This window comes from Actinomadura latina NBRC 106108, assembly GCF_001552195.1.
GTDB lineage: Bacteria > Actinomycetota > Actinomycetes > Streptosporangiales > Streptosporangiaceae > Spirillospora > Spirillospora latina.
Map to the genome: position 1 here is coordinate 677877 of NZ_BCQS01000005.1, position 54447 is coordinate 732323.

General features: G+C 73.0%; 59 protein-coding genes and 1 pseudogene (2 of these 60 running past the window's edge). 32 read left to right on the forward strand and 28 right to left on the reverse strand.

Annotated features, from left to right (window positions below; all coding sequences use genetic code 11):
- The 5 genes from AL2_RS09440 to rimP form a co-directional block, all read right to left on the reverse strand.
- Positions 1 to 132: the beginning of a DUF503 domain-containing protein gene (locus AL2_RS09440; RefSeq protein WP_245666477.1), read on the reverse strand. It extends 177 nt beyond the left edge of the window; 132 of the gene's 309 nt are visible here — the first part of the coding sequence; its start codon is at positions 130 to 132; its stop codon lies off the left edge, out of view.
- 213 nt (positions 133 to 345) lie between these two features.
- Positions 346 to 3393, reverse strand: a complete 3048-nt coding sequence (gene infB / locus AL2_RS09445; RefSeq protein WP_067631953.1) for a translation initiation factor IF-2 — start codon at positions 3391 to 3393, stop codon at positions 346 to 348.
- A gap of 108 nt (positions 3394 to 3501) precedes the next feature.
- A complete protein-coding gene (locus tag AL2_RS36180; RefSeq protein ID WP_312032886.1) occupies positions 3502 to 3843 on the reverse strand; it encodes a YlxR family protein in 342 nt (113 codons plus the stop codon).
- The gene (gene nusA, locus AL2_RS09450; protein WP_083946354.1) at positions 3809 to 4858 is read right to left on the reverse strand and encodes a transcription termination factor NusA; all 1050 of its coding nucleotides are present in this window, start codon (positions 4856 to 4858) and stop codon (positions 3809 to 3811) included. Before nusA ends, AL2_RS36180 begins: the two co-directional genes overlap by 35 nt.
- 25 nt (positions 4859 to 4883) lie before the next feature.
- On the reverse strand, positions 4884 to 5597 hold the full coding sequence (gene rimP / locus AL2_RS09455; protein WP_083946248.1) for a ribosome maturation factor RimP: 714 nt from the start codon (positions 5595 to 5597) through the stop codon (positions 4884 to 4886).
- Between the two features lie 240 nt (positions 5598 to 5837).
- Between rimP and AL2_RS39105 the strand changes: the two genes are divergently transcribed.
- From AL2_RS39105 to AL2_RS09470, 3 genes are all read left to right on the forward strand, one after another.
- The gene (locus AL2_RS39105) at positions 5838 to 6794 is read left to right on the forward strand and encodes a DUF4439 domain-containing protein (protein WP_245666479.1); all 957 of its coding nucleotides are present in this window, start codon (positions 5838 to 5840) and stop codon (positions 6792 to 6794) included.
- Positions 6795 to 6886: 92 nt separating this feature from the next.
- Positions 6887 to 7288, forward strand: a complete 402-nt coding sequence (locus AL2_RS09465; RefSeq protein WP_067631958.1) for a hypothetical protein — start codon at positions 6887 to 6889, stop codon at positions 7286 to 7288.
- A 93-nt stretch (positions 7289 to 7381) separates the two neighbouring features.
- Positions 7382 to 8467 (forward strand): TRM11 family SAM-dependent methyltransferase, encoded by a 1086-nt coding sequence (locus tag AL2_RS09470; protein ID WP_067631960.1) that lies wholly within the window; start codon positions 7382 to 7384, stop codon positions 8465 to 8467.
- 15 nt (positions 8468 to 8482) lie between these two features.
- Here the strand turns inward: AL2_RS09470 and AL2_RS09475 are convergent, their stop codons facing one another.
- Positions 8483 to 9181 carry an HAD family hydrolase gene (locus AL2_RS09475; protein ID WP_067631962.1) on the reverse strand — a complete coding sequence of 233 codons (699 nt, stop codon included), beginning with the start codon at positions 9179 to 9181 and terminating at the stop codon, positions 8483 to 8485.
- Positions 9182 to 9261: 80 nt separating this feature from the next.
- Here AL2_RS09475 and AL2_RS09480 point away from each other — a divergent pair, with 80 nt between their 5' ends.
- From AL2_RS09480 to AL2_RS09490, 3 genes are all read left to right on the forward strand, one after another.
- Entirely contained in the window at positions 9262 to 10833 is a 1572-nt protein-coding gene (locus AL2_RS09480; protein WP_067631964.1) for a PQQ-binding-like beta-propeller repeat protein, read from the forward strand.
- Positions 10834 to 10939: 106 nt separating this feature from the next.
- Positions 10940 to 11209 (forward strand): hypothetical protein, encoded by a 270-nt coding sequence (locus AL2_RS09485; protein WP_067631966.1) that lies wholly within the window; start codon positions 10940 to 10942, stop codon positions 11207 to 11209.
- 208 nt (positions 11210 to 11417) lie between these two features.
- Positions 11418 to 12620, forward strand: a complete 1203-nt coding sequence (locus tag AL2_RS09490; RefSeq protein WP_067631968.1) for a lysylphosphatidylglycerol synthase transmembrane domain-containing protein — start codon at positions 11418 to 11420, stop codon at positions 12618 to 12620.
- A 7-nt stretch (positions 12621 to 12627) separates the two neighbouring features.
- Here AL2_RS09490 and AL2_RS09495 read toward each other — a convergent pair whose 3' ends face one another.
- The 6 genes from AL2_RS09495 to AL2_RS09520 all read right to left on the reverse strand — a co-directional run bounded on the left by AL2_RS09495 (position 12628) and on the right by AL2_RS09520 (position 18753).
- A complete protein-coding gene (locus AL2_RS09495; protein WP_067632579.1) occupies positions 12628 to 13854 on the reverse strand; it encodes an ROK family transcriptional regulator in 1227 nt (408 codons plus the stop codon).
- Positions 13854 to 14612, reverse strand: coding sequence for an ATP-binding cassette domain-containing protein (locus tag AL2_RS09500; RefSeq protein WP_067632581.1), 759 nt, complete (start codon positions 14610 to 14612; stop codon positions 13854 to 13856). The genes AL2_RS09495 and AL2_RS09500 overlap by 1 nt, the downstream gene beginning before the upstream one ends.
- Before the next feature lie 189 nt (positions 14613 to 14801).
- Entirely contained in the window at positions 14802 to 16049 is a 1248-nt protein-coding gene (locus AL2_RS09505; protein WP_067632583.1) for a sugar ABC transporter permease, read from the reverse strand.
- 47 nt (positions 16050 to 16096) lie between these two features.
- Positions 16097 to 16882: an ATP-binding cassette domain-containing protein gene (locus AL2_RS09510; protein ID WP_067631970.1), complete on the reverse strand. Its 786-nt coding sequence runs from the start codon at positions 16880 to 16882 to the stop codon at positions 16097 to 16099.
- A 115-nt stretch (positions 16883 to 16997) separates the two neighbouring features.
- Complete coding sequence (locus AL2_RS09515; RefSeq protein ID WP_067631972.1) at positions 16998 to 18077, reverse strand: sugar ABC transporter substrate-binding protein; 1080 nt, start codon at positions 18075 to 18077, stop codon at positions 16998 to 17000.
- 379 nt (positions 18078 to 18456) lie between these two features.
- Positions 18457 to 18753: a hypothetical protein gene (locus AL2_RS09520; RefSeq protein WP_067631974.1), complete on the reverse strand. Its 297-nt coding sequence runs from the start codon at positions 18751 to 18753 to the stop codon at positions 18457 to 18459.
- Positions 18754 to 18927: 174 nt separating this feature from the next.
- Between AL2_RS09520 and AL2_RS09525 the strand changes: the two genes are divergently transcribed.
- Together AL2_RS09525 and AL2_RS09530 are read left to right on the forward strand one after the other, a co-directional pair.
- On the forward strand, positions 18928 to 19632 hold the full coding sequence (locus tag AL2_RS09525; RefSeq protein ID WP_157438070.1) for a hypothetical protein: 705 nt from the start codon (positions 18928 to 18930) through the stop codon (positions 19630 to 19632).
- A 54-nt stretch (positions 19633 to 19686) separates the two neighbouring features.
- The gene (locus AL2_RS09530; protein WP_067631977.1) at positions 19687 to 22203 is read left to right on the forward strand and encodes a M14 family zinc carboxypeptidase; all 2517 of its coding nucleotides are present in this window, start codon (positions 19687 to 19689) and stop codon (positions 22201 to 22203) included.
- Between the two features lie 52 nt (positions 22204 to 22255).
- Here AL2_RS09530 and AL2_RS09535 read toward each other — a convergent pair whose 3' ends face one another.
- A complete protein-coding gene (locus tag AL2_RS09535; protein WP_067631979.1) occupies positions 22256 to 22924 on the reverse strand; it encodes an aminoacyl-tRNA hydrolase in 669 nt (222 codons plus the stop codon).
- 102 nt (positions 22925 to 23026) lie between these two features.
- On the opposite strand from AL2_RS09535, the gene AL2_RS09540 reads away from it, so the two are divergent.
- Positions 23027 to 24097 carry an Rv1352/Rv1906c domain-containing protein gene (locus tag AL2_RS09540; protein WP_067631980.1) on the forward strand — a complete coding sequence of 357 codons (1071 nt, stop codon included), beginning with the start codon at positions 23027 to 23029 and terminating at the stop codon, positions 24095 to 24097.
- Positions 24098 to 24114: 17 nt separating this feature from the next.
- Here AL2_RS09540 and AL2_RS09545 read toward each other — a convergent pair whose 3' ends face one another.
- On the reverse strand, positions 24115 to 24426 hold the full coding sequence (locus AL2_RS09545) for an HAD-IA family hydrolase (protein ID WP_067631982.1): 312 nt from the start codon (positions 24424 to 24426) through the stop codon (positions 24115 to 24117).
- Positions 24427 to 24553: 127 nt separating this feature from the next.
- On the opposite strand from AL2_RS09545, the gene AL2_RS09550 reads away from it, so the two are divergent.
- Together AL2_RS09550 and AL2_RS09555 are read left to right on the forward strand one after the other, a co-directional pair.
- Positions 24554 to 25222, forward strand: a complete 669-nt coding sequence (locus AL2_RS09550; RefSeq protein WP_067631983.1) for a TetR/AcrR family transcriptional regulator — start codon at positions 24554 to 24556, stop codon at positions 25220 to 25222.
- Between the two features lie 183 nt (positions 25223 to 25405).
- Complete coding sequence (locus AL2_RS09555) at positions 25406 to 25633, forward strand: hypothetical protein (protein ID WP_067631985.1); 228 nt, start codon at positions 25406 to 25408, stop codon at positions 25631 to 25633.
- A gap of 130 nt (positions 25634 to 25763) precedes the next feature.
- Here AL2_RS09555 and AL2_RS09560 read toward each other — a convergent pair whose 3' ends face one another.
- Both AL2_RS09560 and AL2_RS09565 read right to left on the reverse strand, forming a co-directional pair.
- Positions 25764 to 26063, reverse strand: coding sequence for a Dabb family protein (locus AL2_RS09560; protein ID WP_067631987.1), 300 nt, complete (start codon positions 26061 to 26063; stop codon positions 25764 to 25766).
- Positions 26064 to 26087: 24 nt separating this feature from the next.
- The gene (locus AL2_RS09565; RefSeq protein ID WP_067631989.1) at positions 26088 to 26543 is read right to left on the reverse strand and encodes a flavodoxin family protein; all 456 of its coding nucleotides are present in this window, start codon (positions 26541 to 26543) and stop codon (positions 26088 to 26090) included.
- Positions 26544 to 26718: 175 nt separating this feature from the next.
- On the opposite strand from AL2_RS09565, the gene AL2_RS09570 reads away from it, so the two are divergent.
- The 5 genes from AL2_RS09570 (at position 26719) to AL2_RS09590 (ending at position 31831) form a co-directional block, all read left to right on the forward strand.
- Entirely contained in the window at positions 26719 to 28347 is a 1629-nt protein-coding gene (locus AL2_RS09570; RefSeq protein WP_067631991.1) for a bifunctional lysylphosphatidylglycerol flippase/synthetase MprF, read from the forward strand.
- 68 nt (positions 28348 to 28415) lie between these two features.
- Positions 28416 to 29576: a serine hydrolase domain-containing protein gene (locus AL2_RS09575; protein WP_067631992.1), complete on the forward strand. Its 1161-nt coding sequence runs from the start codon at positions 28416 to 28418 to the stop codon at positions 29574 to 29576.
- Between the two features lie 63 nt (positions 29577 to 29639).
- A complete protein-coding gene (locus AL2_RS09580; protein ID WP_067631994.1) occupies positions 29640 to 30338 on the forward strand; it encodes an endonuclease V in 699 nt (232 codons plus the stop codon).
- A 42-nt stretch (positions 30339 to 30380) separates the two neighbouring features.
- Complete coding sequence (locus AL2_RS09585; protein WP_245666481.1) at positions 30381 to 31019, forward strand: TetR/AcrR family transcriptional regulator; 639 nt, start codon at positions 30381 to 30383, stop codon at positions 31017 to 31019.
- 50 nt (positions 31020 to 31069) lie between these two features.
- A complete protein-coding gene (locus tag AL2_RS09590) occupies positions 31070 to 31831 on the forward strand; it encodes a glucose 1-dehydrogenase (RefSeq protein ID WP_067631997.1) in 762 nt (253 codons plus the stop codon).
- Between the two features lie 39 nt (positions 31832 to 31870).
- Here the strand turns inward: AL2_RS09590 and AL2_RS09595 are convergent, their stop codons facing one another.
- The gene (locus AL2_RS09595; protein WP_067632000.1) at positions 31871 to 33247 is read right to left on the reverse strand and encodes an amidase; all 1377 of its coding nucleotides are present in this window, start codon (positions 33245 to 33247) and stop codon (positions 31871 to 31873) included.
- 71 nt (positions 33248 to 33318) lie between these two features.
- On the opposite strand from AL2_RS09595, the gene AL2_RS09600 reads away from it, so the two are divergent.
- Together AL2_RS09600 and AL2_RS39110 are read left to right on the forward strand one after the other, a co-directional pair.
- The gene (locus AL2_RS09600; protein WP_067632002.1) at positions 33319 to 33876 is read left to right on the forward strand and encodes a TetR/AcrR family transcriptional regulator; all 558 of its coding nucleotides are present in this window, start codon (positions 33319 to 33321) and stop codon (positions 33874 to 33876) included.
- 360 nt (positions 33877 to 34236) lie between these two features.
- Positions 34237 to 35184, forward strand: coding sequence for a TAXI family TRAP transporter solute-binding subunit (locus AL2_RS39110; RefSeq protein ID WP_157438071.1), 948 nt, complete (start codon positions 34237 to 34239; stop codon positions 35182 to 35184).
- Between the two features lie 13 nt (positions 35185 to 35197).
- Here AL2_RS39110 and AL2_RS39115 read toward each other — a convergent pair.
- A pseudogene (locus AL2_RS39115) lies at positions 35198 to 36547 on the reverse strand (sensor histidine kinase); the annotation flags it as partial.
- A gap of 28 nt (positions 36548 to 36575) precedes the next feature.
- Positions 36576 to 37292, reverse strand: coding sequence for a response regulator transcription factor (locus AL2_RS09610; protein ID WP_067632003.1), 717 nt, complete (start codon positions 37290 to 37292; stop codon positions 36576 to 36578).
- A gap of 204 nt (positions 37293 to 37496) precedes the next feature.
- Between AL2_RS09610 and AL2_RS09615 the strand changes: the two genes are divergently transcribed.
- The 7 genes from AL2_RS09615 to AL2_RS09645 all read left to right on the forward strand — a co-directional run bounded on the left by AL2_RS09615 (position 37497) and on the right by AL2_RS09645 (position 43405).
- The gene (locus AL2_RS09615) at positions 37497 to 38723 is read left to right on the forward strand and encodes an amino acid ABC transporter substrate-binding protein (RefSeq protein ID WP_083946258.1); all 1227 of its coding nucleotides are present in this window, start codon (positions 37497 to 37499) and stop codon (positions 38721 to 38723) included.
- On the forward strand, positions 38723 to 39610 hold the full coding sequence (locus tag AL2_RS09620; protein ID WP_067632589.1) for a branched-chain amino acid ABC transporter permease: 888 nt from the start codon (positions 38723 to 38725) through the stop codon (positions 39608 to 39610). The genes AL2_RS09615 and AL2_RS09620 overlap by 1 nt, the downstream gene beginning before the upstream one ends.
- Positions 39611 to 39612: 2 nt before the next feature.
- The gene (locus AL2_RS09625; protein ID WP_067632005.1) at positions 39613 to 40686 is read left to right on the forward strand and encodes a branched-chain amino acid ABC transporter permease; all 1074 of its coding nucleotides are present in this window, start codon (positions 39613 to 39615) and stop codon (positions 40684 to 40686) included.
- The gene (locus AL2_RS09630) at positions 40683 to 41477 is read left to right on the forward strand and encodes an ABC transporter ATP-binding protein (protein ID WP_067632007.1); all 795 of its coding nucleotides are present in this window, start codon (positions 40683 to 40685) and stop codon (positions 41475 to 41477) included. The genes AL2_RS09625 and AL2_RS09630 overlap by 4 nt, the downstream gene beginning before the upstream one ends.
- Positions 41474 to 42220 (forward strand): ABC transporter ATP-binding protein, encoded by a 747-nt coding sequence (locus tag AL2_RS09635; RefSeq protein WP_067632009.1) that lies wholly within the window; start codon positions 41474 to 41476, stop codon positions 42218 to 42220. The genes AL2_RS09630 and AL2_RS09635 overlap by 4 nt, the downstream gene beginning before the upstream one ends.
- 103 nt (positions 42221 to 42323) lie before the next feature.
- Entirely contained in the window at positions 42324 to 42785 is a 462-nt protein-coding gene (locus AL2_RS09640) for an SH3 domain-containing protein (RefSeq protein ID WP_067632012.1), read from the forward strand.
- Positions 42786 to 42907: 122 nt separating this feature from the next.
- The gene (locus AL2_RS09645) at positions 42908 to 43405 is read left to right on the forward strand and encodes a DinB family protein (protein WP_067632014.1); all 498 of its coding nucleotides are present in this window, start codon (positions 42908 to 42910) and stop codon (positions 43403 to 43405) included.
- Here AL2_RS09645 and AL2_RS09650 read toward each other — a convergent pair.
- The 3 genes from AL2_RS09650 to AL2_RS09660 form a co-directional block, all read right to left on the reverse strand.
- Positions 43402 to 43653 (reverse strand): hypothetical protein, encoded by a 252-nt coding sequence (locus tag AL2_RS09650; protein ID WP_067632015.1) that lies wholly within the window; start codon positions 43651 to 43653, stop codon positions 43402 to 43404. The genes AL2_RS09645 and AL2_RS09650 overlap by 4 nt on opposite strands.
- A gap of 76 nt (positions 43654 to 43729) precedes the next feature.
- Positions 43730 to 45076 (reverse strand): sensor histidine kinase, encoded by a 1347-nt coding sequence (locus tag AL2_RS09655; protein WP_067632017.1) that lies wholly within the window; start codon positions 45074 to 45076, stop codon positions 43730 to 43732.
- Complete coding sequence (locus AL2_RS09660; protein WP_067632018.1) at positions 45073 to 45759, reverse strand: response regulator transcription factor; 687 nt, start codon at positions 45757 to 45759, stop codon at positions 45073 to 45075. The genes AL2_RS09655 and AL2_RS09660 overlap by 4 nt, the downstream gene beginning before the upstream one ends.
- Positions 45760 to 45825: 66 nt before the next feature.
- On the opposite strand from AL2_RS09660, the gene AL2_RS09665 reads away from it, so the two are divergent.
- From AL2_RS09665 to AL2_RS09680, 4 genes are read left to right on the forward strand one after another with little or no spacing between them, the layout of a single operon-like run.
- On the forward strand, positions 45826 to 46302 hold the full coding sequence (locus tag AL2_RS09665) for a hypothetical protein (RefSeq protein WP_083946260.1): 477 nt from the start codon (positions 45826 to 45828) through the stop codon (positions 46300 to 46302).
- A gap of 24 nt (positions 46303 to 46326) precedes the next feature.
- Positions 46327 to 46926, forward strand: coding sequence for a sulfite oxidase-like oxidoreductase (locus AL2_RS09670; protein WP_067632022.1), 600 nt, complete (start codon positions 46327 to 46329; stop codon positions 46924 to 46926).
- Positions 46896 to 47651 carry a ferredoxin reductase gene (locus AL2_RS09675; RefSeq protein ID WP_067632024.1) on the forward strand — a complete coding sequence of 252 codons (756 nt, stop codon included), beginning with the start codon at positions 46896 to 46898 and terminating at the stop codon, positions 47649 to 47651. The genes AL2_RS09670 and AL2_RS09675 overlap by 31 nt, the downstream gene beginning before the upstream one ends.
- 1 nt (position 47652) lies before the next feature.
- On the forward strand, positions 47653 to 48003 hold the full coding sequence (locus tag AL2_RS09680) for a DUF6510 family protein (RefSeq protein WP_245666483.1): 351 nt from the start codon (positions 47653 to 47655) through the stop codon (positions 48001 to 48003).
- A gap of 4 nt (positions 48004 to 48007) precedes the next feature.
- Here AL2_RS09680 and AL2_RS09685 read toward each other — a convergent pair whose 3' ends face one another.
- Positions 48008 to 48637 carry a PaaI family thioesterase gene (locus tag AL2_RS09685; RefSeq protein ID WP_067632026.1) on the reverse strand — a complete coding sequence of 210 codons (630 nt, stop codon included), beginning with the start codon at positions 48635 to 48637 and terminating at the stop codon, positions 48008 to 48010.
- Positions 48638 to 48845: 208 nt separating this feature from the next.
- Here AL2_RS09685 and AL2_RS09690 point away from each other — a divergent pair, with 208 nt between their 5' ends.
- The gene (locus tag AL2_RS09690) at positions 48846 to 49352 is read left to right on the forward strand and encodes a DUF4870 domain-containing protein (protein WP_067632028.1); all 507 of its coding nucleotides are present in this window, start codon (positions 48846 to 48848) and stop codon (positions 49350 to 49352) included.
- Position 49353: 1 nt separating this feature from the next.
- On the opposite strand, the gene AL2_RS09695 is transcribed toward AL2_RS09690, so the two are convergent.
- Both AL2_RS09695 and AL2_RS09700 read right to left on the reverse strand, forming a co-directional pair.
- Complete coding sequence (locus AL2_RS09695) at positions 49354 to 50178, reverse strand: TIGR03619 family F420-dependent LLM class oxidoreductase (protein ID WP_067632030.1); 825 nt, start codon at positions 50176 to 50178, stop codon at positions 49354 to 49356.
- A 44-nt stretch (positions 50179 to 50222) separates the two neighbouring features.
- Complete coding sequence (locus tag AL2_RS09700) at positions 50223 to 50906, reverse strand: cyclase family protein (RefSeq protein ID WP_067632032.1); 684 nt, start codon at positions 50904 to 50906, stop codon at positions 50223 to 50225.
- A gap of 44 nt (positions 50907 to 50950) precedes the next feature.
- Between AL2_RS09700 and AL2_RS09705 the strand changes: the two genes are divergently transcribed.
- Both AL2_RS09705 and AL2_RS09710 read left to right on the forward strand, forming a co-directional pair.
- Positions 50951 to 51778 carry a HipA family kinase gene (locus tag AL2_RS09705; RefSeq protein ID WP_067632034.1) on the forward strand — a complete coding sequence of 276 codons (828 nt, stop codon included), beginning with the start codon at positions 50951 to 50953 and terminating at the stop codon, positions 51776 to 51778.
- A 50-nt stretch (positions 51779 to 51828) separates the two neighbouring features.
- Positions 51829 to 52230, forward strand: coding sequence for a DUF3037 domain-containing protein (locus AL2_RS09710; protein WP_281181576.1), 402 nt, complete (start codon positions 51829 to 51831; stop codon positions 52228 to 52230).
- Here AL2_RS09710 and AL2_RS09715 read toward each other — a convergent pair.
- From AL2_RS09715 to AL2_RS09725, 3 genes are all read right to left on the reverse strand, one after another.
- On the reverse strand, positions 52227 to 53135 hold the full coding sequence (locus tag AL2_RS09715) for a hypothetical protein (RefSeq protein WP_083946268.1): 909 nt from the start codon (positions 53133 to 53135) through the stop codon (positions 52227 to 52229). The two genes, AL2_RS09710 and AL2_RS09715, sit on opposite strands and share 4 nt — an antisense overlap.
- Positions 53136 to 53270: 135 nt before the next feature.
- The gene (locus tag AL2_RS09720; protein ID WP_157438072.1) at positions 53271 to 54191 is read right to left on the reverse strand and encodes a helix-turn-helix domain-containing protein; all 921 of its coding nucleotides are present in this window, start codon (positions 54189 to 54191) and stop codon (positions 53271 to 53273) included.
- A gap of 79 nt (positions 54192 to 54270) precedes the next feature.
- A protein-coding gene (locus tag AL2_RS09725; protein WP_067632596.1) for a GNAT family N-acetyltransferase crosses the window boundary here: on the reverse strand, positions 54271 to 54447 show its 3' portion. Its footprint extends 666 nt past the window's final position; 177 of the gene's 843 nt are visible here — the last part of the coding sequence; its start codon lies beyond the right edge, outside the window; its stop codon occupies positions 54271 to 54273.

Below are 54447 nucleotides of genomic sequence, written 5' to 3' on the forward strand. Positions count from 1 at the left end.
GGCCACCGCCGGGAAGTGCTTGTGCACCTCGGCGATGATGGGCCGGACGACGGACCGCTTCTGCTTCAGCGAGCGGACGTCTCCCAGCAGCAGGTCGAGTGTCAGCGCACCCACGTACACCTGGTCGATCACCTCGGGATCTTCTGAAGATGGAACGACGGGGATCACCCGCCGTGTTCCCGGCCGTACCCGCGCGCGGCGGGACGGGCCGGACATGACGGACGCCAGGCTAGAAGATCCGCCTGGCGTCGTGTCATCCGATTTTACGATCACGTCGGCGACGGGACCGGCCGCCCGCGCCGGACCGGGCCCGGAGGCCCGGCCCGCGCGGACGTGCCGCCTGCCTCAGATGCGGGGCTTCTCCCGCATCTCGTAGCACTCGATGACATCGCCGAGCTTGATGTCGTTGTACCCCACGCCGATACCGCACTCGAAGCCCTCGCGGACCTCGGTCGCGTCGTCCTTGAAGCGGCGCAGCGACGACACCGTGAGGTTGTCGGCGACCACGACGCCGTCGCGGACGAGGCGGGCCTTGGCGTTGCGCTGGATGATCCCCGAGGTGACCATCGAGCCGGCGACGTTGCCGATCCGCGGCACCTTGAAGATCTCCCGGACCTCGGCGGTGCCGAGCTGGGCCTCCTCGAACTCCGGCTTGAGCATGCCCTTGAGGGCCGCCTCGATCTCCTCGATCGCCTGGTAGATGATCGAGTAGTACCGGATGTCGACGCCCTCGCGGTCCGCCAGCTCCTGCGCGTTGCGCTCCGGCCGCACGTTGAAGCCGATGATGACCGCGCCGTCGGACGCCAGCGACAGGTTGACGTCGTCCTGCGTGATCGCGCCGACGCCGCGGCGGATGATCCGCAGGTTGACCTCGTCGCCCACGTCGATCTTGAGGAGGGAGTCCTCCAGCGCCTCGACGGAACCGGACACGTCGCCCTTGAGGATGAGCAGCAGCTCCTGCCGCTCGCCCCGCTCCAGGTCCTTGAACAGCTCTTCCAGGGAGCTGCTCTTGCGGCTCTTGAGCAGTTCGGCGTTGCGCTTGCGCGCGACCCGCTTGTCGGCGATCTGCCGGGCGACCCGGTCGTCGTCGACGACCAGGAAGTTGTCGCCGGCGCCGGGCACGGCCGCGAGGCCGAGCACCATCACCGGACGGGACGGGCCCGCCTCCTCGACGGTGTTGCCCTTCTCGTCGAGCATCGCCCGGACACGGCCGTTGGCCACGCCGCAGACGATCGAGTCGCCGACCCGCAGCGTGCCGCGCTGCACCAGCACGGTCGCCACGGCGCCCCGGCCCTTGTCCAGGTGGGCCTCGATGGCCGAGCCCTGGGCGGGCATGTCGGGGTTGGCCTTCAGGTCGAGTTCGGCGTCGGCGGTCAGGACGATCGCCTCCAGCAGCCCGTCGATGTTCGTGCCCTGCTTGGCGGACACGTCGACGAACTGCGTCTGGCCGCCGAACTCCTCGGCGATCAGGCCGTACTCGGTCAGCTGCGCGCGCACCTTGTTCGGGTCCGCGCCCTCGACGTCGATCTTGTTGACCGCGACGACGATCGGGACCCCGGCCGCGGTGGCGTGGTCGATCGCCTCGGTGGTCTGCGGCTTGACGCCGTCGTCCGCGGCGACCACCAGCACCACCAGGTCGGTGGTGTCGGCACCGCGGGCGCGCATGGCGGTGAACGCCTCGTGGCCCGGGGTGTCGATGAAGGTGATCTTGCGGTCCTCGCCGTCGACCACGGTCTCGACCTGGTAGGCGCCGATGTGCTGGGTGATGCCGCCGGCCTCGCCCGCCTGCACGTTGGCGTTCCGGACGGCGTCCAGCAGCTTGGTCTTGCCGTGGTCGACATGGCCCATGACGGTGACCACCGGCGGCCGGGACACGAGGTACTCCTCGCCGCCCTCGTCCTCGCCGTACTCGATGTCGAACGACTCGAGAAGCGCGCGGTCCTCTTCCTCGGGGCTGACGACATGGACCTCGAAGTCCAGCTCCAGGCCCAGGGCCAGCAGGTCGTCGGGGTCGACCGACTGGGTCGCGGTGACCATCTTGCCGAGGTGCATCATGATCGCGACGAGCGACGCCGGGTTGGCGCCGATCTTCTCGGCGAAGTCGGTCAGGGTCGCGCCCTGCGGCAGCCGGATGGCCTTGCCGTGACCGCGCGGAGCCGAGACGCCGCCGGCGGCGGGCGCCTGCATGTTCTCGAACTCCTGACGACGCGCCCGCTTCGACTTGCGTCCGCGCGCGGGACGGCCGCCGGGACGCCCGAAGGCCCCCTGCGTGCCGCCGCGGCCGCGGCCGCCGCCGCCCGGACGGGGGCCGAAGCCGCCGCCGGGACGACCGCCGCCGCCCGCGCGGGGGGCGCCGAAGCCGCCGCCGCCACCGGGACGGCCGCCGCCGCCGGGACGGCCGCCGCCACCACCGGGACGGCCGCCGCCGCCCGGACCGCGTCCGCCGCCACCGCCGCCGGGGCCGCCGCGCCCGGGGGCGCCGGCGGGCCGCGAGGACGGCATGTTCATCGGGCTCGGCCGCGGGCCGCCCGGCCGGGGCGGCATGCCGCCCGGGTTCGGGCGCGGGCCGCCGGCACCGGGCGCACCGCCGGGACGGCCGCCGGGACGCGGGCCGCCGGCCGCTCCGCCGGGACCGCCGGGACCGCCGGGGCGGTCACCGCCCGGCCGCGGGCCGGGCCGCGGGCCCGGCTTGGGCGCCTGGCCCATGCCGGTGTTGGTCGAGCTGAACGGGTTGTTGCCCGGACGCGGCCGGCCGCCGCCTCCGCCGCCCTGGCGCGGGCCGGGGCGCGGGCCGGGCTTGGGCGTGCGCGGACCCGGCTTCGGGCCGCCCGGTGCGCGGTTCCCGGCGCCGTTGGCCGCCGGACCGGCAGCCGGACCCGCCGCGGGCGGGGCGCTCGGGCCCTGCGCCGCGGGCGCGTTCACCGGCGTGCTCGGCGCGGGCGGGACCGGCGGGACGGGCTGGCGCGGACCCGGCTTGGGCATGCCGCCGCCCTGGCCGCCGGTGCCCTGGCCGCCGGTGCCCTGGCCGCCGGGGCCCTGGCCGCCGGGGCCGCCTGAGCCGCCGGTGCCCGGCTTGGGCGCGGGCGGGCGCGGTCCCGCGGGCCGGGGGGCCTGCGGGCGGGCGCCCTGCCCGTCGGACGCGCCGCCGCCGGGCGGACCCGGACGCGGCGCGGCGGGACGCGGACCCGAAGGTCGCTTCTGCGCGCCCCGCTTGTCCCCCTGCTTGGGGGACGAAGAACTGGAGAAGGCTTCTGTCAGCCTGCGAACGACCGGCGCCTCGATCGTGGAGGACGCCGACCGGACGAACTCGCCCATTTCCTGGAGCTTGGCCATGACGACCTTGCTCTCTACACCGAACTCCTTGGCGAGTTCATAAACCCGGACCTTGGCCACTGCACTCCCTACTCGGTCCGGGGGTGCGGCCTCCGGACCGTCGCTAACTTGCCGTACTCATCGCGGCGTGCTCATCGAGCGCTCATAGCAATCTCGACCTGCTTCCGACTAGACGTCGCTTACTGTTCGGCCATCCTGCTGCTGTGCGGCGCGTGCCGCAAGCCGCTCCCGCAGCGCACCGGCGTCGAGCGGCCCCGGCAGGCGGAACGCCCTGGGGAACGCCCGACGGCGCTCTGCGAGCTCGAGGCACGCCAGATCAGGGTGCAGATGCGCACCCCGTCCCGGCAGCCGCCCACGGGGGTCGGGGACGATGACGCCCTCGACCACCACCAGGCGCAGCAGGTCGGACTTGGCCGTGCGAACCCGACAGCCCGCACACGTGCGAACAGGGGCCGTCCGGCCACGTTCCATGAGTCTACCGCGCCGAGGCGTCGGCGGGGCCCGTCGCATGCTCTCCTGACGTAGAAGATCCGGTTTGACCGGACTCGTCGGGCTTCACGGGCGGCTGCTCGGGCTCGGTGTCGGACCGGATGTCGATCCGCCAGCCGGTGAGCCGGGCCGCGAGCCTTGCGTTCTGCCCCTCCTTGCCGATGGCGAGGGACAGCTGGTAGTCGGGCACCACCACCCGGGCGACCCGGGCGTCGGCGTCCACGACCTCGACATGGGAAACCCGCGCCGGCGACAGGGCATTCCCGACGAACTCCGCGGGATCGTCCGACCAGTCCACGATGTCGATCTTCTCGCCGTGCAGTTCGGCCATCACGTTGCGGACCCGGCCGCCGAGCGGGCCGATGCACGCGCCCTTGGCGTTGACGCCCTGCTTGCGCGAGCGCACCGCGATCTTGGTGCGGTGGCCGGCCTCGCGGGCGATCGCGGCGATCTCCACGGTGCCGTCGGCGATCTCCGGGACCTCCAGGGCGAACAGCTTGCGGACGAGATTCGGGTGCGTCCGGGACAGCTGCACCGACGGCCCGCGGTGCCCCTTGCGGACCTGGACGACGTAGGCGCGCAGCCGCTCGCCGTGCTCGTAGCGCTCGTCCGGCACCTGCTCCTGCGGCGGCAGCACGGCCTCGATCCGGCCGAGGTCGACCAGCACGTTCCGCGGGTCCTTGCCCTGCTGGATGATGCCGCTGACGATGTCGCCCTCGCGCCCGGCGTACTCGCCGAACGTCAGCTCGTCCTCGGCGTCGCGCAGCCGCTGCAGGATCACCTGCTTGGCGGTGGTCGCCGCGATGCGGCCGAACCCGGTCGGGGTGTCGTCGTACTCGCGGAGGTCCTCGCCCTCCTCGTCGGTCTCGGTCGCCCACACGGTCACGTGCCCGCTCTGCCGGTCCAGCTCGACGCGCGCCTTCGGCGCCGCGCCCTCCGTCCGGTGGTAGGCGATCAGCAGGGCGTCTTCGATGGCCTTGACGGCCACGTCGAGCGAGATGTCCTTCTCGCTCTCCAGGCCCCGCAGGGCGGTCATGTCGATGTCCACGAGGTTCCCCCCTCTAGTCCGGCTCAGCCGGAGAACGCTTTTCCTCGGCCGTCTGGTTCAGGGGTTTGAACTCCACCTGCACCCGGCCGCGCCCCAGCTCGCCGAGCCCGAACCGGCGCCGCACGGTCCCGGCCCCCTTCGGCCCGGTGCCCTTCGACCCGGTGCCCTTCGACCCGGCGGAGCCGCCGCCCCTGGCGCCGGCCCCCTTGCCGCTCCGGTGCTTCTGGACGACGTCGATCTCGACGGCCTCGTCGTCGGCCGCGACCACCCGGCCCTCGATCTGGCCCCCTTCGGCCAGCGGGGCGACGACCAGCCGGCCGACGGCGCGGCGCCAGTGCCGCGGCTCGGTGAGGGGACGGTCGACGCCGGGCGAGGTCACCTCCAGCACATAGGACGAGGTGCCCATGGCGTCGGACTCGTCGAGCAGCCGGGAGGCCGCCTCGCTCACCCGGGCCACGTCGTCGAGGCCCACCCCGTCGTCCCCGTCCACGACGATCTTGACGAGCCGGCGGCGGCCGGCCGGACGCACGTCGACCTCCTCCAGGTCGAGGCCCGCCGCGTCCACCGCGGGGGCGAGCAGCCGGGTCAGCTCGGCGATGACGGCATCGCGCGCCGGGCGCGCGGGGCGGGCGGCGTCGTCGCGCCGCTGCGGGGCGCGCCCCTCCGAGGCGCGCCTCCCGGAGCCGCGCCCGCCCTGAGCGCGGCCACCGCGGGACTCGACGCTCATGGGCCCTCCTCGCATTCCCTCTGTTGTGATTGCCTGCGATCGCGGATGTCACCGTTCCGTCCGTCGACATCTCAAGACTATCGACAGCCGGGGACCGCGGCGGTCTTTCGGACGCCTCACCGGCGCGGCGGATATGGAATGCTTGAGCTGGCCTGATGGGCGCGGGGGGAGACCGCGGCAGCAGCGGGCCGTCACCACCACCTCCACGCACGACCTCCACCACGGGGTGAGGAGTCTGCCTTGCCAGAGGCGATGCCGCGGCGCGCGCTGCTGCTCGGCGGCGGGGCCGCGCTGGTCCTGCCGTGGCTCTCGGGGTGCGCCGCGGAGGCGGCCCCGCGCAAGGACGTGGCCGTGCTCGTCGGCGCGATGGCGTCCGAGCGGGAGCTGATCGCGGCGTACGAGGCGGTGCGGTCCGCCGGTTCCGTGCCGGCCGCCCGGCTCGATCCCGCCCTCGCGCACCACCGGGAGCACCTGGCGGTCCTGAAGCGCCACTACGTGCCCGGCTCCGGCGACCGGGCGGACGAGGGCGGCGCCGTGCCGGGCCCGAGTGCCGCCCCCTCGATCCCGCCCGGCGCCTCCGCCGCCCGGCGGCTGCTGCGCGACGCGGAGGACCGGGCGGCGCGGGCGCGGACGGCCGACGCCGCCAAGGCCGGTCCCGCGCTGGCCCAGCTGCTCGCCAGCATCGGCGCCTGCGAGGCGGGCCACGCCGGGCTGGTCGACGGCGAGTCTCCCGCCGTCCGCTCCACGTCCGACGCCCGTGCGGTGCGGACGGCGCTGGCCGCCGAGCACGCGGCCGTCTACGGGTACGGGGTGCTCGGGGCCCGGCTGAGCGGGGGGCTGCGGGAGACCGCGAAGGAGATGTGGAACGGGCACCGGGCGCAGCGCGACGAGCTGGAGTCGATCCTGCCGGCCGAGCCGGCCGCGGCGGCGTCCGCCTACCGGCTGCCCGTCCGGGCGACCGACGCCCGCAGCGCCGCCCGGCTCGCCGCGGCGCTGGAGGACGACCTCGTCGCCGCCTATGTCGGCGTCGCCGGTGTCTCCTCCCCCGACCTGCGGGCGTTCGGCGCCGACAGCGCGCGGCGGGCCGCGGCGCGGGCGTCCCGGTGGCGGGCGAAGGCGGGGGCCGGGATGCCGCGGGACGCGTTCCCCGGGCTGCCGGCGGCGGCGCTGTCCCCGCGTCCGGAACCGGGTGAGTGATCTTCCGCACGGCGGGAACGATGCGCGGGATCGATCGCGTTGGTCCTCGTAGAGGACGACGTAGCGGGACGACTCGGGGGAGGAGCCCAGACGTGACCACGACTCCGCAGGAGCACAGGCCGAGCGCCCTCGACGAACTGCGCGACGCCTACCGTGAACAGCTGAACCGGCTCGCCGCCGAGCGCGACGCCGCGCGGCGCCAGGCCCGCAGGGCGCAGGCGCAGGCGGACGAGGCCCGCGCCGACCTCGCCAGCCTGCAGAGCCGCGTGCATGAACTGCTGACCGCCGCCGCGCGGCATCTCCCGGACCTGCCGCCTCCGGGCCTGCCGTCCGCGGAGGGCCCGGCCAGGGCGGAGCTCTCCGCCGGGGACTCACCGGAACATCCCGCCGCCGGGGACGCGCGGGCCCTGCCCGCCGCCGCGGACGCCCCTCGGAACGACGCGGAGCGTCCTGAACGTCCTGAACGTCCCGAACGTCCCGTGCGGGCGGCCTGACCGGGGAGGAACGGCCCGTCCAAGGGCCGTACGGGGGCCGCCGGGAACCCGTCCCGGCGGTCTCTGCCCCCGACGTCCCATAGGGTTCTGCGAATGACCGCGTACGGCCTGCTCGTCTCCCCTTCGCACAACCGCGTCTACGCACAGTCCGCCGCCGGCCTGGTGAAGGCCGAGCTGACCGTGTTCAGTGAGCGGGCCCTCGGCGGACGCGTCCGCGACGTCCGGGAGACGGAGCTCGGCGGCGTCCCGTACGTGACGTTCACCGCCGACGACCTGGCGGATCAGGACGTCCGCCTCCTGTCGAACCTGTCGTCGCTGTACGCGCTGTTCCGGATCGAGGGCGAACTGCTGCGCCCCGTCATGCTCCAGCCGCTCGACGTGTTCGGCAGTGACCTGCTGACCATCCAGAAGTACGCCGGGAAGACGAACGAGTACTTCACCAAGCTGCTGCTGAACGTCACGGCGATGGCGATGGATTCGCCCATGGACCTGGTGACCGGCCGCCCCCGCGTCCTCGACCCCATGTGCGGACGGGGCACGACCCTCAACCAGGCCATGATGTACGGGCTGGACGCGGCCGGGATCGACATCGACGGCAAGGACTTCGACGCCTACGCGGCCTTCGTGAAGACCTGGCTGAAGAACAACCGGATCAAGCACCAGGCGGAGATCGCGAACATCCGGCGGGAGAAGGCCGTGCTCGGGCGCCGCCTGCACGTGACGTTGGGGGCGTCCAAGGAGCGGTACAAGAGCGGCGAGACGATGGAGATCACCGTCGTGAACGGCGACTCCGTCGAGGCGGACAGGTTCTTCCGGCCCGCCTCGTTCGACCTGATCGTCACGGACGCGCCGTACGGCGTCCAGCACGGCAGCCGCCGCGGCCGCGCGAGCGGCGACGCCCCCGCCAGGGGCGGGCAGCCTGCCCGCAGGGGGAAGCCGGAGCTGTCGCGCAGTCCCGTCGAGCTGCTGGCCGCCGCCGTCCCCGGGTGGGCGCGGCTGCTGCGTCCGGGCGGCGCCGTCGGGATCTCCTGGAACACCTTCGTCGGCCGCCGCGAGCAGCTCGCCGGGATCCTCGCCGAGAGCGGCCTCGATGTGCAGAACTCCGAGGGCTACCGGGGCTTCCGCCACCGCGTGGACCAGGCCATCACCCGCGACCTCATCGTGGCCCGCCGGCCCTGACGTCTCTCCGGCCGGTCAGGCGTGCCACCGCTCCACGTGCGGGAGCAGTTCGTCCAGGCCGTGGATGAGGGCGTCCGGGGGCGCGAGGCCGGGGCGCTCGAAGGCATGGGTCGTCTGGTGCCGGATCTGGACGGCGCGCAGGCCGGCGGACTTGGCGCCGTGGATGTCGTCGTACGGGCGGTCGCCCACGAAGACGCAGGAGGCCGGGTCGGTGGCGCCGACGGCGTCCATGGCGGCGCGGAACGCCTCCGCGTGCGGCTTGGTCCAGGGGATCTCGCTGGAGTAGACGGCGCCGTCGAGCAGGTCCAGGACGTCGTCGCGGGCGAAGACGCGCTCGTGCCACTCGCGGGTCCAGATGGTGTTGGACAGGACGCCGATCTTGATGCCGCGCTCCCGCAGGGCGTGGAACAGGCCGGGGACGGCGGGGTCGGTGTGGGTGTGCGGGGTCCAGGTCTCGAAGTGCGTCAGCAGGAGTTCCTCGGTGGGCTGCACGCCCGCCATCGCGAACGCCTCGGCGAGCGTGGCGCTGCGGTGCTCCTCGGTGCCGCGGCGCCACAGCTCCAGCTCGGCGTCGGCGAGCGCGGCGGCGGCCTTCTCGACGGCGTCCGGCGGCAGGTGGGCGGAGCAGATCGCGCGCCACATGTCGGCCAGTTCGAGGTCGTGCCACGGCGTCAGGGTGCCGCCCCAGTCGAAGATCACAGCTTGTACGCCCATGCTCAGGATCGTACTGTTACGCGGTGGATCGTCCGGAGGGCGCGACCGGGCCACCCGCACGTCCCGTCGAGGAGCCCTCCATGCGCAGACCCCTGCCGGCCGCCCTGCTCACCGCCGCCCTCGCGGCCGCGCTCGCGGTCCTGCCGGCCGGCCCGGCCGCGCCGGCGGCGGCGGCGGACCCGATCCCCGACGGGCCCGGCAGGGGCTTCGTCCCGGCGTACTCCGGCGGACCCGCCACGCCGGCGCCGCTGGCCGGACGGCCTGTTCCGGCCAATCCGCACCAGGGGCCGGTGGGGACGTCGTCCATGCACGCCGACGGCTACGCGTCCGACACCTATCCGTTCCCGGGGCCGCTCGGCCGCGATCCCGAGGTGCTGAACGAGGCCAAGGGCGGCGGTCTGCCGGGCCTGTGCTCGACGGTGACGTTCGCCCGCCGGACGGGCCTGATCGTCGCGCAGTGCACGCGCGGGCAGAACTTCGTCCTGCGCCTGATCGACCCCAGGACGCTGAAGGACCTCGCGACGTACGACCTGCCGCCGAGGCCGTCGACCGTCCAGGCCGTGTTCTCGCTGAGCCTCGACAAGGTGCTCACCGACACCTCGGGCGGGGCGTACTACTACCTGGACCCGCAGGACCGTGCCGTGCTGGCGGACTCGGCGTTCCATCTGCGCCGCTTCGCGCACGACAAGGGACCGGACGGCAAGTGGCGCTTCACGGTCACCGACGACTGGGATCTGGGCGGGTACCTTCCCCACGACTGCGCCACGTGGACGAACCCGTGGCCCAAGGGCGAGTGCGATCCCATCACCGCGGTCGGCCCCGACTGGGACGGCCTGATCTGGTGGATCACGCGGAACGGACGCATCGGCACGGTGGACCCGGAGTCCGGCACCGTCCGGATGACGCGGCTCGATGGCGAGAGCATCCAGAACTCGTTCGCCGTGGCCGAGGACGGTGTCTCGATCGTCTCCGACCATGCGCTCTACCAGATGCGGGCCGACGCGAGCGGCATGCCGAAGGTCCTGTGGCGTCAGCCCTACGACAGGGGGACCGGCCGCAAGCCCGGCCAGATCGACCAGGGTTCGGGGACGACTCCCACGTTCTTCGGTGACGGCTACGTGGCCATCACCGACAACGCCGACGACCGCATGCACGTGATAGTCCGCCGCAGGGACGACGGTGGACTCGTCTGCCAGATCCCCGTGTTCCAGAGCGGGGCCAGCGCGACGGACAACTCGCTCATCGGCTACGGCAGCAGCCTCTTCGTCGAGAACAACTACGGGTACCGCAACTTCTTCGAGCTTCCGCCGGGAGGGTCGTCCGCGGGCGGGGTGAGCCGCGTGGACGTGGAGCCGGGAGGGAACGGCTGCGAGACCGTCTGGACGAGCAAGGAGCGCTCCCCCTCCACTGTGGCCAAGGTCTCCGTTCCGGCCGGGCTGCTGTACCTCTATACCAAGGAGCCGCGCCAAGACCTCATCGATGCCTGGTACCTGACCGCGGTGGACGTCCGCACGGGCCGGACCGTCTACAAGGTCCTCACCGGCATGGGCAAGTGGTTCGACAACAACTGGGCGCCCATCACCATCGGCCCGGACGGGACCGCGTACGTGGGCGTCATCGGCGGCCTGGTCGCGGTCCGCGACCGCGGATAGGGCGGTCCGCGACCGCGGATAGGGCGGTCCGCGACCGCGAGTAGGGACCCGGTCAGCGGGGATACCGGTTCGATCAGGTGATACCGAGGCGAACCGGGAGGAATCCATGAGGGCACGCAAGCCCGGTGAGACGCGCGACTTCCGCGAGGACGTCGACGACATGGGGGACAACGATCAGGACGAGGAGATCGCCCTGACCGAGGAGTACGTGACCGACCCGCCCGAGGACCTGGTGATCGAGGAGCCCGAGCAGGGCAGGGACGGCCTCTCCATCACCGAGTACGAGAGGCAGGCGGCCAGGGCGGGCGACGACGAGCGCCCCCGCCCGGACACGGCCGCCGAGTCCGACGCGGTGAATCCGACCCGCAGACCCTGACCCCGACCTCGCCCCCCGCGACGCCCGGGGCGCCCGCACCGGACCTGGACGCGGGCGCCGGGGGCGAGATCGCCGACCGGCCCGCGGCGCGGCCGCCGGTGACGCATGTGGCAGGGGTCTCTTTGCGATTCGTTTTCCGCACCGAGGGGAATGTCATAGGCGGGCCATAGGTTGCGCAATGCGGGCGAGCTTGCGAGGTGACCGGGACATGCACGAGACAGTCGCGGCACCGGCCCGTCCCCAGGCCGACGCCGAATCACCCTTCCCGCCCTCCGGCGGGCCCGACGACGAAGTGGCGCAGCGCCCGTGGTGGCGGCGCAAGGCGGGGCTGATCGCCCAGTGGGCGCTGGTCCTGGCGGCGCTGGCCGCCCTCCCGCTCTACGGCGGCGAACTGCCCGACCCCGGCGCCATCTGGTCGGCCGCGTCGCGCGCCGAACCCGGCTGGCTCACCGTGGTCGTGCTGGCCGTGGCGGGGTCGATGGGCGCGTTCGCCCGGCTGCAGCGCCGGCTGCTGCGCATCGGCGGCCTGCGGATGCCGCTGCGCCGCGCCTTCGCGATCACCTACGCGGGCAACGCGCTGTCCACGACGCTGCCGGCGGGGCCCGCGGTGAGCGTCGTCTACACGTTCCGGCAGTTCCGCCGCGGCGGCGCGTCGGCGCGGCTCGCGACGGCGGTGATCCTGGCCGGCGGCGTCATCACCACCACCGCCTACTCGCTGGTCGGCCTGCTGGCGCTGCTCGCCGACCCGCACTCCCGCCGCCCGGCGCTCATCGCGCTGGCCGTCCCGCTGATCCTCGCGGTGCTGCTCGTCCCCGTGCTGCGCCGGCCGCGGCCGCGCGCCCTGGTGACGGCGCCGCTGCGCCGCGCCCACCGGTTCGCGCTCGCCCATCCCGCGATCGCCCCGTACGCCGAGCGGCTGGCCGGCGTCCGCGACGTGCTGCGCCCCACCGGCCGCGACTGGGCGGCGCTCGCCTCGCTCGCCCTGCTGAACTGGGTGTTCGACATCCTGGCGCTGCTGGCGGCGGCGCAGGCGGTCGGCATCCACGTCTCCCCGAACGGCGTCGCCCTCGCCTACTTCGCCGCCCAGGCGGCCGGCAGCATGCTGCCGCTGCTGCCGGGCGGGCTCGGCGCGATCGAGGGCAGCATGGCCGCCTCCCTCGTCGCGTTCGGCGCGACCCTGTCCCCCGCCGCGGCGGCCGTGGGCCTCTACCGCCTGGTGTCCTACTGGGCCGTCGTCGCGGTCGGCTGGCTGGCCTGGGCCACTCTGCACGAGCACGCCCGCCTGGGCGCCCGGCTCAAGTCCCGTCTCGCCGCGGCCGGCCACCTCCTCATGGACGGCATGGCGGCCTTCGCGTTCGTCACCCCCTACACGGCCGTCCACCTGCAGGCCCCGGAGGCGCGGCAGCCGTAGCGGGGCGTCAGACCGGGCTGTCCTCGGGGGCGCGGAGCCTGGTCAGGACCTGCACGGGGTCGGCGAGGACCTCGGCGAAGGCGAACTCGGCGGCGCCGACGAGGGTCGTGTCGTCGCCGAGCGCGGCGGTGCGGAGCCTGACCTTCTCCCGGGGCGCGGCGAGGGCGCCGGTCGCGAGGACGCTGCGGATCTGCGCGGCCGCGCCGAGGTAGATGTCGCGGAGCGTCCCGCCGAAGACGACCATCCCCGGGTTGAACACGTTGACGAGGTTGGCGACGCCGAGGCCGAGCCAGGCGCCGACGCGGTGCAGCGCCTCCCGCGCCACGATGTCGCCCGCGTCGGCGGACGCGAGGACGTCGCGGACCGCGTCCCGCCCCGCCTGCCCCGGGGTCTCCTCGCGGCCGGCGTGGTGCAGCAGGGCCCGCTCCCCCACCTCGGCCTCCAGGCAGCCCTTCGCGCCGCACGCGCAGCGCCGGCCCCCCGGGTTGATGATCATGTGGCCGATCTCGCCGCCGAACCCCTCGTCGCCGCCGAGCAGCCGGCCGTGCGCGATGATGCCGCCGCCGACGCCGACGTCGCCGTGCAGGTAGATGAGGTTGTCGCAGCCCACCCCGGCGCCGCGCTCGTGCTCGGCGAGGGCGCCGAGGTTGGCGTCGTTGCACACCGAGACGGGGATGCCGAGGCCGAGCCTGCGGGACAGCGCGTCGCCGAGCCGCAGCTCGCCGACGTCGAGGTTCGGACCGAACATGATGGTGTCGTCGGAGCGGCGGACGGTGCCGGGGAACCCCAGCGCGGCGCCGACGCAGACGGCGTCGCGCTCGGCCTTGCGGACCAGGGACCGCGCCCCCGCGACGAGCACGCCGAGCAGCTCGGCGGGGTCGGAGCCGCGGGCCCGGACACCCTCGCGCCGGTCCAGCACGACGCCGCCGAGCCCGACGCGGGCGACCACGAGCCGGTCGACGCCGACCTCGAACGCCAGCACGTACACGCGGGTCGACTCGGGCCGGACGACGAGGGACGGCCGCCCGGCGCGCCGCCCGGGGCCGCGCGGCAGCTCCTCGCGGACCAGGCCGGCGGCGGTGAGGTCGGCCGTCAGCGCCATGATCGTGCTGCGGTTGAGGCCGAGGGACTCGGCGAGCGTCGCCCGGGACGCCGGGCCGCGCAGGTGCACGAAGCGCAGCAGTGTCCCGAGGTTGTGGCGCCGGATGTCCTCTTGTGATGGGCCCGCCTTCATCATCGGCGCAGCCCCAGCTCTCCCCCAGTGCCCGAGGTGATCAGTTCGACCACCTGCCGGTGGGTGACGTCGGCGGTCCTGACCTGGGCGACCATCCGGCCGAGGTACAGCGCCGCGATCCGGTCGGAGATCGCGAAGACGTCGTTCATGTTGTGCGAGATCAGCACGACGGCGAGGCCCTTGTCGGCGAGCCGCCGGACGAACTCCAGGACCTGCTGGCTCTGCGCGATGCCGAGCGCGGCGGACGGCTCGTCCAGCACGACGACCTTGGCCTCCAGCAGGACGGCGCGGGCGATCGCGACGACCTGCCGCTGCCCGCCCGACAGGGTGGCGACCCGCTGCCGGACCGAGCCCAGCGTGCGGACCGCGAGAGCGGACAGCGCGGTGCGCGCCGTCTCCTCCATGAGGTCCTCGTCCAGGGTGAGGCCGCTGCGCTCCTCCCGGCCGAGGAAGAGGTTCTCGACGACGTCGAGGTTCTCGCAGAGCGCGAGGTCCTGGTGGACGATCTCGATGCCGAGCCGGGTGGCGGCGCGCGGGCTGGAGACCTTCACCGGCTCGCCCTCGAACCGGTACTCGCCCTTGTCGATGGAGTGGATGCCGCCGATGCAGTTCACCAGCGTGGACTTGCCGGCGCCGTTGTCGCCGACCAGCGCGGTGATCTCACCGGGGTAGGCGGAGAACGAGACGTCCTGCAGGACCTTGACGGACCCGAAGCTCTTGTCGATGCCGCGCAAATCCAAGGCCGGCGTCACTGACATGCCGAGGGGCTCCCACCGTGCCGCACCGCCGCCGTGCGCCGGGCGGTCGTGATCCGTGAGCGTATCAGCCGCGCTCACGGCCCCGGAACCGCCGGAATCCCCGTCCGGCCACGCCTGGGAGCCGATGGCGCGTGCCACCGGCTCCCAGGCGCCCCCGGCCGCGTTCACGGGATCACCGCGCCCGCGGCCTCATCGTCCGGCGGACGTTCGCCGGCGTCTGGCCAGCGCGTCCATGGTGGCGGCGAGCAGGAGCACCACCCCGGTGATGAGGAAGCTCAGGTACGCCTTGGTACCGAGCAGGCCCAGTCCGTTCTCGATGATGGCGATGACGAGCCCGCCGAGGATGGCGTCGCGGGCCTTGCCGCGCCCGCCGAACAGGCTCGTCCCGCCGATGACGGCGGCGCCGACCGCGTACAGCAGCGTGTTGCCGCCGCCCGCGTCGGTGGCGACCGAGTTGAGCCGGGACGCGGCCACGATGCCGCTCACCGCCGCCAGCCCGGAGCCGATCATGAAGACGGAGATGCGGATGCGGGTCACGTTGATGCCGGCGCGGCGCGCGGCCTCGGCGTTGCCGCCGACGGCGTAGATGTGCCGCCCGTAGGCGGTGCGGCCCAGCACGAACGTGCAGGCGATCAGCAGGACGCCGACCAGCAGGACGCCCCACGGGATGCCGCCCAGCGTGATCAGCGGGCTGGGCGCGCGGTCCTGGCTGAGCACGTAGGTGCTGATCAGCAGCGCCGCGGCGACGACGGCGGACTGGGCGAGCACGAACTCCAGCGGCTTGGAGTGCAGGCCGCGGACCCGCTGCCGGTTCCAGCGCAGCAGCTGGGTGGCGGCGTAGCCCACGGAGCAGGCCACGGCGAGCGCCCAGCCGAGCCAGATCGGCATGTTCTTGGTGGCGAGCGCGACGATGACGTCGTCGCGGACCGGGACGGTGCCGCCCTCGCCGATCAGCCGCAGCGTGATGCCCTGCAGGCCGAGGAAGAAGGCGAGTGTGACGACGAACGATGGAATGCGGAGTACGGCGACGAGCCAGCCGATCACGGTGCCGATGACGATGCCGGTCGCCACGGCGCTGATGATCGTGACGTACCAGGGCTGGCTCATGTCCACGAGGAGCTTGGCCATGACGGCCGCGCTGAGCCCGCTCGCCACGCCGGCCGACAGGTCGATCTCGCCGACCAGCAGGACGAACACCACGCCCATTGCGAGGAGGGTGATGGGCAGCGCCTGGGTGGACAGGTTCGCGACGTTCGCCTTGCTGAGGAAGGTGTCGGGCTTCAGCGCGGTGAACAGGATCACCAGGGAGATCAGGCCGAGAATGGCGGGGAGCGCGCCCAGCTCACCGGCCTTGATCTTGTTCCAGTAGTCCAGCGCCGCCGACTTCACGTCGTGTTCGCGCCGGTCGGTCGCGAAGTCCGAGTCCGCCAGGTTCATGGCGGCCTCCTTCGGACTGGGGATCTCGGTGGACACGTGGTCCCCCCTCAGATGCTCTCGGCGGCGATCGTCGGCGCGAGGCCGAGATCGCCGGATCGGCCGGCGGTGATGAGTTCCACGACCTGTCCGTGGGTGACCTCGGAGCGGGCGATGTCGGCAGCGACACGGCCGAGGTAGAGCGCGGTGATGCGGTCGGCCACCTGGAAGACGTCGTTCATGTTGTGCGAGATCAGCACGACGGCGTGGCCGCTGTCGGCGAGGCGCCGGACGAGGTTGAGGACCTGCTCGGTCTGGGCGACGCCGAGCGCGGCGGTGGGCTCGTCCAGGATCACGACCTTGGACTCCCACAGCGCGGCCTTGGCGATGGCGACGGTCTGCCGCTGCCCGCCGGACAGGCTGGCCACCTGCTGGCGGACGGACTTGACGGTGCGGACCGACAGCCGGGCGAGGATCTCCCGGGCGGACTCCTCCATGGACGCCTCGTCCAGCACGAGGCCGGAGCGGCGCTCGCGGCCGAGGAACATGTTCTGCACGATGTCCAGGTTGTCGGCGAGCGCGAGGTCCTGGTAGACGACCTCGATGCCGAGGTCGGCCGCGGTGCGCGGCCCGTCGATCGTCACCGGGCGCCCGTCGAACTCGATCTGCCCCGAGTCCATCGGGTGGATGCCGGCGATGCACTTGATCAGGGTCGACTTGCCCGCTCCGTTGTCGCCGACGAGGGCCATGACCTCGCCGAGCCGCAGGGTGAAGTCCACGTCGTGGAGGACGTGGACGGCACCGAAGCTCTTGTTGAGCCCGGTCACGCGGAGGACGGGGTCTCCGTTTTCAGCCACGGGTTTCCTTCCGGTTCTGCCGCACGCCCGTGGCGGGCCCCTGGCGTCCCGGGCTTCCGGGTGCCCGGGACGCCCTCAGCGGTACGGGGCCCGCCACGAGGTTCGGCGGGGGTCGTTACTGGACCGTGATGCCGGCGGCCTTGCACTTGGCCGCGTACGCCCCCTTGCAGAGGTCGGCCGCCTTGACGGAGCCGTCGTCGACGACCTGCTTGACGTTCTCCTTGGTGATGCTGACGGGCTGCAGCAGCACCGACGGGACGTCACGCTTGCCGACCGGGTCGTTCTCGGTGGCCGTGGTCTCGCCCTTCTCGCCCTTGATCAGCGAGATGGCGAGCTTGGCCGCCGCGTCGGCCTCCTGCTTGGTCGGCTTGTAGACCGACATGCACTGGTTGCCGTCGAGGATGTTCTGCAGGCCCTGGACGGTGGCGTCCTGCCCGGTCACCGGGACCTCGCCCGCCCGCTTGTTCTTCTTCAGGATCGAGACGACCGCGTTGCCGAGGTTGTCGTTGGCCGCGACGACACCGTCGATCTTGCCGTGCTGCTCGGTCCACATCTGCTCGAAGATCGTCGCGGCCTTCTCCGCCTCCCAGTCCGGGACGGGCTGCTCGGCGACCTTCTTGTAGTTGGAGACCTTGTCGAGGACGTTGTGCGCGCCCTTGGCGAACAGGGTCGCGTTGTTGTCGGTCGGGGCGCCGTTCAGGTAGACGATGTTGGCGGCCTTGTCGCCCAGGCACTTCTGCAGGCCCGCGCCCATCGTCTCCCCGACCTTCACGTTGTCGAAGGAGACGTAGTAGTCGGCGACGCCGCCGAGGGTGAGCCGGTCGTAGTCGATGGTCTTGACGCCCTGCGCCTGCGCCTTGCGCTGCACGGCGGCGGCGGAGTTGGAGTCGAGCCCGGTGATCAGCATGACCGTGACGCCGCTGGTGAGCATCTGGTCGGCGATGGTCTGGAACCGCTGGGCCGAGCCTTCGGCGTTCTGGATGTCGCTCTCGATGCCGGCCGCCTTGAAGGCCTGCTCGAGGTAGGGGCGGTCGAAGTTCTCCCAGCGGGGGGACGAGGCGGTGTCGGGCAGAATCACGCCGACCTTGCCCTTGGCCGCGTCTCCACCGGAGTCGTTGCCGTCGTCCCCGCACGCGGTGAGGCTGAGCGCCGCGGCCGTCGTGAGGGCCATCAGGCTGAGGATCCCCTTGCGCATTGCCCGGGTCCTTTCTGAGGGGCGGCCGCCGTGCCGCGGCCGGGGGTCTTCGGTCCCGGTGAGCGAGGTCACATGTCCACCGGGGTGAATGTTGTGTCCCGCAACTTATGTCGCGCTTGTCCGTCGCGCCAGACCTGTCGCCATGTTGATTTGTTGTCGGCGGTAACAATCACGTAACACGAGATCAACTAGGGTGATCCGCGCGATGGCCCGGACATGGCGGCGGAGCGCCGCGGCGGCGCCCCGGCACGCTCGCGCCGGGCCGCACCGGCGGAAATGTTTCGCGGCTCAACATTCATCCCGAGCCGCCCGGCCGCCCGCCCTCCCGGGCCGGGCGGTGCGGGGCCGGGTCTCGTCCCCGGAGGCCGTCCCCCGGAGGTCAGCGCACGGCGAGGACGGCCGCGATGCGGTCGGCGGCGGCGGTGACTTGGTCGGCGGCGGCGATGCGCTCGGCCCACGACCACCAGTACCACCAGCCGTCGGCGCCCTGCTCCGCCAGGATGTTCTCGGTGAGGGCGGCGGCGTCCGGGTTGATCACGTACAGGCTCGGCGACTGGCCGCGGGGCAGGGTGAGGCGCACCCGGAGGCCGCGCTTGATCAGCTCACCGCCGAGCTCTTCCAGATATTCGATCCGCGTCTTCGACGGCGCGGCCGTTCCCGTATCGTCAGGCGTCATCCTTGCTTCCTCACGGATTCCGCGCGGCCCGACGTGTCCTCACCCTCCCGCTTCACCGGTCCGGGTGCAAGCACATCGGCTGGTCAGCGCGGCGCGCCCCCGGTTCGGGGAGCGCGGACGGCCCGCGTTTCGCAGGTCCACGGGACCCTATCCGGGATATCTTGCGCGTAGCACATGAACCGGAACAGGGGGACGAAGATGACGGTGGGCGCGGGCCCCGATCCAGGATCCGACCCGGACGCCACTCCGGCCGTCGGCGTCGCGCCGCCGGCCGCGCCCGGAGCCGCTCCCCCCGGGGCACCCGCTCCCCCCGCGGGGCCGGTGCGGGGCGGGCGGCCGGCCGCAGGCGCGCGGACGTGGCACCGGCTCCACTACGCGGTCGGCGTGTTCCTCGTCGCGTACGGCGTGACGGGCGTGGTCAGCGCGGTGCTGCTGTGGGGCGACCGGCTGGACGAGATCGAGGGCTACTTCGGGTCCGGCCCGGCGGCGGGGGTCCTCGTCTTCGCCAAGGCGGTCGAGGCGCTGCTCGTCCTCAGCGCGGTGGCGGGCGTGGTGCTGCGCCGCGACATGCTGTTCGTGCCGCCGCTGGCGGGCTGGATGGCCGGCTTCGCCATGTTCGCCGTCCTCGACGTGTTCAAGGGGCGGTGGGGCGGTCTGATCGAGCACCTGCTCTACCTGGCGGCGTTCGTCGTCCTGCTGTTCCTTTCCTACGGGCTCAGCGCGAAGGCGCAGCTCGCGGGCACGCCGAAGGAGGCCGAACCCGGCTCGCCGGTGGTCGGGCCGCGCGGGCTCACCCGCACCCAGGAGTTCGCGCTCCAGGCGATCGAACGGGCCGCCGCGCTGACCGGGCCGCGCCAGCGCCCCGAAAGGCGCGACTGATCTTGGCAGATGTTGCCGTTGGTGCGGTCCCTGACGGGTGTCACGTTGTGGCTCATGAGAGCCCGAGAACTGGCGCTGCCGGTGGTCCTGGCGGCGTCGCTCGCGGTGCCCGCGTCCCTCGCGGCACCCGCATCGGCGCAGCCCGCCGCGCCCGCGGCGGCCTGTGACCCGACCCAGACCGCACCGGTCTACCGGGGCAGGGTCCCCGCTCCGAAGCAGGTCCTCGGCTTCGATCTCGGCGAGCGGCCGGTCAGCGCCGCCGAGTCCGACGCCTATCTGGAGACGGTCGCCGCGAAGAGCGAGCGGGTCGTGTCCGGGACGCTGGCGACGACCGCGCAGGGACGCCCGCTCAAGTACGCGATCGCCGGGCGTCCCGCGCTGATGTCCAAGGCGGGGCTCGCCAAGGTGCGGCGGGAGGCCGGGCTGCTGCGCGATCCCCGCACCCCGGAGGCGCTGGCCAGGCGGATCACCGAGCGCGGCGTCCCGATCCTGTGGATCAGCGGCAACGTCCACGGCGACGAGCCGAGCGGGACGGACGCGGCGCTGAAGGTGCTCCGCGACCTCGGGGACCGCTCCGACTGCGCCGCCGCGGAGATCCTCGGCAACGCGCTCGTCGTCGTCCTGCCGAGCCAGAACCCGGACGGCCGCGAGCTGAACACGCGCCAGAACGCCTACGGGTTCGACATGAACCGCGACTGGTTCGCGCGCACCCAGCCGGAGACCGACGGCAAGCTGGCGATGCTGAACGCGTACCCGCCGGCGCTCTACATCGACGCGCACGAGATGGGCGGGACGTCGTACTTCTTCCCGCCGAACGCCGACCCGGTCTACCACGAGACGCCCGAGCAGGCCATCGGCTGGATCAACGACCTGTACGGCGCGGCGATGGCCGCCGAGTTCACGAGGCAGGGCATCGACTTCTTCAACCGGGACGTTTACGACCTCTTCTACCAGGGCTACGGGGACTCGGTCCCGACCAGCGCGTTCCACGCGGCCGGGATGACCTACGAGAAGGGCGACGGCAGCCCCTATCCGGAGCGGGTGAAGGAGCAGTACCTCACGCAGTGGGTGTCGCTGTCGGCGGCGGCCCGCAACCGGCACCGCGTCCTGACCGGGTGGCGGCAGATGACGGTGGACGCCTACGAGCAGGGCAAGGCCGGGAAGCTGGAGCCCAACCGGATCTACAACCCGCCGAACCAGATCGACCGGCAGGTCCCCAGCCGGAAGGTGCGCGGCTACTTCCTGCGGGACGACGATCCCGCCAAGCGCGCCGAGGTCCGGCTGACCGTGCGGCGGCTGCAGCGCATGGGGGTGCGCGTCGAGAGGCTCGTCCGGCCGCTGACCGTCCCGGACTTCAAGGCGTACGGGCGTCCCGAGGCCGGGACGACCCTTCCAGCGGGCACGTACTGGATCTCGATGGCGCAGGGGCAGAAGCACTGGATCCAGGCCATGCTCAACGAGGACTCCTACACGCCGTTCCCGTACTTCTACGACGTGACGGCGTGGAGCCTGCCGCTGCTGGGGAACGTGTCCGGCGGGTCGTCCGGGGCCGTCCTGCACCCGCGGGCGGTCCGGGTGCCGACGCTACCCGCACCGCGTCCGGGGCATGACGGCAAGGCGCCGAAACTCGGCGTCCTGCAGCTCTCGGCGACGTCGTCGTCGGCGCGCGAGTCGGCCGGCTGGCTGCGGCACCGCCTCGACCGCGAGTGGAAGCTGCCGTTCACACTGCTCACCCCGGCGGACGTGGCGGCGGGCAGGCTCGGCGGGATCGAGGTGCTGGTCGCACCGGACGGCCCGGCGTCGTCCGCCTACACCGCCCTCGGCGACACCGGGCGGGCCGCGCTCCAGGACTGGACGCGCAACGGCGGCCGCTACATCGGCTGGCAGGGCGGCACACGGCTCGCCGCGCGGCTCGGCCTGACGACCGCGACGCTGGCCGAGCCGACGTCCGACATCCCCGGCTCGCTGTTCCGGGTCAGGGTGGACGGGTCGAGCCCGCTGGCGAAGGGCGTCGGCGCGACGGCCTGGAACTTCACCGCCTACGACCTGGTGATGAACGCCTCCAGCGGTGTCGCCGTGTCCTACCCGCCGGTGGACTCGCCCGACTGGTTCGTCTCCGGGTTCGAGCGGGGCGCGTCCGAGCTGGCCGGAACCGCGGCGGTCGTGGACCAGCCCGTCGGCAACGGACGTTCCGTGCTGTTCGCGGCAGAACCGAACTTCCGGGCGTTCACCGACGGCACGGCCAAACTGCTCTACAACGCGATCCTCGGCCCCGGCCCGGCGCGGGCTCCGGCGCCGCAGGGCACCGCGAAGGCCGCGCAGGAGGCGGCGGAACTGCCGTCGTACGAGTCGCCGATCCGCGTGTCGGTGCGGGCGGCGGACGCCGCGAAGGCCGCGGCCGTGCTGCGGTCGGTCGGAGCGAAGTGGGCCGAGACCCGGTCCGGCGGGGTCGTCCACTACGTGATCGACAACCCGCGCGGCCTGCCGGTGGACCACCACCCGTTCGCCGGGCGCCTCCCGTCCCTGATCCGCGAGGCCGGCATCGCGCCGGTCGCCGTCACCCTTCCCTGACCGCCCGCGCGGCGTGCCGGCGGGTCCGGCACGCCGTGCCCTATTTCGTGCCCTATTTACGGACGATCCACGCGACCGCGGTCATCGTGCCGGGCGGTACCTCGGTGAATCCGCCGTCGCGCACGGAGACCGTCGCCTTCTTCACGCACGTTCTCCACGGGACGTCTCGGGCCAGATGTACGGGGGCGCCCGCCTCGACCCACGCCGCCACGTCCTTGCGGCGGCCCTGCCGGAGGAGCAGCTGGGCCGCGTGCCCGCACTGCGCGGCGGCCTTGCCGGTCGTGATCGTCACCTCCGGGTTGAGGGCGATCGCCGCGTACGGAGGCTCGGGCGGCGGCACGGGCTCCTCCGCCTCGGCCAGTTCGAGGCCCGCGACCTGGAGCCTGGCCAGCTGCGGCGGGACGTCCGAGACCGGGCCGGGCGGGAAGGCCCGCACCTGCGCGCCCCCGTGCTCGGCGGTGACGCCGGGCAGCGCCTGCGCCTCCGGCCACCGCACACCGCGCGCCCGCCGCGTCACCTTCCGTATGCGCCGCGACTCCCACTCGCGGACGGCGTCCCGCCATTCGCCCTCGACCGCGCGCGGATCGGCGAGCAGCCGGACGACCGCCGTCGCCGCCGCCTCGCAGACCGCGCCGTGACCGGGCGGATCGGCCTTCTCGGCGCGTACCACCAGCTGCATGGCCCAGGGCGGATCATCGAGGGGGTCGTAGTCAGGTCGCACCCGAGGAGTATTCCAAAACCCGATCCGGCTTTTCTCCGGCGGATGCGGGGTAATGCAACTCTTACCGTCCCCCGGACGTCGTTCAGGTACGGGAGGTCTCCGGTGACCAGTGGTACGTGGAGTGATTCCATACCGGGAATCGGAACATACTTCGTCGGTATCGACGTCGCTCCCGGCCGCTACCGATGCGACGACGGCAAGGGCGGCTGGTGGGTGCGCTTCACCGGTCCCGGCGGGGGCGACCCCGTGGGCTCGTGGCCGCTGCCCGCCGGCCCGACCGAGATCGAGATCGCGCGGACCGACTTCGCGTTCGAGACCCACGTCTCCACGTCCTGGCGGCGGATCGCGCCCCCGCGCGCACCCGAGGACGGCTCCCCCGCCGAACCGCGCCCGGTCGCCGACCCGACCCTGCGCGCCGAGCTCGACACGATCGTCGGCCGCCGCCGCCCGCTGCTGTGGCTGGCGCCGCTCACGGTCCTCGCCCTCGGCCTGATCGGATCCCCGCTGCTCGGCTCCCTCTGGCTGATCGGCCTCGGCATGCTCGCGGTGCTGGTCGCGCTCGGCACCCCGTCGGTGTCCCTGGACCTGCGCCGCGCCCGCGAGCTGGAGCGGCGCCGCGACCGGTACCTGACCCCCGAGGACCTCGACGGCGAGGCCCGCGGGATGCTGGCCCGCGTCCAGGCGGCGATCGACGCCGTCCGCGACTCCGACGTCAACCGCGAGGGCCTGCTGGACGCGGTGGACAACGCGGTCACGCTGCCCCGCCAGGAGTGGGAGATCGCGCAGGTCCTCGCCAAGCAGTCGAAGCTGCGCGGCGACCAGGCGACCATGGCCGGGGAGGCCTCGCTCCCCGAGGTGGAGGCGGCCCTCCGCCCGCTGCGCGACAAGCTCGACATCTCGGTGGCGGCGCTGACGCGGCGCGTGGAGGCGCTCGAACGCTACGCCGAGCGCGCCAAGGCGGCGGACGAGGTCCTGCGCGCCCAGCGCCACCTGGAGGCGATCGCCGAGCGGGCGCACGAGTACGACGAGCTGCTCGCCGACACCGTCCGCGACGACCTGGCGCTCCCCGCGATCGAGCGCCTCACCGAGCAGGGCGACGAGCTGCTCCGCACCCTCCGCGAGCGCCTCGCCAAGGCCGCCGAGGCCGGCAGCGAGCTCCCGCCCCCGCGGTGAGCCCTGGCGCCGCCGGGTCAGCCGGCCAGGGCGCGTACCTGGTCGGGGCCGGTGAAGAGCTCGGCGCGCATGCCGGCCTCGCGGGCGGCGACGATGTTGCGCTCGGTGTCGTCGAAGAAGAGCACGTCGGCGGGCTCGACGCCGAGGCGCTCGGCGCAGATCTCGTAGGCGCGCGGGTCGGGCTTGGCGACGCCGATCCGGCACGAGTAGACGAGCGCGTCGAAGCGGTCGAGCAGGGCGCCGTGGCGGGCCTCGATCCGCCGGATCGCCTGCGGGGTCTGGGTGCGGGCGATCACTCCGTACAGGTCGAACACGATCACGTCGGGCATGGGCCCGAGCCTATGCGGCACGCGGCGGATCACTCGCCCGGGGACGTAGCAAGCGCTTGGTATTAACCGTAGCCTGGGGCGGCGGCGCAATCGAGCAAGCGGTTGGGCGGCACGGCATAATGAGAGGGTGACGACCACGAGCGCTAAGTCCGGACGATCCAGAACCCGTGCGGCGGGCGAGGGCGGTCCCCGCCGGCGCGGCAGGGGCTCCTCGGCCCTGACGTCGGAACGGCGCGAGCACCTGGTCAGACTCGCGGCCGAACTCTTCGCGGAGAAGGGCTTCCAGGCCACCACGGTCCGCAACATCGCCGACGAGGCGGGCATCCTCTCCGGCAGTCTCTACCACCACTTCGACTCCAAGGAGTCGATCGTGGACGAGATCCTCTCCACCTTCTTCACCGAGATCATGGCCTCCTACCAGGCCGTCCTCGAAGAGGGCCGCAACCCGCGCGACACCATCGCCGGGCTGGTCCGGGTCGCGTTCGGCACGCTGGAGCCGCACCGGGCCGCCATCACGGTGATGCAGAACGACTGGAACTATCTGAAGGGCATGGACCGGTTCGCCTACCTGATCAAGTCCGAGGACGAGGTCGAGAAGATGTGGGTGGACACGCTCCAGGCGGGCCAGGAGGAAGGGCTCTTCCGCCACGACCTCGACCCGAAGCTGACCTACCGGATGATCCGCGACACGGTGTGGGTGGCGGTCCGCTGGTTCCGGCCGGGCGGACGGCTCGACGCGCAGGGCCTGGCGGAGCACTACCTCAAGGTCATGTTCGACGGCATCAACCTGCACTAGCCCCTTCCCGCCGCGCCACCCTTTCGGCCTTCCGAATACTTCTGTTCGGGCACATCCGGCGCGGTATCCCACGGTGAGCGGCCCCTAACCCCCATAGTGTGCTTAGTCACGAATTGCGAGTAGGGGTGACGCATTGGTCCGTGGGGACGCTGTTACCGGAGTGATCGACGGGGGGAGGGCGACATGACGGCTCATCCGGGCGCCGGTCGCGACGAGCCCACGCCCGCGGCCCTGCGCGCCGCCACGGCGCGCGCCCTTCAGGAGACGTTCCCGGGGGTCCGCGTCTGGTACGGCGAGGCGACCGGATCGTGGTGGGCGATGGTGCCGCTGCGGGACGGCCCGCGGCTGCTGGAGGCGCCGTCCGCGCAGCAGCTCCGCGAGGAGATCATGAGCTTGCGCAGCTTCGGCTGAGCGTCCCCGGCCGGCCGGGGACGTGTGCCGCCCGCCGGGAACGGGGCGCGATCCGTTCCCAGCGGGCGTCTCTGGTGAAACTAACCCGAATCGGGTTCATAAACAAGCACTTGCTCGGTTCTGTTATCTCTCACGTCTCATACTGGATCGCGGCGCGCTCCGCCACGATCGGCGTGATGAACGCGTCGATGACCGCGCGGTGCGCGGGATGGTCCCGGTAGACGAGATAGGCGTCACGGTCGGCGAAGTCCGCGACGACCACCAACTCGTGGCCGCCGGGGTCCACGCCCGCGTCCAGCCCGATGCTGTACGTCCCGATCTCGGGGATGGCGGCGGGCAGCTCCCCCAGCTTCGCCGCGACCTCGTCCTGCTGGCCGGTCGTCGTTCCCTCGACCCACTTGAACATCACCACATGACGGAAACCACTCATGCGGGCAAACTATCGGCCTGACCGTCAGATGCCGCCGAGTTCCGCCGCGGTGATCGCGCCGAGTTCCCAGCACGCCTCGAGGTCGGCCTTGCCGGGCTCACCGGTCACGACCACCGGCGGCTGGACGGCCTTCCACTTCAGCCCGGCGGTGATGGAGCCGAGCGCGCGCAGCGCACCGGTGGCGTCGTTGTTGCCGTGCAGGAACGCCCCGAACGGGCGGCGGACCGTCTCCTCCAGGCACGGGTAGTAGATCTGGTCGAAGAAGTGCTTGAGCGCCCCGGAGAGGTAGCCGAGGTTGACGGGCGAGCCGAGCAGGTAGCCGTCCGCTTCCAGGACGTCCACGGCGGACGCCGTCAGCGCCGGGCGGGACACGACCTCCACGCCTTCGATCTCGTCGGTGGACGCGCCCGCGCGCACGGCCTCGAACATCGCCTGGACGGACGGGGACGGCGTGTGATGCACGAGCAGCAGCCTCTTCATCACCTTGAGACTATCGGTGTCCCTTGGCCCCTGACCGGGTACGGCCACTGGATGGATCCCGGCCTTAGGCTGCACTTGGGAGGCATGACCAACGTCCGGTTCGGGGAATGAGTTCCCAAGGATCTTGGTTGGGGGCTCAGCGGAGGTGTCCTTCGTGCAACCAGGGAAACCGGCCGTGCACTCGCCCGCACGGCCCGTCTGGCCGCTCGCGCTCGTCACGGCGCTCATCGCCGTGCTCGTCGCGGTGCCGGCGCTGCCCGGCTTCCCGCACTGGCTCGGCCGGCTGTCGCGGATCGTCACCGGCAGCCCGCTCGCGCCCGCGCACGCCGTCGCCCTCGGGCTGGCGCTCGCGCTCGTCGCCCGCGGCGTCCTGCTGCAGCGCCGCGCGGCCTGGTACGGCCTCGTCGCGCTGGACGGGCTCGGCCTGCTCGCCGTCGTCACCGGCGAGGACCCGCTGTGGCGGCTGCCGCTGCTCGGCGCCGTCCTCGGCGGGCTCTGGCTGGAGCGCGACCGGTTCCCGGTGCGCCCGCACCCCGAGCGCGTCCGCACGGCGCTGAAGACCGGCGCGGTGCTGGTGATCGCCGCCATCGCCGGCTCGCTGCTGTTCGGCGGCGTGTCGGTGCGGTCGGTCGGCGCCGTCGCGGCCGGGCTCGGCTCCACCGGCGCGCCGCTGGACGGCGCGTCCTGGCTGCCCGGCGTGCTCGGCCTCGCCGGCGCCGCCGGGCTGCTCGTCCTCGTCACCACGCTGCTCGCGCCCGACCCCGCGCCGCCGCCCGGCGACGAGCCGGAACGCCGCCGCGTCGCGGGCCTCGTCGCGCACCCCGGCTCCGACACCCTCGCCCCGTTCGCGCTGCGCCGCGACAAGGCGTACGTGTTCAGCGCCGACGGCCGGGCCGCGATCGGCTACCGCGTCCTGTTCGGCGTCGCGGTCGCCGGCGGCGACCCGGTCGGCGCGTCCGGCTCGCACGCCGACGCCGTCAGCGCGTTCCTCGCGATGTGCCGGACGGCGGGCTGGCGCCCCGCTGTCCTCGGCGCGAGCGACGCGCTGCTCCCCGCCTGGGGCCGGTGCCGCACGATCGGGTTCGGCGACGAGGTCGTCGTCGGCCCCGGCGAGTTCACGCTGGCCGGACGCCGGATGCGCAACGTCCGGCAGGCGGTGAAGCGCACCGAGAACGCGGGCGTCACGTCCCAGATCGTCCCGGAACGCGACCTCACGCCGGTGCTGCGCGACCGGCTGCTGGACGTCGCGTCCCGCTCGCTCGGCGGCGCGGCCGAGCGCGGCTTCTCCATGAACCTGGACGAGCTGCTCACGGGCTACCATCCCGGCGCGGTCGTCGCGATCGCCTATGACGAGGACAAGGAGCCCATCGCGTTCCAGCGCTACGTCACCGCCGGGCAGGGCATCAGCCTGGACGCGATGCGGCGCAGCCCCGGCGGGCCCAACGGCGTCAACGAGCGCCTCATCGTCGAGATGATCGAGTACGCGGCCGAGCGGGGGCACGGCGCCGTCTCGCTGAACTTCGCCGCGTTCCGCGAGCTGCTCGACAGCGCCGAGCGCGGGCTGCTGGAGAAGGCCGGCTACCAGGCCCTGCACCTGCTGGACCCGTTGATCGCCGTCGAGTCGCTGTACCTGTTCAACAAGAAGTTCAGGCCGTCCTACAAGCCGCGCAACGTCGTCTTCCGCTCGTGGTTCGACATCGCCCTGCTGGCCGCCGCGCTGCTGACGCTGGAGTTCGGCCGCACCCGCCCGGCCCTGCCCGCGGCGGAACCGCTGACCGAACCCGTCCACCACCTGGGCCGCTGACCGGCGCCGCGCTCGCCGAGGATTCCTAGAACGTGATTCTATGGACTCCCCGTCGAGAGGAATGCGGCATGAGCACGGTGCAGGGGCACTGCGACCCGGCGTTCGCCGGCGTCCGCGAGGTGTTCGAGCGGAACTTCGCCGAGGGGCGCGAGCTGGGCGCCGCCGTCGCCGTCTACGCGGGCGACCGCAAGGTCGTCGACCTGTGGGGCGGCGTCGCCGACCGCCGCACCGGCCGCGCGTGGCTGCCCGACACGCCCTGCTTCGGGTTCTCCTGCACCAAGGCGGTCACGGCCGCCGCCGCGCTGCTGCTCGCCGAGCGCGGCGCCTACGACGTGGACGGGCCGGTGACCGGCTGGTGGCCGGAGTTCGGCGCCGAGGGCAAGGACGGCGCGACCGCCGCGCACCTGCTCTCGCACCAGGTGGGGCTGCCCGCGTTCGCGCGTCCGGTGACGGCCGCGGAGGCGGCGGACGCCCCGGCGCTGGCGGCCGAACTGGCCGCGCAGAAGCCGGAGTGGACGCCCGGCGAGACGCACGGCTACCACGCGCTGACCTACGGCTGGCTGGCCGGCGAGATCGTCCGGCGCCACTCGGGCCGGACGGTCGGCGCATTCGTGAAGGACGAGTTCGCCCGCGCACTGGACCTGTGGATCGGCGCCCCGGACGGGGTGATCGAGCGGGCCGCGAAGATGTCGGCGGCGCGGCGCGGCGCAGCGGACTCCCCCAGGGCCGCCGGCCGCGACCTGCTGACGCGCCTCGCCGCCGCGTACACCGACCCCGGCAGCATGATGAACCGGGCGCTCAACAACCCGAACCCCGGCAAGGGCGGCTACAACAACCCCGTCGTGCTGCGCGCGGGCTGGCCGTCCGCCGGGATGCTCGCCACCGCGCCCGCGTTCGCCGGCTTCTACCGCGACCTCGTGGCGGGCCGGATCGTACGTCCGGACACGCTGCGGGAGGGCATCCGGCCGCGCGTCAGCGGCCCGGACCGCACGATGCTCGTCGACAGCGCGTTCGGGCTCGGCTTCATGCGCCCGGCCCAGACGTTCTTCGTCCCGGCGGCGGGGCGGGAGTCGGCGTTCGGGCACACGGGCGCGGGCGGGTCCATCGGCCTCGGCGACCCGGACGCCGGGCTCGCGCTCGCCTACCTGCCGAACCTGATGGGCGACCAGCTGTCCGGCGACCTGCGCGCCTACCGGCTGGCCGAGGCCGCCTACGCGTCCCTGTCCTGAACATACGCGTCGCCGTTCTGAACGCGCGCGGCCCTGCTCTGAACGCCGGTAACGTGCCGGGGCATGGAGGTGCGCGAACTTCATGCCTGGCCGGGCACGGCCGAGGAGGCCGAGGCGATCCAGGACCGGCTGCGTCCGATGCTCGAACTGGACGTCCCCGGGCCCGGTGCGCCGCGCACGGTGGCCGGGCTGGACGTCTCCTACGCGGGCGACGGCGGCGGGACCGGTACGCGGCTGGCCGCCGCCGCGGTCGTCCTGGACGGCGCGACCCTTGAGGTGCTGGAGGAGTCGGTCGCCGTCGGCACGGCCGCGTTCCCGTACGTCCCGGGCCTGTTCGCGTTCCGCGAGCTGCCGACGCTGCTCGACGCGCTCCGCGGCCTCACGACCACGCCCGACCTCCTCGTCTGCGACGGGTTCGGGGTCGCGCACCCCCGGCGGTTCGGGCTCGCCTGCCACCTCGGCGTCCTGACGGGGCTGCCGGCCATCGGCGTCGGCAAGACCGCCTTCGTCGGGACGTACGAGCAGCCGGGCGCGCGGCGCGGCGACGCGAGCCCGCTGCTGGACGGCGGCGAGGTCGTCGGGCGTGTGCTGCGCACCCGGGACGGCGTGAAGCCGGTGTTCGTGTCCGTCGGGCACCGCACCGACCTCGACACGGCGTGCCGGAACGTCCTTTCGCTGACGCCCGAATACCGGCTGCCCGAGACCACGCGCAGAGCCGACCGGCTGTCCCGGGACGCTCTGTCGTCCGTCGAGCGCGGGTAGCGCTCGCCCCTCGGAGATGGCAGGCTCGTCCCAAGCCAGGCGGTGACCACCGCAGGTCATCCGCTGAACCGCTGGACGGTGCCCATGGACACCCGCCCGATGCGGGCCGACGCCCGCCGCAACTACGAACGACTCCTCACGACCGCCCGCACCGCTTTCATGGAGCACGGCACGGGCGCGTCCCTCGACGACATCGCCAAGCGCGCGGGCGTCGGCTCCGGGACGCTGTACCGGCACTTCCCCACCCGTGACGCGCTGCTGCACGCCGTCCTGCGGGAGCGGATCGACAGGCTCCTCGCGCACGCCGACGAACTCCTCACCGAACCCGACCTGTCCGGTGCGGAGGCCGCGCTCGGCCGCTGGCTCCGCACCTACCTCGCGGGCGCGGCGACCCCGCGCGGCACCTCCACCGTGATCATCGAGGCGATGGGGGCGGAGTGGGCCGCCACCGGCCTCGGCGCCGCGGCCGCCGCGATCTGCGACGCGCTCGGCCGGCTGCTGGACCGGGCGCAGCGGGCGGGCGCGATCCGCGCCGAGATCGACCCGCGCGACCTGCTGCGGCTCACCAACGCGATCGGCGTCGCGTCCGAGCGCACCCCCGATCCCGGCGCGTACGCCGACCGGATGCTGGCCCTGCTCTTCGACGGCCTGCGCACCGGCCGGGGCACCTTGTTCCGTTGACCAAGCGTTCGCTAGGTTACCGACTAGGCAACCGGCGACGAGGAGCGTTGATGGGGCAGCTTGACGGCAAGGTGGCGCTGATCACCGGCGGTGCGCGCGGGATGGGCAAGTCGCACGTCCGCCGGTTCCTGGACGAGGGCGCGAAGGTCGTGTTCGGCGACGTCCTGGAGGAGGAGGGCGCCAAGCTCGCCGCCGACCTCGGGGACGGCGTCCGCTTCATCCGGATGGACGTGACCTCCGAGGACGACTGGCAGGCGGCCGTCGAGACCGCGACGACCGCCTTCGGCGCGCTGAACGTCCTCGTCAACAACGCCGGGATCATCCGGCACAAGACCATCGAGGACATGGCGCTCGACGAGTTCCGCCGCATCCTGGACGTGAACCTGGTCGGCCAGTGGCTCGGCGTGAAGTCGGTGATCGCGCCGATGCGGGAGGCGGGCGGCGGCTCGATCGTCAACGTGTCCTCGACCGAGGGGTTCATCGGCGCGGCCGGCCTCGCCGCCTACAGCTCCAGCAAGTTCGGCGTCCGCGGCCTCACCAAGTCCGCCGCCCGCGAACTCGGCCAGTACGGCATCCGGGTGAACTCCATCCACCCCGGCGGCGTGGTGACCCCGCTGTTCATGCAGGACGACATCATCGCGGCGAAGGCCGGCAGCGCCGACGCGTTCATGAACTCGCTGCCCCTCGGCCGCATGGCCAAGTCCAAGGAGGTCTCGGGCCTGGTCGTCTACCTGGCCTCGGACGACTCGTCCTACTGCACCGGCAGCGAGGTCCTGGTCGACGGCGGCATGCTGACCGGCGCGGGGTACTGAGCCGCGGCGGGCCGCTCCGGGGCGGCCCGCCGCGCACACTCACGGACGCCGCTCGACCCACCCCTCGACCGCCTCCAGCTGGGCGGCGAGCGAGATGAGCGTGGCCTCGTCGGAGTCATGCCCGAGGAGCTGCGCCCCGATCGGCAGCCCGCGCTCAGTGAACCCCGCCGGGACGTTCACTCCGGGCCACCCCAGCACATTCCACGTCCAGGCGTAAGGGCAGGCGGCGGCGACCCCCGACTGCGTGCGCTGGTAGCCGGCCCCGTCGAAGGCCCCGACCCTCAGGGGCGGCTGGGCGGTGGTCGGGGTCAGTACGACGTCGGCGAACCGGAAGATGCGCCCGACCTTGCGCCGCAGGTAGGGGTCCATCTTCTTCGCCAGCGGCAGCAGCCGTTTGCCGGCCACGCGTCCGATGCGCGCCTCGACCTCCGTCCGGTGATCGGGCCGCGGGTTCGGCAGGGAGTCCAGCCAGTCCGCGACGCCGGCCGTCCCGCGCGGAATGAGGCCGAGCCCCACGAGCCCGTAGTCGGGATCGGCGGGGAACACCTTGTGCCCCAGGTCGGTCAGCCTCCTCGCGAGCCGCTCGACGGCCGCCCGGATCTCGGGGTCGAGCTTCCCGCTCACCCCGAAGGCGGTCTTGAACGAGACGGCGATCCGCAGCCTCCTCGGCTCCCGCCTCGCCGCCTCGGCGAAGGAGGTCACCGGCGCATCGATCTGGTAGACGTCGTCCGGGTGACTCCCGCTGAGGACGTCGAGCATCAGGGCGGCGTCCTCGACGCTCCTGGCCAGCGGCCCCCACACGGTGATCCCGTTGAACGGATCGGTCTGCGGGTACCCGGAGACCCGTCCCCGCTGCGGCTTGATGCCGACCAGCCCCGTCCAGGCCGCCGGGATCCGGATGGACCCCGCCCCGTCCGACCCGACCGCCGCCGCGACCATTCCCGCCGCCACGGCCGCCGCCGAACCCCCGGACGACCCACCGGGCGTGTACTCGGGATTCCACGGATTCCGGGCGCACCCGAACTCCTCCGACTCACTGAACGGCCACAACCCGAGCTCACACGTGGTGGTCTTCCCGACGATCACGGCCCCGGCCGCCCGCAACTTGCGCACGACCTCCGCGTCCCGCTCCGCCGGCCGGTGGTCTCCCGCCACCGCGAACGGCGTGGTCTCCCCCGCCAGATCGGTGTCGTCCTTGATGGCCACGGGAACCCCGAGCAGCGGCAGCCGCTCCCCCTCCCCGAGCCGCTTCTCCGCCTCCAGCGCCTCCTGGGCCGCCGCCTCCGCCCGCACCACCCGGAACGCCCCCAGCGACTCCTGCCGCCCGATGCTCTCCAGGCTCTCCTCGACGAGTTCGCTGGCCGAGACATCACCCCTCGCCAGCGCCTCCGCCTGCCCCGCCAGCCCCAGCACCACGCGACCTCCCGCTATCGTTCGTTCGAACGAACGATACAGAACCCACGATCCCTAGGGAAGACTGTCAACCGATGAGCGCCCGCGACCGGATTCTCCAAGCCACCCTCCGCCTCATCGGCGAGCGAGGGATCGGCGCCGTGACCAACCGCGCCGTCGCCCGTGCGGCCGGCGTCTCCCTCGGCTCCCTCACCTACCACTTCCCGAGCCAGGAGGACCTCCTCCGCGAGGCGCTGCACACGTTCGTGGAAGAAGAGATAACCCGCATAACCGCCTACGTCACGGCCCTGGCCGAATCCGGCATGGCCCCCGTCCAGGCGCCCGACGAGGTCGAGAAGGCCATCCTCGCCTTCACCGACGGCCCCGAGCAGGTGGCGAACCTGGAACTCCACCTGCACGCGGCCCGCGACCCCGCCCTGCGCGAGACCTCGAAACGCTCCGTCGCGGCCTACGACGAACTCGCCACGGCCGTCCTCAGGGCCCTCGGCATCCCGGACGCGGAACGCCACGCCCCCGCGGTCGTCGCGATGCTCTACGGCCTCGCCATCCGCCGCCTCGCCACCGGCGACGCCACCGGGACCGGCACCGCCGACGCCTTCCGCCTCCTCCTGCTGGGCGCACTTCCCCGCTGAAAAAGGATTCTGGCCCGCACGGCCCCAGAGCGGGGTAACGGGGCCGTGCGGGCCAGAAACCTGTCTCAATCAGGAACCTCAGTCGGAACCTCAGCCGACGTTCGCTTCGCTCTCCGCCTGTGCACCTCCGCCGTCTCTTCAATCTGACACCCGCAACGCTAGGCCCTGCCCACCCCCAGCAGAACGCCCTTAAGCCTCACTTAGGGAACCGCTGAGCCAGGCTTATTCGGAAGGGGGACGAAAAACGCGGAAAAGGCGTTCAGCTGCGGGAATGCGGAATGGGGCGGGCGGGGATAGAGGGGTGTTCCGTGTTCGGAACGTCGCGGGGCTGTGATCTGGGGTGGCGTACGATCGGCGGCTGTGAGGTGGATCACAGTCGTTGTCGCGGCGGGGATGCTCACCGTGGTGGCCGGGTGCGGGGGGCCGGCGGCCCGGCCCTGGCGGCTGGTGATCGCGACCGGGAACCGGGAGGGCGTGTACTACGCCTACGGCCAGGGGCTCGCGGAGGTGGCGCGGGAGCGGCTGCCCGGGGCGCGGCCGCAGGTGATCTCCACGGGGGCGTCGGTGGAGAACCTCCGGCTGGTGGGCGAGGGGCGGGCCGATGCGGCCTTCGCGCTGGCCGACTCGGCGGCGCTGGCGTTCGAGGGGCGCCCCCCGTTCACCCAGCGGGAGCCGGTCGCCGCGTTGGCGCGGCTGTACGAGAACTACACGCATCTCGTCGTTCCCGCGGACGGTCCCATCCAGCGGCTGCCCGATCTGAAGGGGCGGGTCGTGTCGCTCGGGGCGGCCGGTTCGGGGACGGAACTGATCGCGACCCGGCTGCTCGCGGTCGCCGGGGTGGACGAGGACGGCGTGCGGGTTCGCCGGTTGCAGCTGGCGGACGCCGCCGACGCGCTGAAGAGCGGCCGCATCGACGCGTTCTTCTTCTCCGGGGGGCTGCCGACCGGGGCGATCGCGGAGCTGTCGCAGTCGATGCCCATCCGGCTGATCGACCTCAGTGCCTATGTCGAACCGTTGAAGCGGCGGTACCGGGCGTTCTATGAGGAGCGGTCGATTCTCGCGTCGGCGTACGGCCTCGGAAAGCCGGTGCGGACGATCGGCGTGCCGAACTATCTGGTGGTCAACGCCTCGATGCCGGAGGAGCGGGCCTACCGGCTGACCCGGTTGCTGTTCACGCGGCGGGACGAGTTGGCCGCCGCGCACCCGGAGGCGCTGCACCTGAACCGGAGGTCGGCGGTCTCGACGTACCCGCTGCCCCTGCATCCGGGCGCGACGCGGTACTACCGGGAGGCGAAGCGGCAGGGCTGACCGCGGGCAGGAGGACGGTGGCGAGCAGGCCGTGCGGGTGGGCGGGGCCGAGTCGCAGGGCGCCGCCGGACGCCTCGGCCAGGGCCGTGGCGATGCTCAGGCCGAGGCCGGTGCCGTCGATGTTCTGGTGCTCCGGGCTGCGCCAGAACCGCTGGGCGGCGTTGGCGAGGTCGGCCGAAGGCAGTCCCGGGCCGTCGTCGAGGACGTCGATGGCGACCATCGGTCCGTCCGGGCCCTGGAACGGGCGCGTGACGGTGACGGTCGAGCCCCGGCCGGCGAACTTGACCGCGTTGTCGAGGAGGGCGTCGAGGATCTGGCCGGCGCCGTCATGGACGGCGAGGACGGCGGCGTGCTTCGCGCCGCGGTGCCGGACGCGCACCCCGGACGGGTTGCGGCGCAACGCGTCCACGCGTTCGCGGGCCACCCGGCCGCAGTCGACCACGCCGATGGGGTAGCCGCCGCCCTCCGCGCGGGCCAGCGCGAGGATGCCGTCCAGCATGCGGCCCAGCCGGGTGACCTCGTCGACGGCCAGGGCGAGGTCGCGTTCCCCCTCGGGCGGCACGTGCGGGGCCAGGTTCTCCACCCGCAGCCGCAGCGCGGCGAGGGGGTTGCGCATCTGATGCCCGGCGTAGGACACGAACGACCGCTGCTGTTCGAGGATCCGGCCGACCGCCGCGACCATCGCGTTGAAATTCTCGCCGAGCCGCCGCAGCTCGGCGGGGCCGGTCGTCACCGCGACCCGCGCCTGCCACTGGCCGGCGGACAGCTCGCCGGTGACCTCGTCCAGCCGGCGGACCGGGCGCAGCACCCAGCGGGTCAGCGGGACGGCGGCGAAACCGAAGACCAGCAGGGCGGCGAGGCCGGCGGCGGCCAGCTCCGCCCACCGGGTGAGGGTGTGGTCGCGGACGGCGTCGGTGGGCGAGATCGTGATGACGGCGGCGACGACCCGGCCGCCGAGGCCGACCGGCTCCGCCACGATCATCGGGGCGCGCCGCCACGGCCACACCACGTCCTTGCTGTCGGAACGCTCCCCGGAGAGGGCGTCCCGCACCCGGAGCCGGGCGTCGCCGCCGAGGGCCAGCCCGCCGCGCGAGGACAGCACGACGGCTCCGTTCCGGTCGACGACGGCCGTCGCGATGCCGTACAGGTCGTCGTAGCGGGTGAGTTCGGCGCGCAGCGTGACCATCTCGCCGGTGCGCAGCGCGGGCTCGGTGAGCGAGGCGAACCGGGCGGTGTCGTTGAGCTGGTCGATGAACAGGCTCTGGGTGCCGCGGGCGGCGAACGCGATGGCGAGCGGGACCTCCAGCGCGGCCAGCACGAGCAGCAGCAGCGACGCGTAGAGCACCAGCATCCGGCGCAGCATGCCTCTCACCCTCCCGGCCGCAGCCGCCTCACGTGGCCTTCCCCGGCCGCCCGGACCCGCCGGGCTCGGACCCGCCGGGCTCGGCCGTGCCTGCACCGACGCCGAGCCGGTAGCCGACGCCGTGCACGGTCTGGACGATCCCCGGATCGCCGAGCTTGGCCCGCAGGGTCGCCATGTGCACGTCGAGGGTGCGCCGCCCGCCCGGCCACGTGCTATGCCACACCTCGGCGAGCAGCCGCTCGCGGGAGACCACGACGCCGGGTTCGCGGGTGAGGGCGGCGAGCAGCTCGAACTCCTTGCGGGTCAGCGTGATCTCGGCGCCCCCGGCGGCGGTGACGAGGCGCCGGGCGGGGTCGACGCGGACGCCGCGCACGGTCACGACGGGACGCGCGGCGGGCCGGACGCGGCGCATGACGGCGTCGATGCGGGCGCTCAGCTCGGCGATGCCGAACGGTTTGACGAGGTAGTCGTCGGCGCCGGCGCGCAGCCCGATGACACGGTCCCGTTCATCCCCGCGGGCGGTGATGGCGATGATGGCCACGTCGCCGCCGCCGCGCAGCCGCCGGCACACCTCGATGCCGTCGAGGTCGGGCAGGCCGAGGTCCAGCAGGACGAGGGCGGGTTCCGGCGCGGCCAGCGCGGCGGCCGCGGTGCCGGCCCGGGACACGTCGAACCCCTGCCGCCGCAGCGCCACCGTGAGGGCGTCGGCGAACCGGTCATCGTCCTCGACGAGCAGGATTCGCATCGCCCATTAGCGTAAGAATCCGGGGGCTTTCTGCATATAGCCCAAATCCTAGAAGAATCTCAAATTTCGAAGTTTGCCCTTCCCGGTGGGGGCGGGTCGCCGTCTACCTTCCCGTTGCGTAAGCGCTGGACAGGCGTTTACGGGCCGCTCCTTCGTTCGGGGCGGACGGCGGCCCGGCCGATCCGAGGAGAACGGGCGGACGAGATGCACACCAGGAAGGCAGCGGCGCTGATCGCGGCGGTCGCGCTGGCGGCGGCCGGATGCGGGTCGAAGGGCGAGCACGAGGCGAGCGGCGGCGGGGACACCCTCCCGATCGGCGCGTCCATGTCCCTCACCGGGTCACTCGCCCGGGAGGGCGGTCTCACCAAGGAGGGCTACCAGCTCTGCCAGCAGGCGGTGAACGCCAAGGGCGGCGTCCCGGTCGGCTCGAAGAAGCTCAAGGTCGACATCCAGTACCAGGACGACACGTCCAAGCCGGACACCGCGGCCCAGCTCGTCGACCAGTTCAACGACAAGGGCGTCAAGCTGATCCTCGGCCCCTACGGCTCGGCCACCACCGAGGCGGCGGCCGCGGTGGTCGAGCGCAACGGCCAGGTGATGGCCGACAGCTCCGGCGCCGACGACAAGATCTTCCAGAAGGGGTACAAGCGGACGTTCGCCGCTCTGTCCCCCGCCCATTCCTACGCCGCGTCCATGGTCCAGGCGATCAACGAGCTGGCCCAGCCGAAGCCGGGCACGGTGGCGTTCCTGTCCGCCGACGACGGGTTCTCCAAGACGGTCGCCGAGTCCGGCGCCGCGGAGGCGCGCCGCCTCGGCTTCAAGGTCGTGGCCACCGAGTACTTCCCGAGCGGCACCTCCGACGTCTCGTCCGCGCTCACCAAGATCAAGTCGATGAGGCCGGACGTGATCATCGGTTCGGTGCACGTCGCCGAGGGCATCGCCATCATCAAGCAGGCCAAGGAGCTGGGCGTCTCGCCGGCCGGCTTCGCCGAGACGGTGGCGCCGCCCACGCCCGACTTCGCCAAGTCGCTCGCCGCGGACGCGGAGGGCGTCCTCGGCTCCACGCAGTGGACCGACAAGACGATCGGCAAGGACAAGTGGATCGGATCGGCGTCCGACTACGCGACGGCGTTCAAGGCGGCGTTCGGGGGCCGGGCACCGGAGTACCACGGCGCCGAGGCGACCGCGGCCTGCCTGGCCCTGGTCTTCGCCGTGGAGAAGGCCGGAAGCACCGACGCCGGCAAGGTCCGGGACGCCCTCGCCGCACTGGACGAGCCGACCTTCTTCGGCCCGCTGAAGTTCTCCGGCAAGGGCCAGAACCTGACCAAGAAGATGCAGGTCGTCCAGATCCAGAACGGCAGGCCGGTCACCGTGTGGCCGAAGGACCTCGCCGAGGCCGCGATGATATGGCCCGGCACCGGGAAGCGCTGATGAGCCAGTTCCTGCAGGCGACCGTGTACGGGCTGCTCCAGGGCGGGCTGCTGGCGCTGATCGCCGTCGGGTTCTCCCTGGTGTGGGGGGTGATGAACGTCATCAACCTCTCGCACGGGGCGTTCGTCCTGGTCGGCGCTTACCTGACGTGGGAGCTGAACCAGCGGCTCGGCCTGGACCCGTTCGCCGCGATCGTCCCGGTCGCGGTCGCGCTGTTCGCGGCCGGCTACCTGGTGCAGCGCGGGCTGATCAACCTGGTCGTGAAGGCCCCGATCTTCATCACGCTGCTGCTCACGTTCGGGCTGGAGCTGGTCGTGGTCAACGGCCTGATCCTGCTGTACTCCGGGGACTACCGGTCCGTCACGACCGGGTACGCCGGGGACGGTTTCACGCTGCTCACCGGCGTCCGCGTCCCCCTCGGACGGCTGCTGGCGGCGGCCGTGGCACTGGCCATCACCCTCGTCCTCGTCGCGGTGATGCGGCGCACCCGCACCGGGCTGGCGATCCTGGCCACCGGCATGGACCGCGGCGCGGCCCAGCTGATGGGCATCCGCGCGCGGCACGTCTACGCGCTCACGTTCGGGATCGCCACCGCGATGGCGGGGACGGCCGGCGCGGCGGTCAGCGCCGTCGGGACGTTCAGCCCCGCCGACGCCGGGCGCTTCACCCTGTTCAGCTTCGTCGCGGCGGTCCTCGGCGGGCTGGGCAACATGTACGGGGCGCTGATCGGCGGGATCGTGCTCGGGCTGGTCGAGGCGTGGGGCGGGCAGCTGCTGCCCGGCACCCTGGTCAACGCCGTCGCCTTCGGCGTGCTCGTCGTCGTCCTGGCCGTCCGCCCGCAGGGCATCGCCGGACGGGCCTTCTACGCGAGCCGGGTGGAGGTGTGAGCGTGGAGGCGAGCACGGGCACGGGCACAGGCACGGGCACGGGCACCGCCGCGGCCAGCACCGGCCAGGGCGGGAAGGCCCCGGTCACCCGGGGGCGCCGTCCCGCGTGGCTGCCGTGGATTGCCGGAGGCGTGGCCGTCCTGGCCTGCCTGGGGCTGCAGAGCCAGCTCTACTCCGGCCAGGAGCGGACGGTCACCACGGTCTTCATGTTCGTGACGCTGGCGGTCGGGTGGAACCTCATCGGCGGCTTCACCGGCTACGCGTGCTTCGGGCAGGTCGGCTTCTTCGGCCTCGGCGCCTACTCCACGGTCGTCCTCATGGTCCACGGCGGCCTGTCGTTCTGGGTGGCGTGGCCCGTCTCGGCGGTGGTCGCGGCCGTGTTCGCCGCCGTGATCGGGCTGCCGCTGCTGCGGCTCAAGGGCCACTACTTCGCGGTGGCGACCCTCGGGGTGGCCGAGGGCCTGCGCGAACTCGTCACCAACATCCCGCGCTGGACGGGCGGCGGAGCCGGCATCACCATCCCGTCCACCGGCGGCGAGGCGCCCACGCCGTGGCTCGGCAACGACGGCTTCTACCTGCTCTTCCTCGGCCTCGGCGCGGTGGCGGCGCTGGTCGCGGCGCTCATCTCGCGCGGCCGGACCGGCTACGCGCTGCGCGCCATCAACCAGGACGAGGACGCCGCCGCGGCGATGGGCGTCAACACCACCTGGGCCAAGACGGTCGCGTTCGGCGTGTCGGCCGCGCTCACCGGCGCCGCCGGGTCCGCCTACGCCTTCCAGCAGGTCACCATCTATCCCGACCGCCTGTTCGACGTGAACATCACGGTGCTCATGGTCGTCATGGTGGTGATCGGCGGGTCCGGGACGGTCACGGGACCGATCCTGGGCGCGCTCGGCATCGCCGTCGTCTCCGAGTACCTCCGGCAGCACTTCCCGCAGATGCACAGCTTCACGCTCGGCGTGCTCATCATCGTGGCGGTGATCCTGCTGCCGCAGGGCCTCGTCAACTTCGTCCGGGACGCGCTGCGCACGCGCGACTTCTCGCTGCTGTCCAACGTACGGAGGTACCGGCTATGACCGAGCCGGAGGAGGAGCCGCCGGCCGCCGGGACCGCGACCGACGAGCCGCCCGTCCTGCGGACACGGGGGCTGGAGCGCCGCTTCGGCGGGCTGCTGGCGGTGTCCCGCGTCGACCTGGCGCTGCCGCCCGGCCGCACGCTCGGCGTGATCGGCCCCAACGGGGCGGGCAAGAGCACGCTGGTCAACCTCATCAGCGGCCACCTCAAGCCGACCGCCGGGTCCGTCCACGTCGGCGGCAGGGACCTCACCGGGGCGCGGCCGTGGCGGGTCGCGCACGCGGGGGTCGCCCGCACCTTCCAGATCGTCAAGCCGTTCCGCGGCCTCACCGTCGCCGACAACGTGGCGGTGGCCGTGATGTTCGGGGCGTCCCCGGTCCGCAGCCCCGCGCACGCCCGCCGCGAGGCGGCGGGGGTGCTGGAGCGGGTCGGGCTCGGCGGCCGCGGCGACGTCCCGCCCGCCGAGCTGTCGGTCGCCGACGCCCGCCGCCTGGAGCTGGCGAAGGCGCTGGCGCTGCGGCCGCGGGTGCTGCTGCTGGACGAGGTGCTCGCCGGGCTGCGGCCCGCCGAGATCGACCCGGCGCTCGCGCTCATCGACGAGCTGCGCCGGGACGGCCTGGCCGTGCTGATCATCGAGCACATCGTGCAGGCCATCGCCGCGATCTCCGACGAGATCCTCGTGCTGCACCACGGCACCGTCCTCACCCAGGGGCCGCCCCGGCAGGTGCTCAGCGACGAACGGGTCGTCGAGGCCTATCTCGGGCACCGCTACACCAGGAAGAACCGCTCATGATGCTGGAGATCGACCGGCTCACCGCCGGATACGGGCGGGTCCGGGTGCTGCACGAGGTCTCCCTCGACGTCGGCGAGGGAGAGATCGTCGCGCTCGTCGGGCCCAACGGCGCGGGCAAGTCCACGCTGCTGCGGGCCGTCACCGCGATGATCCCCGACCGGAGCGGCACGCTGACCGTGGACGGCCGGTCGCTGATCGGCGCGTCCGTGGAGGCCGTCGCCGCGGCGGGCGTCGCGCACGTCCCGGAGGGGCGGCGGCTGTTCCCCGGGCTGTCGGTGCGCGACAACCTGCGCCTCGGCGGCTGGCTCGGCCGCAACACCGACCTCGCCCCGGTGCTGGAGCTGTTCCCGGTGCTGGGCAAGCGCCTCGACCAGGTCGCCGGGAGCATGTCCGGCGGCGAGCAGCAGATGTGCGCGATCGCGCGGGCGCTGATGAGCAGGCCGAGGCTGCTGCTCATCGACGAGTTGTCGCTCGGCCTGGCACCGCTGCTCGTGGACGAGATCCTGGCGCGGCTCACCGGCATCGCCGAGTCGGGGACCGGCATCCTGCTGGTCGAGCAGGACGCCGGTGCCGCGCTGGAGGTCGCCCACCGCGGGTACGTGCTGGAGCTGGGCGAGATCGTGCTGGCCGGCACGCCCGCCGAACTGGCGGCCGACCCGCGGATGCGCGGCGCCTACCTCGGCGGGGAGTGGGAGGCGGACACCGCACCCGATCCGGGCCGGCCGGGCGACGGGACCGGCTGAGCTCCCCGGTGGAGGGCAAGAAGAGTCTTCGTTACGTTGTGTCATACATATATGACTCTGGGTAAGGTTCTGACTGCATGTCGGACGAACCTGGAGGGGATAGATGCGCGTACGTACGAAACTCGGTGCCGGGCTGGTGGCGGGCGTGCTCGCCGGAGGGATGCTGAGCGTCGGTGCGGTCGCCGAGGCGGAGCCGCCGCCGCAGCCGGACCAGCAGCAGGGGCAGCAGCAGGAGGAGGAAGGGCACGGGCCCGGGGCCATCGTCGTGGGGCCGGAGGGCGCCGCCAAGGCGATGGACCGGCTCCTCAACCGGGACGAGGAGCGCAGCCGCTGGTGCCAGGGGACGGTCCTGCCCGCCAACGGGCTGAACGTCCGCACCGGGCCGGGCATTCACTACCAGAAGATCGGGGCCCTGGAACACGGCACCCGCGTCTGGACCGACTGGGACACCATCCAGCGCCGCGACGGGTACCTGTGGGTTCGGACGAACCATCATCACTGGATCGCCGACTACAAGCTCGGTAACGGCAACGGCAAGTGGTACATCAGGTACTACAACTGCTGAACCGCGCGGAGGGCCGCCGTCACGCCGGACGGCGGCCCTCCCAGGAGTTCGCGCAGGGCGCTGACCGTCCAGCGGGCGCGGTCTGGCCCCACACCCCCCGCGAGGCGCTGTAGCTTGGCGGGATGGAACAGGTGCCGTTCACCGGTGGGGAGAAGGAGAGCCTGAAGGCCGCGCTGGACCGGCACCGGGATGTGGTGCTGTGGAAGCTCCAGGGGCTGGACGAGGAGCGGGTGCGGCGGCCGATGACGCCGTCCGGGACGAGCCTGCTCGGCCTGACGAAGCATCTGGCGGCCGTCGAGTACGGGTGGTTCTGCGAGACGTTCGGGCGGGAGACGGAGCCGCTGCCCTTCGACGAGGACGATCCGGACGCCGATCTGCGGGTCGAGCCCGGTGAGACCACCGAGGGGATCATCGCGTTCTACCGGAGGGCGCGGGCTGCGGCGGATCAGGTCATCGGGGAACTGGACGTCGAGGCGCGCGGGACCGCGTGGCACGGGGAGACCGTCACGCTGCGGTGGGTGCTGATCCACATGATCGAGGAGACCGCGCGGCATGCCGGGCACATGGACATCGTCCGTGAGCTGATCGACGGGGCTGCAGGCGACCACCAGCGAGGCTAGCCGGACGCCTTGGTGAAGGGGCTTGCGGCCTCTACCCGCGCGGGCACGGCGGAGAAGAAGGCGGGTCCGCTGTCGGCGGCGCGGACGAGCTGCACCGTGTACGAGCTGGGCGCCGTCGGGATGTTGCCGCTGGCGAGGGCGGCGGCGACCGCGATGACCGCGGCGGCGGCCAGGCCCAGGACGGCGATGACCGCGGCGGCGGCGTACTGCCAGCGGCGCGGCGCGTACGGGGAGCGGGGACGCTTCATGGCCGCCAAGCTAGGGCCGCCCCGGCGCACCGTTTTCGCGCTTAAGGCGGATTTAAGCCACTGCTATGCCGGTCCGCTAGGCGCGGGAGTGGCGGCGGCGGCCGACGAGGCGGCGGGAGCGGCGGGCGGGCGGCAGCCAGCGGGTCCGGAACCACATCTGCACCTGGGCGCCGCCGAGGACGCTGCGGTGGATGCGCAGGTAGCCGCCGGTGGACTCGGCGGCGCGGCGGGCGATGTCCAGGCCGAGGCCGGTGGAGCCGCCGCCGCTGCTGCCGCGCTTCAGCGCCGCGTCCGGGTCGCTGATGCCCGGCCCGCCGTCGGCGACGAGGATGCCGGTGACACCCTGCCCCTGGTGCAGCGTGACGACGAAGCCGGTCCCCTCGGCGGTGTGCCGGAAGATGTTGCCGAGCAGCGCGTCGACGGCGGCGGCCAGCTCGGTGCCGGGGATCGGCAGCGGCGCGGGCCCCTCGGCGCCGATCAGCTCGCAGGAGCGCCCCTCGTCCTCGGCGAGGACGGACCAGAACGCGACGCGGTCGCGCAGCACCTTCGAGGCGTCGCAGCTGCCGCGCCCGGTGGGCCGCCGGACGGTCCGGATGATCTGGTCGACCTCGCGTTCGAGGCGGTCGACGGCCTCGCGGGTCTGCTCGGCGACCGGCCCGTCGCCGAGGGCCTCGGCGTTCAGCCGCAGCGCGGCCATCGGGGTGCGGAGGCGGTGCGACAGGTCGGCGGCCATCTCGCGTTCGGCCGACAGGAGCTGGACGACGTGGTCGGCCATCGCGTTGAACGCGAGCCCGGCCTCGACCAGCTCGGGCGGCCCGTCCGGCTCGATGCGGACCGACATCTCGCCGTCCCCGAAGGCGCCCGCGGCCTCGGCGAGCCGCCGGGTGGAGCGGATCATCCGGTTGCCGAGCCGGTCGGCGACGGCGACGGACCCGGCGACGAGCGCGCAGGCGACCGTCGTCATGACGAGCCACGCCTTCCAGACGCCGCGCGAGAGGTCGTCGTCGGGCAGGAACACCTCGACGACGGCGGTGCGGCCGGCGTCGAGCGACACCGGCTGGAGGAGGGCGTACCCGCCGTCGACGCGGGCGGTGTAGGAGCGTCCGCGCCGCCCGGCCTCGGTGAGCTGCTCGGGGCGGGCGCTGAAGTCCCCGTGGGCGTCCTTCGGGACGAGCCCGCCGTCCGGCAGGTGCACGGTCATCCGCCCGGCGGCGCCGGCCTGGGTGCTGGCGACGGCGCGTTCGAGGGCGGCGGGGTCCTCGGTGACGACGAGGACGGGGCCGAGCGCGCTGGCCTGCCGCTCGGCGGTGGTGAGGGCGCGGTCCCGGGCGATCTCCCGGACGGTCAGCGCGAGCGGGATCAGGAACGCCAGCGCGACCATCGAGGTGACCGCCAGGGACACGAGGACGAGCGTCTTCCTCATGACCGCGGATCGGGTTCGGCCAGCCGGACCCCGACGCCGCGCACCGTGTGCAGGTAGCGGGGGGCGGCGGCGGTCTCACCGAGCTTGCGCCGCAGCCAGGACAGGTGCACGTCGATGGTCTGGTCGTCGCCGTACGCCTGCCGCCACACCTCGGCGAGCAGCTCGCGCCGCGCCACCACCCGGCCGGGGCGGGCGGCGAGGTAGGCGAGCAGGTCGAACTCGCGGCGGGTCAGCTCCAGCGTCTTGCCGTCCAGCAGCGCCTCCCGGCGGTCGAGGTCGATGTGCAGCCCGCCGACGCTGAGCTCGGCGGTCGGCCCGGACCGCGCCGACCGGCGCAGCACCGCCGCCAGCCGGGCGCTGAGGTGCTCGATGGAGAACGGCTTGATGAGGTAGTCGTCGGCGCCCGCGTTCAGTAACCGGACGATCTCCGGCTCGTCGTCGCGCGCCGTCGCGATGATGACCGGGACGTCGGAGATGCCGCGCAGCATCTTCAGCACCTCCGCGCCGTCGAGATCGGGAAGCCCGAGGTCGAGCACGACCACGTCGGGGGGCGACTGGGTGACCTCGCGCAGCGCGTCCATCGCGGTCCCGACGCTGCGTACGACATGCGACCGCACGCTCAATTCCCGAATCAGGGCGGTCCGGACATTTGCGTCATCCTCGACCACCAGAACACTCGCCATGGCGGAACCGTATGCCACCATGTGCCCATGCGTCGCGCAATGTCGTATGTTGCCCCGTGGGCCGGGGTGACTGCGCTCGCGGTCGCGTTCTCCTGGCTCGGGGTGCGCGGCGTCGTCCGCAGCGCGGTGTCGGAACGGTCGGCGCCGCCGCCGATCGCCGGGCCCGTCATCCACTCCAGCCCGACGACGCCGCCAGGCCCGGCGACGGTCGGCTCGCCGACCGCGCGGCCCCGCCCGCCCGACGGCGCGGACACGGCGCCCAAGCCGTCGAAGTCCGCGAAGCCGCCGCCCGGCAAGCCGGAGCAGACCCCGAAGACGCCCGACAACGTGCGCAGCTACGCGACGCGCGGCGGGCGCGCCGCGATGTCGATCGAGAGGAACCGGGTGCGGCTCGTCTCGGCGACGCCGAATCCGGGCTACGAGACGCGCGTGACGCAGGCCGAGGGATGGCTCCGCGTCGACTTCCTCAGCGACGAGCACACCTCGTCGGTCATCGCCTCCTGGTACGAGCACGCGCCGATCGTGAAAGTCTACGAATACTGAGCGGATCCGGGGAAGAAGGACGTCATGCCCATCATTTCTCGCGGATTCCACGGACGGCGCCCTTCCGGCGACCACGAACTCCCGCCGGGGCAGTACGAGACGTTCGACTTCCCAGTGCTGTCGGCGGGTCCGACGCCGCATGTCCCGCTGGACGAGTGGGAGTTCACCATCAGTACGGAGACCGGCACCGAATACCGCTGGAGCTGGGACGATCTGATGGCGCTGCCCGCCGAGACGCCCACCGTGGATCTGCATTGCGTCACTAAATGGTCAAAATTCGATACGCAATGGCGGGGCGTTTCTCTGGACGTTCTCTTCGAGGACGTGGAGAGCGCGGCCGACTTCGCCCTCGTCCACTCCCACGGCGGCTACACCACGAATCTCCCATTGGAGGATCTGCTCGACGGCAAGGCATGGATCGCCTACGAGTACGACGCCGGGGAACTGCCGGCGGAACACGGCGGCCCGGCCCGTCTCCTCGTCCCGCACCTCTATTTCTGGAAGTCGGCGAAATGGGTGCGCGGGATCCGGCTCGGCCTGGCGGACGAGCCCGGGTTCTGGGAGAGCGCCGGCTACCACGACTACGGGGACCCATGGCGCGAGCAGCGGTACCAAGGCGACTAGGCGGGCGGCTGCGCTGGCAGGCCGCCGAACTGCTGGAGCGGCGCGCCGAGTCCGCGACGGCCGCCACGCTGGTCTTCGGCGTGCCCGGATGGCCCGGCCACCTGGCGGGCCAGCACGTGGACGTCCGGCTCACCGCGGAGGACGGCTACAGCACGCAGCGCAGCTACTCGGTGGCGTCCGCGTCCGGCGGCGAGCGCGTCGAGTTGACGGTGCAGCGCGTGGAGGACGGCGAGGTGTCGCCGTACCTCGCCGACGAGATGATGCCGGGCGACGTGGTGGAGTTCCGCGGGCCCGTGGGCGGGTGGTTCGTGTGGCGGGAGGAGCAGCCGGAACCCGTCCTGCTGGTGGCGGGCGGCTCCGGCATCGTCCCGCTGATGGCCATGATCCGCGCCCGGCGGGCGGTGGGAAGCAGGGTCCCGTTCCGGCTCGTGTACTCGGTCCGCAGGCCGGAGGACCGGCTCTACGCGAGCGAACTGGGGCAGGGCTCGCCCGGCCTCGACGTGACCTTCCTGTACACGCGCGGCACGCCGGACGGCCGGTCGCGTCCGCCGGGCCGGCTCACCCCCGACGACCTCGTCCGGCACGGATGGCCCGCCGACTTCGCGCCGTCCTGCTACGTGTGCGGGCCGACCGGCTTCGTCGAGAAGGCCGCCGCCTACCTCGTCCTGCTGGGCCACGCGCCCGAGAACGTCCGGACGGAACGCTTCGGCCCGAGCGGAGGATGACATGGCGACATTCGATGGCAGGGCGACATTCGATGACGGGGCGACATTCGATGACGGGGCGACACGCGGCGACCTGCCCTTCGACGACCGGGACGGCTTCACCGACGGCAACGCCCTCGCGGGCCCGCTGGCGGAGGTGTTCGCCGTGGACGTGACGGCCGCCGAGAGCCGCTGCGCCAACTGCGGGCGCACCGGCCCGGTCGCCGAGCTGCGCGTCTACGGCCGCGCGCCCGGATTCGTGGCCCGCTGCGCGGGATGCGACCACGTCATACTGCGCCTCGTCCGCGGCCGGGGCATCGTCCAGCTCGACATGCGCGGCATGATCTCGCTCGCCGTCCCGGTGGGCGACTGACGCCTCAGGAGTGCGGGACGAACCGCTGCGGCATGATGAACATCGCGGTGGCCTCCACCGTGACGCGGCCGTCCGGCCCGCAGATCGTGCCGGACGCGTAGACCTTGCGCCCCTCCACCCGGCTCGCCTTCGCCTCCACCGAGAGCGGGACGCCGAGCGGGGTCGGACGCCGGTAGCGCGTCTCCAGGGTGGCGGTCATGCCGGGCGTGCCGGACGCGGCGGCCGCCATCCCGAGGACCTGGTCGAGCACCATCGCCGACACCCCGCCGTGCACGTACGACGGCGGGCCCTCGTAGAGGGTGCTGAGCGTGAACTCGCCGCGGACGATGCCGTCCGAGCTGACCGTCAGCTCGACGGGCGGTGCCAGCGGGTTGAGGGCGCCGGTGACGGGGTTGCCGATCTGCCGGTCCATCCGGCGCTCACCGGACGGGACGAACGGCGGCGCGTCCCGGCGCTCGGCGGCGAGCCGCGCGGTCAGCGCCTCGACCTCGGCGGCGACGGCGGCCGCCTCGGCGCTGCCGACCGCGGTGAGCACGGTGGCCTCGGCCAGCTCGCGGACGCGGGCGGCGAGGCCGCTCAGGGCCGCCGCCTCGTCCTGCGCCAGCTCGTGCCGTTCCATCGGGATCCCGCTCATCCAGCCTCCTCGCGGGGGGCGTCCCCCGCACCACCGCCCCATTGACCGAATGAAATTCTAGAATAGGACGCTGCGTGCTGCCGACGCCGGGTCCCGCTGCCGGCCTGGACGCCTCCCGCCTCCGGTGAGACCCGCGCCGGCGAGCCCGGTTCAAGATAGATTCCTGCAGTATCTCCCATCGATGCACCCCCAGACCGCAAGGACAGCCGTGACGGACCAGCCCCCGCCGCCCGACCAGCCCCCGCCACCCGACCAGCCGCCGCCGTACTCGCAGCCGTACGGGCAGCCGCCCGGGGGCTACGACCCGCAGTGGGGGTACGGCCCGCCGGGCGTCCCGTACGGCGTGCCGCAGCAGGGCCCGCCGGAGGAGACGACCTGGGCGATCTTCGCCTACGTCGGGAACGTGCTGATCGGCTTCCTGCCCGCGCTGGTCGTCTACCTGGCGAAGAAGAACACCTCGCCGTTCACCCGGTTCCACGCGGCGCAGTCGATGAACCAGCAGCTCACCATGCTGATCCACGTCATCGTGGTGGTGGCCGTGTGCGTGCCGCCGGCGATCGTCATGGAGGCGCCGGCCTTCCTCGCCCTGCTGATCATCCCGTACCTGGAGCTGCTGATCGCCGGGTGGACGTTCATCATCCTGGGCGCGGTGAAGGCGGGAAAGGGGCAGTACTACCGCTTCCCGACCTTCTTCTGCTACCGCATGATCCGGTAGCTCACCGGTAGGCGCGGGCGTACTCGTCCAGCACCGGCAGGACGGCGTCGCGGCCGCCCGCCGGGACGCGCAGCACGACCTCCTCGATCCCGAGCGAGGCGTAGTAGCCGAGTTTCCCCGGCGCGGGCAGCGTCCCGAACGGGATCACGGGCACCATGTCCCGTCCGGCATCCGCGCAGGCCCGGCGCAGCGCCGGCAGCGCCTCCCGGATGCCCGCACCGCCGATCGGCAGCCATCCGTCCCCGTACTCGGCGATGTGCGCGAACAGCGTCGGGCCCGCCGCGCCGCCCAGCAGCACCGGCACCCTCCCGGACGGCTTGGGCCACGACCAGCTCGCCTCGAAGTCCACGAACTCGCCCTCGAAGGACGCCTCGTCGTCCGTCCACAGGGCGCGCATCGCGAGGACGTGCTCGCGCGCCACGGCCCGCCGCCGCTTCCACGGCACGCCGTGGCCGGCGCCCTCCTCGGCGTTCCAGCCGTAGCCGACGCCGAGCGCGACCCGTCCGCCGGCGAGCCGGTCGAGCGTCGCGACGGCCTTCGCGGTGACGATCGGGTCGCGCTGCGCGGGCAGCAGGACGCCGGTCCCGAGCGTGATCCGCTCGGTCGTCACGGCCGCCGCGGCGAGCGCCACGAGCGGGTCGGGCGTCCGCGCGTACTCTTCCGGCAGCGTCCCGTCGCCCGTCGGAGGCGCCGTCTCCCGCGACACCGGGATGTGCGTGTGCTCGGGAAGGAAGAGGGACGAGAAGCCGCGCTCCTCGGCCTCCCTCGCCAGCTCGTGCGGCGCCATCGTCCGGTCGGTCGCGAACATCGTGATCCCCAGCCGCACGGCGCCCCTTCCACCTGTCGCGTCCCCGGCACTCTACGGGCCGTTCAGACGAGGATGGCCCGGTCGTCCACGCGGGCCACGGCGCGGGTCGGGGCGCCGTCGGCGGCGGCCAGGGCCAGGGGGAAGAGGAAGACCTCGATCGTGCAGCCCTCGTCCTGGGCGTCGACGAGGCGGTCCAGGCCGGTCAGGTTCTCGGCGATCACCGCGCCCGCCCCGCAGAGGACGCGGTGCGCGGCCAGGGAGAAGTCGTCCGAGCCCGGCGGCGGGGTGCGGTCCACGCTGAGGGCGTCGATGGCCACCGTGCGGACGCCCGCCGCGATGATCGCCTCGGCCGTCTCGGGAGCGGGGTACGGGTGGGCCGCGTAGTCGCCGGTCCCCCAGTGCCGCGACCAGCCCGTCGCGATGAGCAGGACGTCGCCGGGTTCGAGACCGGGCGGGAGCGCGGCGGGCGGTATGGGCGTGCGGGGCGGCAGGCCGCGGACGTCCATGACCACGGCCGGGCCGGTGAACCGGGTCAGCGGCAGCTCGTCCAGGCGGGGCAGGGCGTCGTCGATGTGGAACGGGGCGTCCACGTGCGTGCCGGTCTGCGACCCCATGTGCAGGCGCAGGACGTTCACGCCCGATCCGGCGACCGTCAGCGCGGGCACGGCCTCGACCTCGGGATCGCCGGGGTAGACCGGCATGCCCGTGGTGACCGGCACGGAGAGGTCGAGCAGTTCAACGCCCATATATCGATTATCCCGCGCGCGCCGCCAGCCGATAGCGTTGCGACGTGTTGCCACATGTGACGGCCATCCGATACGTGACGCCGCTCCGCGAGGGCGGTTCCCTGCCGGGCGTCGTCGAGGCCGACGACCTCGGCACCTACGTCATGAAGTTCCATGGCGCGGGGCAGGGCCGCAAGGCGCTGATCGCCGAGGTGATCGCGGGCGAGCTGGCCCGCAGGCTCGGCCTCCGGGTGCCCGAGCAGGTGCTCATCGACCTGGATCCCGCCATCGGGCGGCACGAACCCGACCCGGACGTCCAGGACCTCCTCAAGGCCAGCCCCGGCTGGAACCTCGGCGTCGACTTCCTCCCGGGCTCGCTCGGCTTCGATCCGCTGGGCTGGAGCCCCGACCCCGGCTTCGCGTCGCGGGTGCTATGGTTCGACGCTTTCATCGGCAACGTCGACCGCAGCTGGCGCAACCCGAACATGCTCGTCTGGCACGGCGACGTGTGGCTGATCGACCACGGCGCGAGCCTCATCTTCCACCACGCGTGGACGAACGCGGCCCGGCTGTTCTCCGGCCCGTACGACGTGGACGACCACGTGCTGACCCCGTACGCGAGCCGGCTGGAGGCCGCCGAGGCCGAGCTCGCTCCCAAGATCACCGAAGGGCTGCTGCGCGAGGTGACCGGGCTGGTGCCCGACCGGTGGCTGGAGGGCGAGCCCGGCTTCGACGGTCCGCAGGCGCTCCGGGACGCCTACGTCGACATCCTGCTGCCGCGGGCCGGCAAGCCGCGCGACTGGCTGCCCGACCTGGACGTCAGCGGCCACGGGCCGGACACGTCGGCGCGGCGCGGGCAGAACCGGCCCGGCTGGCTGGGCGGACCGGCATGAGCGAAGCGAACGAAGGGGCGCCGGGGCCCGCCCCCGCACCGAACGCACGCGTGAGCAATATCAGGGCGGCCGGCGACCCGACGGTGTTCGAGTACGCGGCGCTGCGGATCGTCCCGCGCGTCGAGCGCGGCGAGTCGATGAACGTGGGCGTGGTGGTGTACTGCCGGGCGCTCGACTATCTCGGCTGCCGGACGCACCTGGACGAGCGCCGCCTCCTCGCCCTGGACTCCTCGCTCGACCTGGAGGGCGTCCGGGCGTCCCTCAAGGGTGTGGCTTCGGTGTGCTGCGGCGGCGAGCGGGCCGGGCAGGCCGCGGACGAGTCGCCGGGCCGGCGGTTCCGGTGGCTGACGGCTCCGCGCAGCACGATCGTCCAGCCGGGCCCGGTGCACGCCGGCCTCACCAGGGACCCCGCCGCCGAAACGGAGCGCCTGCTGCGCCTCCTCGTCCTCTAGTCCCACTCCCAGCGGATGCCGTGGTAGCCGGCGGCCATGCCGAACTCGATGAAGTGGACGCTGTGGTAGCTGGACAGGCGCAGGTCGGCGGAGTCCTTCAGCGCGGTGTGGCCGTCGGGCCGCCACGTCCGGTGGCAGCGGGCGGGCAGCGCGGACGGGTGGAACCGCACCTCGATGAGGAACTCGTGCTGCGGGGTGCGGAAGCCGCGCCCCTCCTCGGTGATGGGCGGCCCCGTCTCGTCGAACCCGAAGCCGTACTCCAGCAGGTACGTCTCGCCGCGTCCGAGCGCCCGGTCGAACAGCAGCTCGGCGGCGATGAGCCCGCTGGCCTCGTCCATCCGGACGCGCCCGAAGCGGCAGCCGCGCACGCTCCGCGAGGACGGCAGGACGCCCTGCGGATGGTGGTAGACGGCGATCCACCGGTCGACGCCGCGCTGCTGCGCCTGGAACACCGCGCGGCAGCGGACCTCGCGCAGCTCCCGGCGGCGGCCCACGAGGTACTGGTCGTGCAGGCTGAGCCCGGTGAGCATCCGCTCGCCGCGGTCGCCGATCTCGTCCAGCAGGTCGCGGACGCCCGGCTCGGGGCACAGCTCCTCCACCGGCAGCCACGGCCCGGCGGTGCGCTCGGTGGTCGGCCGCAGCAGCGTCAGCAGCGAGTGGCGCGGCAGTTCGAGGATGACCTCCAGGCCGCGGACGGCGCGCAGCGAGTCGGCGCGCTCGGGCCTGGTCCGGCCGCGCTGCCAGTAGCTCAGCGTGGACAGGCTGACGGCGATGCCCTGCTCCTCCAGGCGGCGCCGCAGCGAGTCGAGGCTGAGGCCACGCGCCTGGATGGCCGCGTGGAGGGCGACATTGAACGGACCGTACTGCAGGACCTGTAGGAGATCGTCCTCTGCGACACTCTGCACTTGCGGCCTCCGGATCAGCTCCGGCCGGCCCCCGTACAACGGCCTTGACTACTGCGATTGCGACTTCCGCGCTCACTGTAAGGCCCGTGGCCCCCTTTGCCAACAGGCAACTTGCCACAACCAGGGGTCCAAACGCTAGTGCCACTCCCATTCGATCCCGACGATGCCGCGCCGGACGGCGCCGACCGCGATGTTCGCGCTGCCGGACGTGCCGACCCACAGCTCGCCGAGCCGCCGCCGCGGGGCCTGCGAGCTCTCCGCGGTGAACCCGTAGCAGCGCGCGGGGAGCCGGCCGCCGTCGAACTGGATGATCGCCACGTAGTCGTGGACGGGATGGGAGAAGCGCCGGTCGTAGCTGTCGGACGGGGGCTCCCCGGCCGGTCCCAGCTCGTACTCGACGACCGCCGTGTCCCCCGCCGACAGCACCCGGTCGAAGACGAGCTCGAACGCCATCAGGCCGCTCTCGGTGCGGATGCGGCCGGGCCGGCAGTACCGCGCACCGGCGAGGCCGCGGCCTTCGCCGCCGTTCCCGGCGCCGGGCATCTGATGGACGCAGACGATGCGGTCGATGTCGTCGCCCGCCGCGCGCAGCACCGTGCGGACCGACAGCGTCCAGGAGCGGCGCACCCCGTCGAGCCGGTAGACGTCGTGGATGCTGAGCCGCTCCAGCCGGTGGTCGCCGGACCGGTCGAGCTGCCCGACGAGGCAGGCGTAGCGTTCGGGGTCGGGCCACAGGTCCCGCACGCTGCGGCCCCGGTCCGCCGCACCGGCCGGCCCGGCGGCGGGCCCGGCGCGTCCGGCCGGCGGCCGGCGGGGCGGGCCCGCCGCGGGCGCGGGATCCTCCAGCAGCTCGGTGAGGGTGCCCTGCGGCACCTGGAGGATCTCCTCCAGCGCGACGACCACGGTGCGCGAGCGGGGCCGGCTGCGGCCCCGCTGCCAGTAGCTCAGCGTGGCCACGCTGACGGTCAGGCCCCGGCGCCCGAGCCGGTGGCGGATCCGTTCCAGGGTCAGCCCGCTCGCCTGGACGGCCTGCCGCAATGCCCCGGCGAACTCCACGGCGGGATGGTACCCGCCGGGCAAGATCAAATCAGGTACCGGGGCAGATCAGGCACGCAGCGACAAGCCGGACGGCAGGTCAGAAGAGGATCGACATGAAAGAACCGAGCTCGCCGAACCCCACTCGGCGGTAAGCGGCCCGCGCCCGCGTGTTGTAGTCGTTGACGTACAGCGAGACGGTAGGCGCGACGCTGCGCAGCGCCTCCCGCACCACCGCGGACATCCCGGTCTCCGACAGCCCCCGGCCGCGCAGGTC

Bases quoted from the DNA above. Each gene is read 5' to 3' on its own strand.
- AL2_RS09475 (WP_067631962.1), bottom strand. From the start codon at position 9,181: ATGGGCGTACAAGCTGTGATCTTCGACTGGGGCGGCACCCTGACGCCG.
- AL2_RS09660 (WP_067632018.1), bottom strand. From the start codon at position 45,759: ATGGCGAGTGTTCTGGTGGTCGAGGATGACGCAAATGTCCGGACCGCC.
- AL2_RS09640 (WP_067632012.1), top strand. From the start codon at position 42,324: ATGCGCGTACGTACGAAACTCGGTGCCGGGCTGGTGGCGGGCGTGCTC.
- AL2_RS09635 (WP_067632009.1), top strand. From the start codon at position 41,474: ATGATGCTGGAGATCGACCGGCTCACCGCCGGATACGGGCGGGTCCGG.
- AL2_RS09525 (WP_157438070.1), top strand. From the start codon at position 18,928: ATGAACCGGAACAGGGGGACGAAGATGACGGTGGGCGCGGGCCCCGAT.
- AL2_RS09500 (WP_067632581.1), bottom strand. From the start codon at position 14,612: ATGTCAGTGACGCCGGCCTTGGATTTGCGCGGCATCGACAAGAGCTTC.
- AL2_RS09555 (WP_067631985.1), top strand. From the start codon at position 25,406: ATGACGGCTCATCCGGGCGCCGGTCGCGACGAGCCCACGCCCGCGGCC.
- AL2_RS09470 (WP_067631960.1), top strand. From the start codon at position 7,382: ATGACCGCGTACGGCCTGCTCGTCTCCCCTTCGCACAACCGCGTCTAC.
- AL2_RS09565 (WP_067631989.1), bottom strand. From the start codon at position 26,543: ATGAAGAGGCTGCTGCTCGTGCATCACACGCCGTCCCCGTCCGTCCAG.
- AL2_RS09680 (WP_245666483.1), top strand. From the start codon at position 47,653: ATGGCGACATTCGATGGCAGGGCGACATTCGATGACGGGGCGACATTC.
- nusA (WP_083946354.1), bottom strand. From the start codon at position 4,858: ATGACCGCCCTGCGGGGCCTGGAGAGCGAGAAGGACATCTCGCTCGAC.
- AL2_RS09505 (WP_067632583.1), bottom strand. From the start codon at position 16,049: ATGAACCTGGCGGACTCGGACTTCGCGACCGACCGGCGCGAACACGAC.
- AL2_RS09655 (WP_067632017.1), bottom strand. From the start codon at position 45,076: ATGAGGAAGACGCTCGTCCTCGTGTCCCTGGCGGTCACCTCGATGGTC.
- AL2_RS09620 (WP_067632589.1), top strand. From the start codon at position 38,723: ATGAGCCAGTTCCTGCAGGCGACCGTGTACGGGCTGCTCCAGGGCGGG.
- AL2_RS09520 (WP_067631974.1), bottom strand. From the start codon at position 18,753: ATGACGCCTGACGATACGGGAACGGCCGCGCCGTCGAAGACGCGGATC.
- AL2_RS09485 (WP_067631966.1), top strand. From the start codon at position 10,940: ATGAGGGCACGCAAGCCCGGTGAGACGCGCGACTTCCGCGAGGACGTC.
- AL2_RS09675 (WP_067632024.1), top strand. From the start codon at position 46,896: ATGGCGCGAGCAGCGGTACCAAGGCGACTAGGCGGGCGGCTGCGCTGG.
- AL2_RS09580 (WP_067631994.1), top strand. From the start codon at position 29,640: ATGGAGGTGCGCGAACTTCATGCCTGGCCGGGCACGGCCGAGGAGGCC.
- AL2_RS09615 (WP_083946258.1), top strand. From the start codon at position 37,497: ATGCACACCAGGAAGGCAGCGGCGCTGATCGCGGCGGTCGCGCTGGCG.
- AL2_RS09515 (WP_067631972.1), bottom strand. From the start codon at position 18,077: ATGCGCAAGGGGATCCTCAGCCTGATGGCCCTCACGACGGCCGCGGCG.
- AL2_RS09590 (WP_067631997.1), top strand. From the start codon at position 31,070: ATGGGGCAGCTTGACGGCAAGGTGGCGCTGATCACCGGCGGTGCGCGC.
- AL2_RS09650 (WP_067632015.1), bottom strand. From the start codon at position 43,653: ATGAAGCGTCCCCGCTCCCCGTACGCGCCGCGCCGCTGGCAGTACGCC.
- AL2_RS09480 (WP_067631964.1), top strand. From the start codon at position 9,262: ATGCGCAGACCCCTGCCGGCCGCCCTGCTCACCGCCGCCCTCGCGGCC.
- AL2_RS09560 (WP_067631987.1), bottom strand. From the start codon at position 26,063: ATGAGTGGTTTCCGTCATGTGGTGATGTTCAAGTGGGTCGAGGGAACG.
- AL2_RS09575 (WP_067631992.1), top strand. From the start codon at position 28,416: ATGAGCACGGTGCAGGGGCACTGCGACCCGGCGTTCGCCGGCGTCCGC.
- AL2_RS36180 (WP_312032886.1), bottom strand. From the start codon at position 3,843: ATGCGACGGGCCCCGCCGACGCCTCGGCGCGGTAGACTCATGGAACGT.
- AL2_RS09490 (WP_067631968.1), top strand. From the start codon at position 11,418: ATGCACGAGACAGTCGCGGCACCGGCCCGTCCCCAGGCCGACGCCGAA.
- AL2_RS09530 (WP_067631977.1), top strand. From the start codon at position 19,687: ATGAGAGCCCGAGAACTGGCGCTGCCGGTGGTCCTGGCGGCGTCGCTC.
- AL2_RS09670 (WP_067632022.1), top strand. From the start codon at position 46,327: ATGCCCATCATTTCTCGCGGATTCCACGGACGGCGCCCTTCCGGCGAC.
- AL2_RS09645 (WP_067632014.1), top strand. From the start codon at position 42,908: ATGGAACAGGTGCCGTTCACCGGTGGGGAGAAGGAGAGCCTGAAGGCC.
- AL2_RS09700 (WP_067632032.1), bottom strand. From the start codon at position 50,906: ATGGGCGTTGAACTGCTCGACCTCTCCGTGCCGGTCACCACGGGCATG.
- AL2_RS09545 (WP_067631982.1), bottom strand. From the start codon at position 24,426: ATGCCCGACGTGATCGTGTTCGACCTGTACGGAGTGATCGCCCGCACC.
- rimP (WP_083946248.1), bottom strand. From the start codon at position 5,597: ATGAGCGTCGAGTCCCGCGGTGGCCGCGCTCAGGGCGGGCGCGGCTCC.
- AL2_RS09685 (WP_067632026.1), bottom strand. From the start codon at position 48,637: ATGAGCGGGATCCCGATGGAACGGCACGAGCTGGCGCAGGACGAGGCG.
- AL2_RS09600 (WP_067632002.1), top strand. From the start codon at position 33,319: ATGAGCGCCCGCGACCGGATTCTCCAAGCCACCCTCCGCCTCATCGGC.
- AL2_RS09495 (WP_067632579.1), bottom strand. From the start codon at position 13,854: ATGAAGGCGGGCCCATCACAAGAGGACATCCGGCGCCACAACCTCGGG.
- AL2_RS09630 (WP_067632007.1), top strand. From the start codon at position 40,683: ATGACCGAGCCGGAGGAGGAGCCGCCGGCCGCCGGGACCGCGACCGAC.
- AL2_RS09610 (WP_067632003.1), bottom strand. From the start codon at position 37,292: ATGCGAATCCTGCTCGTCGAGGACGATGACCGGTTCGCCGACGCCCTC.